General features: G+C 67.0%; 59 protein-coding genes (2 of these 59 only partly in view). 12 read left to right on the top strand and 47 right to left on the bottom strand.

From position 1 onward, the window contains the following. Nucleotides 1-243: the 3' end of a phosphoadenylyl-sulfate reductase gene (locus AAFN46_RS15185; RefSeq protein ID WP_347809526.1), read on the top strand. 492 nt of this gene lie to the left of the window's left edge; only the last 243 of its 735 coding nucleotides appear in the window; its start codon lies beyond the left edge, outside the window; its stop codon occupies nucleotides 241-243. A 55-nt stretch (nucleotides 244-298) separates the two neighbouring features. On the opposite strand, the gene AAFN46_RS15180 is transcribed toward AAFN46_RS15185, so the two are convergent. The 5 genes from AAFN46_RS15180 to moaA form a co-directional block, all read right to left on the bottom strand. Then, nucleotides 299-1,813 carry a nucleobase:cation symporter-2 family protein gene (locus tag AAFN46_RS15180; RefSeq protein ID WP_347809525.1) on the bottom strand — a complete coding sequence of 505 codons (1,515 nt, stop codon included), beginning with the start codon at nucleotides 1,811-1,813 and terminating at the stop codon, nucleotides 299-301. Nucleotides 1,814-1,956: 143 nt separating this feature from the next. Continuing rightward, nucleotides 1,957-2,766, bottom strand: a complete 810-nt coding sequence (locus tag AAFN46_RS15175; RefSeq protein WP_347809524.1) for an outer membrane protein OmpK — start codon at nucleotides 2,764-2,766, stop codon at nucleotides 1,957-1,959. A gap of 431 nt (nucleotides 2,767-3,197) precedes the next feature. Next, entirely contained in the window at nucleotides 3,198-4,016 is an 819-nt protein-coding gene (locus AAFN46_RS15170) for a transporter substrate-binding domain-containing protein (protein ID WP_347809523.1), read from the bottom strand. A 68-nt stretch (nucleotides 4,017-4,084) separates the two neighbouring features. Beyond that, entirely contained in the window at nucleotides 4,085-5,443 is a 1,359-nt protein-coding gene (locus AAFN46_RS15165) for an 8-oxoguanine deaminase (RefSeq protein WP_347809522.1), read from the bottom strand. Nucleotides 5,444-5,566: 123 nt separating this feature from the next. After that, the gene (gene moaA, locus AAFN46_RS15160) at nucleotides 5,567-6,562 is read right to left on the bottom strand and encodes a GTP 3',8-cyclase MoaA (protein ID WP_347809521.1); all 996 of its coding nucleotides are present in this window, start codon (nucleotides 6,560-6,562) and stop codon (nucleotides 5,567-5,569) included. A 200-nt stretch (nucleotides 6,563-6,762) separates the two neighbouring features. On the opposite strand from moaA, the gene AAFN46_RS15155 reads away from it, so the two are divergent. After that, a complete protein-coding gene (locus tag AAFN46_RS15155) occupies nucleotides 6,763-7,380 on the top strand; it encodes a TetR/AcrR family transcriptional regulator (RefSeq protein ID WP_347809520.1) in 618 nt (205 codons plus the stop codon). Between the two features lie 155 nt (nucleotides 7,381-7,535). Here the strand turns inward: AAFN46_RS15155 and AAFN46_RS15150 are convergent, their stop codons facing one another. Beyond that, the gene (locus tag AAFN46_RS15150; protein WP_347809519.1) at nucleotides 7,536-7,970 is read right to left on the bottom strand and encodes a heme-binding protein; all 435 of its coding nucleotides are present in this window, start codon (nucleotides 7,968-7,970) and stop codon (nucleotides 7,536-7,538) included. A gap of 247 nt (nucleotides 7,971-8,217) precedes the next feature. Here AAFN46_RS15150 and gcl point away from each other — a divergent pair, with 247 nt between their 5' ends. From gcl to AAFN46_RS15110, 8 genes are all read left to right on the top strand, one after another. Continuing rightward, the gene (gene gcl, locus AAFN46_RS15145) at nucleotides 8,218-9,993 is read left to right on the top strand and encodes a glyoxylate carboligase (RefSeq protein WP_347809518.1); all 1,776 of its coding nucleotides are present in this window, start codon (nucleotides 8,218-8,220) and stop codon (nucleotides 9,991-9,993) included. Between the two features lie 108 nt (nucleotides 9,994-10,101). After that, nucleotides 10,102-10,884 carry a hydroxypyruvate isomerase gene (gene hyi, locus AAFN46_RS15140; RefSeq protein ID WP_347809517.1) on the top strand — a complete coding sequence of 261 codons (783 nt, stop codon included), beginning with the start codon at nucleotides 10,102-10,104 and terminating at the stop codon, nucleotides 10,882-10,884. Nucleotides 10,885-11,033: 149 nt separating this feature from the next. Continuing rightward, a complete protein-coding gene (locus AAFN46_RS15135; RefSeq protein WP_347809516.1) occupies nucleotides 11,034-11,924 on the top strand; it encodes a 2-hydroxy-3-oxopropionate reductase in 891 nt (296 codons plus the stop codon). 175 nt (nucleotides 11,925-12,099) lie between these two features. Beyond that, entirely contained in the window at nucleotides 12,100-13,371 is a 1,272-nt protein-coding gene (locus tag AAFN46_RS15130) for a glycerate kinase (protein WP_347809515.1), read from the top strand. After that, the gene (gene pyk, locus AAFN46_RS15125) at nucleotides 13,371-14,786 is read left to right on the top strand and encodes a pyruvate kinase (protein WP_347809542.1); all 1,416 of its coding nucleotides are present in this window, start codon (nucleotides 13,371-13,373) and stop codon (nucleotides 14,784-14,786) included. Before AAFN46_RS15130 ends, pyk begins: the two co-directional genes overlap by 1 nt. A gap of 4 nt (nucleotides 14,787-14,790) precedes the next feature. Further along, a complete protein-coding gene (locus AAFN46_RS15120; protein ID WP_347809514.1) occupies nucleotides 14,791-15,702 on the top strand; it encodes an urea transporter in 912 nt (303 codons plus the stop codon). Between the two features lie 52 nt (nucleotides 15,703-15,754). Next, complete coding sequence (locus AAFN46_RS15115; protein WP_347809513.1) at nucleotides 15,755-16,594, top strand: ion transporter; 840 nt, start codon at nucleotides 15,755-15,757, stop codon at nucleotides 16,592-16,594. Then, nucleotides 16,587-17,210, top strand: a complete 624-nt coding sequence (locus tag AAFN46_RS15110; protein ID WP_347809512.1) for a hypothetical protein — start codon at nucleotides 16,587-16,589, stop codon at nucleotides 17,208-17,210. Before AAFN46_RS15115 ends, AAFN46_RS15110 begins: the two co-directional genes overlap by 8 nt. Here AAFN46_RS15110 and AAFN46_RS15105 read toward each other — a convergent pair. The 10 genes from AAFN46_RS15105 to ccmA form a co-directional block, all read right to left on the bottom strand. Then, complete coding sequence (locus AAFN46_RS15105; RefSeq protein WP_347809511.1) at nucleotides 17,198-17,518, bottom strand: hypothetical protein; 321 nt, start codon at nucleotides 17,516-17,518, stop codon at nucleotides 17,198-17,200. The two genes, AAFN46_RS15110 and AAFN46_RS15105, sit on opposite strands and share 13 nt — an antisense overlap. Beyond that, nucleotides 17,515-18,711 carry a c-type cytochrome biogenesis protein CcmI gene (ccmI, locus tag AAFN46_RS15100; RefSeq protein ID WP_347809510.1) on the bottom strand — a complete coding sequence of 399 codons (1,197 nt, stop codon included), beginning with the start codon at nucleotides 18,709-18,711 and terminating at the stop codon, nucleotides 17,515-17,517. Before ccmI ends, AAFN46_RS15105 begins: the two co-directional genes overlap by 4 nt. Continuing rightward, a complete protein-coding gene (locus tag AAFN46_RS15095; RefSeq protein WP_347809509.1) occupies nucleotides 18,708-19,187 on the bottom strand; it encodes a cytochrome c-type biogenesis protein in 480 nt (159 codons plus the stop codon). Before AAFN46_RS15095 ends, ccmI begins: the two co-directional genes overlap by 4 nt. Then, nucleotides 19,184-19,717, bottom strand: coding sequence for a DsbE family thiol:disulfide interchange protein (locus tag AAFN46_RS15090; RefSeq protein ID WP_347809508.1), 534 nt, complete (start codon nucleotides 19,715-19,717; stop codon nucleotides 19,184-19,186). The genes AAFN46_RS15095 and AAFN46_RS15090 overlap by 4 nt, the downstream gene beginning before the upstream one ends. Continuing rightward, nucleotides 19,714-21,687, bottom strand: coding sequence for a heme lyase CcmF/NrfE family subunit (locus AAFN46_RS15085; RefSeq protein ID WP_347809541.1), 1,974 nt, complete (start codon nucleotides 21,685-21,687; stop codon nucleotides 19,714-19,716). Before AAFN46_RS15085 ends, AAFN46_RS15090 begins: the two co-directional genes overlap by 4 nt. 11 nt (nucleotides 21,688-21,698) lie before the next feature. Continuing rightward, the gene (gene ccmE, locus AAFN46_RS15080; RefSeq protein WP_347809507.1) at nucleotides 21,699-22,154 is read right to left on the bottom strand and encodes a cytochrome c maturation protein CcmE; all 456 of its coding nucleotides are present in this window, start codon (nucleotides 22,152-22,154) and stop codon (nucleotides 21,699-21,701) included. Continuing rightward, nucleotides 22,151-22,327 carry a heme exporter protein CcmD gene (gene ccmD, locus AAFN46_RS15075; protein WP_347809506.1) on the bottom strand — a complete coding sequence of 59 codons (177 nt, stop codon included), beginning with the start codon at nucleotides 22,325-22,327 and terminating at the stop codon, nucleotides 22,151-22,153. Before ccmD ends, ccmE begins: the two co-directional genes overlap by 4 nt. Continuing rightward, entirely contained in the window at nucleotides 22,324-23,079 is a 756-nt protein-coding gene (locus tag AAFN46_RS15070; protein WP_347809505.1) for a heme ABC transporter permease, read from the bottom strand. Before AAFN46_RS15070 ends, ccmD begins: the two co-directional genes overlap by 4 nt. 62 nt (nucleotides 23,080-23,141) lie before the next feature. Beyond that, nucleotides 23,142-23,813, bottom strand: coding sequence for a heme exporter protein CcmB (gene ccmB / locus AAFN46_RS15065; RefSeq protein ID WP_347809504.1), 672 nt, complete (start codon nucleotides 23,811-23,813; stop codon nucleotides 23,142-23,144). Then, nucleotides 23,810-24,445: a cytochrome c biogenesis heme-transporting ATPase CcmA gene (gene ccmA, locus AAFN46_RS15060; RefSeq protein WP_347809503.1), complete on the bottom strand. Its 636-nt coding sequence runs from the start codon at nucleotides 24,443-24,445 to the stop codon at nucleotides 23,810-23,812. The genes ccmB and ccmA overlap by 4 nt, the downstream gene beginning before the upstream one ends. A 173-nt stretch (nucleotides 24,446-24,618) precedes the next feature. Here ccmA and AAFN46_RS15055 point away from each other — a divergent pair, with 173 nt between their 5' ends. Both AAFN46_RS15055 and AAFN46_RS15050 read left to right on the top strand, forming a co-directional pair. Beyond that, on the top strand, nucleotides 24,619-26,163 hold the full coding sequence (locus tag AAFN46_RS15055) for a flagellar hook-length control protein FliK (protein ID WP_347809502.1): 1,545 nt from the start codon (nucleotides 24,619-24,621) through the stop codon (nucleotides 26,161-26,163). Continuing rightward, entirely contained in the window at nucleotides 26,160-26,507 is a 348-nt protein-coding gene (locus tag AAFN46_RS15050; protein WP_347809501.1) for an EscU/YscU/HrcU family type III secretion system export apparatus switch protein, read from the top strand. Before AAFN46_RS15055 ends, AAFN46_RS15050 begins: the two co-directional genes overlap by 4 nt. Here the strand turns inward: AAFN46_RS15050 and AAFN46_RS15045 are convergent. The 31 genes from AAFN46_RS15045 to fliG all read right to left on the bottom strand — a co-directional run. Further along, the gene (locus AAFN46_RS15045) at nucleotides 26,452-26,928 is read right to left on the bottom strand and encodes a rhodanese-like domain-containing protein (protein ID WP_347809500.1); all 477 of its coding nucleotides are present in this window, start codon (nucleotides 26,926-26,928) and stop codon (nucleotides 26,452-26,454) included. The genes AAFN46_RS15050 and AAFN46_RS15045 overlap by 56 nt on opposite strands. A gap of 118 nt (nucleotides 26,929-27,046) precedes the next feature. Continuing rightward, nucleotides 27,047-27,451, bottom strand: coding sequence for a DUF2802 domain-containing protein (locus AAFN46_RS15040; protein WP_347809499.1), 405 nt, complete (start codon nucleotides 27,449-27,451; stop codon nucleotides 27,047-27,049). 3 nt (nucleotides 27,452-27,454) lie between these two features. Beyond that, a complete protein-coding gene (locus AAFN46_RS15035) occupies nucleotides 27,455-27,934 on the bottom strand; it encodes a chemotaxis protein CheW (protein ID WP_347809498.1) in 480 nt (159 codons plus the stop codon). An 81-nt stretch (nucleotides 27,935-28,015) separates the two neighbouring features. After that, entirely contained in the window at nucleotides 28,016-28,828 is an 813-nt protein-coding gene (locus tag AAFN46_RS15030; protein WP_347809497.1) for a chemotaxis protein CheW, read from the bottom strand. A gap of 85 nt (nucleotides 28,829-28,913) precedes the next feature. After that, nucleotides 28,914-29,702 carry a ParA family protein gene (locus tag AAFN46_RS15025; RefSeq protein WP_347809496.1) on the bottom strand — a complete coding sequence of 263 codons (789 nt, stop codon included), beginning with the start codon at nucleotides 29,700-29,702 and terminating at the stop codon, nucleotides 28,914-28,916. Between the two features lie 52 nt (nucleotides 29,703-29,754). Further along, nucleotides 29,755-30,636: a flagellar motor protein MotD gene (gene motD / locus AAFN46_RS15020; protein ID WP_347809495.1), complete on the bottom strand. Its 882-nt coding sequence runs from the start codon at nucleotides 30,634-30,636 to the stop codon at nucleotides 29,755-29,757. A gap of 4 nt (nucleotides 30,637-30,640) precedes the next feature. Beyond that, nucleotides 30,641-31,381, bottom strand: coding sequence for a flagellar motor protein (locus tag AAFN46_RS15015; RefSeq protein WP_347809494.1), 741 nt, complete (start codon nucleotides 31,379-31,381; stop codon nucleotides 30,641-30,643). Next, nucleotides 31,381-32,493, bottom strand: coding sequence for a chemotaxis response regulator protein-glutamate methylesterase (locus AAFN46_RS15010; protein ID WP_347809493.1), 1,113 nt, complete (start codon nucleotides 32,491-32,493; stop codon nucleotides 31,381-31,383). The genes AAFN46_RS15015 and AAFN46_RS15010 overlap by 1 nt, the downstream gene beginning before the upstream one ends. A 39-nt stretch (nucleotides 32,494-32,532) precedes the next feature. Then, the gene (locus tag AAFN46_RS15005; protein ID WP_347809492.1) at nucleotides 32,533-34,779 is read right to left on the bottom strand and encodes a chemotaxis protein CheA; all 2,247 of its coding nucleotides are present in this window, start codon (nucleotides 34,777-34,779) and stop codon (nucleotides 32,533-32,535) included. Between the two features lie 29 nt (nucleotides 34,780-34,808). Then, nucleotides 34,809-35,597: a protein phosphatase CheZ gene (locus tag AAFN46_RS15000; RefSeq protein WP_347809491.1), complete on the bottom strand. Its 789-nt coding sequence runs from the start codon at nucleotides 35,595-35,597 to the stop codon at nucleotides 34,809-34,811. Between the two features lie 19 nt (nucleotides 35,598-35,616). Continuing rightward, nucleotides 35,617-35,991 (bottom strand): chemotaxis response regulator CheY, encoded by a 375-nt coding sequence (locus AAFN46_RS14995; protein ID WP_169920072.1) that lies wholly within the window; start codon nucleotides 35,989-35,991, stop codon nucleotides 35,617-35,619. 83 nt (nucleotides 35,992-36,074) lie between these two features. Next, entirely contained in the window at nucleotides 36,075-36,818 is a 744-nt protein-coding gene (gene fliA, locus AAFN46_RS14990; protein WP_347809490.1) for an RNA polymerase sigma factor FliA, read from the bottom strand. Next, complete coding sequence (gene fleN, locus AAFN46_RS14985; protein ID WP_347809489.1) at nucleotides 36,815-37,648, bottom strand: flagellar synthesis regulator FleN; 834 nt, start codon at nucleotides 37,646-37,648, stop codon at nucleotides 36,815-36,817. The genes fliA and fleN overlap by 4 nt, the downstream gene beginning before the upstream one ends. A gap of 97 nt (nucleotides 37,649-37,745) precedes the next feature. Further along, on the bottom strand, nucleotides 37,746-39,065 hold the full coding sequence (gene flhF, locus AAFN46_RS14980) for a flagellar biosynthesis protein FlhF (RefSeq protein ID WP_347809488.1): 1,320 nt from the start codon (nucleotides 39,063-39,065) through the stop codon (nucleotides 37,746-37,748). A gap of 12 nt (nucleotides 39,066-39,077) precedes the next feature. After that, nucleotides 39,078-41,201 carry a flagellar biosynthesis protein FlhA gene (flhA, locus tag AAFN46_RS14975; protein WP_347809540.1) on the bottom strand — a complete coding sequence of 708 codons (2,124 nt, stop codon included), beginning with the start codon at nucleotides 41,199-41,201 and terminating at the stop codon, nucleotides 39,078-39,080. A gap of 168 nt (nucleotides 41,202-41,369) precedes the next feature. Next, on the bottom strand, nucleotides 41,370-42,506 hold the full coding sequence (gene flhB, locus AAFN46_RS14970) for a flagellar biosynthesis protein FlhB (RefSeq protein ID WP_347809487.1): 1,137 nt from the start codon (nucleotides 42,504-42,506) through the stop codon (nucleotides 41,370-41,372). A gap of 152 nt (nucleotides 42,507-42,658) precedes the next feature. Continuing rightward, complete coding sequence (gene fliR, locus AAFN46_RS14965; RefSeq protein ID WP_347809486.1) at nucleotides 42,659-43,435, bottom strand: flagellar biosynthetic protein FliR; 777 nt, start codon at nucleotides 43,433-43,435, stop codon at nucleotides 42,659-42,661. Further along, nucleotides 43,435-43,704 carry a flagellar biosynthesis protein FliQ gene (gene fliQ, locus AAFN46_RS14960; protein ID WP_347809485.1) on the bottom strand — a complete coding sequence of 90 codons (270 nt, stop codon included), beginning with the start codon at nucleotides 43,702-43,704 and terminating at the stop codon, nucleotides 43,435-43,437. Before fliQ ends, fliR begins: the two co-directional genes overlap by 1 nt. Nucleotides 43,705-43,715: 11 nt before the next feature. Continuing rightward, nucleotides 43,716-44,471, bottom strand: a complete 756-nt coding sequence (gene fliP / locus AAFN46_RS14955; RefSeq protein WP_347809484.1) for a flagellar type III secretion system pore protein FliP — start codon at nucleotides 44,469-44,471, stop codon at nucleotides 43,716-43,718. After that, nucleotides 44,468-44,896, bottom strand: coding sequence for a flagellar biosynthetic protein FliO (gene fliO, locus AAFN46_RS14950; RefSeq protein WP_347809483.1), 429 nt, complete (start codon nucleotides 44,894-44,896; stop codon nucleotides 44,468-44,470). The genes fliP and fliO overlap by 4 nt, the downstream gene beginning before the upstream one ends. A gap of 2 nt (nucleotides 44,897-44,898) precedes the next feature. Then, nucleotides 44,899-45,369: a flagellar motor switch protein FliN gene (gene fliN / locus AAFN46_RS14945; protein WP_347809482.1), complete on the bottom strand. Its 471-nt coding sequence runs from the start codon at nucleotides 45,367-45,369 to the stop codon at nucleotides 44,899-44,901. An 82-nt stretch (nucleotides 45,370-45,451) separates the two neighbouring features. After that, nucleotides 45,452-46,423: a flagellar motor switch protein FliM gene (gene fliM / locus AAFN46_RS14940; protein WP_347809481.1), complete on the bottom strand. Its 972-nt coding sequence runs from the start codon at nucleotides 46,421-46,423 to the stop codon at nucleotides 45,452-45,454. Nucleotides 46,424-46,434: 11 nt separating this feature from the next. Further along, a complete protein-coding gene (gene fliL / locus AAFN46_RS14935) occupies nucleotides 46,435-46,968 on the bottom strand; it encodes a flagellar basal body-associated protein FliL (protein WP_347809480.1) in 534 nt (177 codons plus the stop codon). A 198-nt stretch (nucleotides 46,969-47,166) separates the two neighbouring features. Next, the gene (locus AAFN46_RS14930; protein ID WP_347809479.1) at nucleotides 47,167-48,480 is read right to left on the bottom strand and encodes a flagellar hook-length control protein FliK; all 1,314 of its coding nucleotides are present in this window, start codon (nucleotides 48,478-48,480) and stop codon (nucleotides 47,167-47,169) included. Nucleotides 48,481-48,550: 70 nt separating this feature from the next. After that, nucleotides 48,551-48,901 carry an Hpt domain-containing protein gene (locus AAFN46_RS14925; protein ID WP_347809478.1) on the bottom strand — a complete coding sequence of 117 codons (351 nt, stop codon included), beginning with the start codon at nucleotides 48,899-48,901 and terminating at the stop codon, nucleotides 48,551-48,553. An 83-nt stretch (nucleotides 48,902-48,984) separates the two neighbouring features. After that, nucleotides 48,985-50,670 carry a SpoIIE family protein phosphatase gene (locus AAFN46_RS14920; protein WP_347809477.1) on the bottom strand — a complete coding sequence of 562 codons (1,686 nt, stop codon included), beginning with the start codon at nucleotides 50,668-50,670 and terminating at the stop codon, nucleotides 48,985-48,987. A 5-nt stretch (nucleotides 50,671-50,675) separates the two neighbouring features. After that, nucleotides 50,676-50,981: an STAS domain-containing protein gene (locus AAFN46_RS14915; protein WP_187805527.1), complete on the bottom strand. Its 306-nt coding sequence runs from the start codon at nucleotides 50,979-50,981 to the stop codon at nucleotides 50,676-50,678. Nucleotides 50,982-51,049: 68 nt separating this feature from the next. Then, nucleotides 51,050-51,499 (bottom strand): flagellar export protein FliJ, encoded by a 450-nt coding sequence (fliJ, locus tag AAFN46_RS14910; RefSeq protein ID WP_347809476.1) that lies wholly within the window; start codon nucleotides 51,497-51,499, stop codon nucleotides 51,050-51,052. 3 nt (nucleotides 51,500-51,502) lie between these two features. Beyond that, a complete protein-coding gene (gene fliI / locus AAFN46_RS14905) occupies nucleotides 51,503-52,861 on the bottom strand; it encodes a flagellar protein export ATPase FliI (protein WP_347809475.1) in 1,359 nt (452 codons plus the stop codon). Beyond that, nucleotides 52,851-53,639: a flagellar assembly protein FliH gene (gene fliH, locus AAFN46_RS14900; RefSeq protein WP_347809474.1), complete on the bottom strand. Its 789-nt coding sequence runs from the start codon at nucleotides 53,637-53,639 to the stop codon at nucleotides 52,851-52,853. The genes fliI and fliH overlap by 11 nt, the downstream gene beginning before the upstream one ends. Before the next feature lie 13 nt (nucleotides 53,640-53,652). Continuing rightward, nucleotides 53,653-54,158: the 3' end of a flagellar motor switch protein FliG gene (gene fliG / locus AAFN46_RS14895; RefSeq protein ID WP_347809473.1), read on the bottom strand. It continues 511 nt past the right edge of the window; the window shows 506 of its 1,017 coding nt (coding positions 512-1,017); its start codon lies off the right edge, out of view — the gene reads right to left on this strand; the stop codon is at nucleotides 53,653-53,655.

Here is a 54,158-nt window from a genome sequence, read left to right as displayed (position 1 = left end):
AAGCCGCTGTACAAGTTCAACCCGCTGGCGCAGATGAGCAGCGAGGAAGTCTGGGCCTATATCCGCATGCTCGAGCTGCCCTACAACAGCCTGCACGAGCGCGGCTTCATCAGCATCGGCTGCGAGCCCTGCACCCGCCCCGTGCTACCCAACCAGCACGAGCGCGAGGGCCGCTGGTGGTGGGAAGAAGCGACGCAGAAGGAGTGCGGCCTGCACGCCGGCAACCTGATCGCCCGCGCCTGAGGCCATACGAAAAAGCGGCGCCGAAGCGCCGCTTTTGCTTTTCCTGGCCGCCGCGTCAGTGCGCGTGCTCGGCCTGCCGCGTGCGCGGCCGCGAGACGTGCCCGCCCTCCTCGTCCGCCGCCACGATCGGTACCTCCTTGCCCTCGCAATCGAACAGCTTGCCGTCGCGGAAGTAGTCGCCATCGTTGAGCGCGGCGATGTCCTGGTAACGCAGGGTGCGCTCGCTGGCGGCGACGAACACCGACTGCTGGTCGGAGTTGCCGGCGCGCAGATGGTTGAACAGCAGGTTGAGCAGGATCGCCATGATCGCCGCCGAGCTGATGCCGGAGTGGAAGATGGTCTCGAACCAGCTCGGGAAGTGGTGATAGAAGCTCGGCGCGGCAATCGGGATCATGCCGAAGCCGATCGAGGTGGCGACGATGATCAGGTTCATGTTGTTGCGGTAGTCCACCTGGGCCAGGGTGCGGATGCCGCTGGCCGCGACGGTGCCGAACAGCACCAGGCCGGCGCCGCCGAGCACGGCGGTGGGCACCGCGGCGATCAGCCGACCCATCACCGGCAGCAGGCCCAGGGTCACCAGGATCAGGCCGGCGCTGGCCACCACGTAGCGGCTCTTCACCCCGGTCACGGCGACCAGGCCGACGTTCTGCGCGAAGGCGCTCTGGGTGAAGGAGCCGAACAGCGGCGCCAGGCTGCTGGACAGCATGTCCGCGCGCAGGCCGTTGCCCAGGCGCCGCGAATCGACTCTGGTGTCGATGATCTCACCGACGGCGAGAATATCCGCCGAGGTCTCCACCAGGGTGACGATGATCACGATCAGCATCGACAGGATGGCGGCGACCTGGAACTCCGGCGGACCGAAGTGCAACGGTTGCGGCAGCGCCACCAGCGGGCCTTCGAGCACCTGAGAGAAGTCGGCCATGCCGAAAGCCGTGGCGGCCAGGGTGCCGATGATCATGGCCAGCAGGATCGACAGGCGCGAGATGCTGGCGCTGCCCAGCTTGCTCAGCAGCAACACGGTGGCCAGGGTGAAGGCGGCCAGGCCGATGGTGGCCGTGCTGCCGAAGTCCGGCGACTCACTGTTGCCGCCCATGGCCCAGCGCGCGGCGACCGGCATCAGGGTCAGGCCGATGGTGGTGATGACGATCCCGGTCACCAAGGGTGGGAAGAACTTGGTGATGCGCGAGAATATCGGGGTGATCAGCAAGCCGATCAGCGAGGCGGCGATCACCGCGCCGAACACCGCGGGCAGGCCGCCGGCGCCATCGCTGCCGATGATGGCGATCATGGTCGCCACACCGGCGAAGGACACGCCCTGCACCAGCGGCAGCTGACAGCCGAAGAACGGGATGCCGAGGGTCTGCAGCAGGGTGGCGAGGCCGCCGGCAAACAACGAGGCGGCGATCAGCAGGCCAATGTCGGCGGGGGCGAGACCGGCGGCCTGGCCGACGATCAAGGGTACGGCGACGATGCCGCCATACATGGTCAATACATGCTGGAGCCCGTAAGCCAGGTTGGCTCCAACGCCTAGGTTTTCGTCCTCGGGACGAGATGAAGCGGAAGAAGTCATATTCAGTTGCTCGCGTTTGTTGTTCTGGCGCGTCTCGCGACACGTTCTGGCGCACAATCAAATACTTTATGTACACAGTTTCGGCGCAGCCCGGAGGCTCTTCCGGCTACCGGGCCGCGCTCGATACCGCTTTGCGAGCGGCCTTAGAAGACCACTTTGACTATCCAACTGAAGGTGTTCTGGTCGGTGCCGCCGAGGATCTGGTCACCCAGGAAGCTGTCGTCGTCGATGCCGTACTTGTCCTTCCAGTAGTCGTACTCGATACCCACGTACAGCTGCTTCTCGCCCCAGCCCATGGCCTTGCCCAGGTCGTACTTGATCTGCGGGTTGAAGTGCAGGTTGGCGTGGTAGGTGCCGCGGCTGTTCTCGTCGTTGTCCACGACCCAGTCCATGAAGCCGTCGATCACCACATTGGAGTCGCCGACCGGGATGGTGTAGCTCCAGGCCGGGGTGATCTGCCAGACGTTGTCGCCCGGGCGGCTGCCATCGGTGGTGCGGTTGTAGAAGTTGAGCTGGAAGAAGTCGAAGCCGGGGATGGCCAGGTCGAAGCCCGGGCCGATCAGGTAGGACTCGACGTCGCCCTCGCCGAACTCGTAGGTCATGGCCAGCAGCACGTCGGTCACCGGGCCGAACTGGATCTTCTGGTCGAAGATCTTGCCCAGCGACAGGCGCGGCTGGAACTCGCCGTAGTAGGTGTTGTTGCCGACCAGGGCATCCTCTTCGCCGTTGTAGAAGATCTTGTCGAGGAAGAAGAAGTTGTCGCCGTACTTCCAGCCATCGGCGTGCTCGAAGGTCAGGGTCTGCTGGACGTTCGGGTTGATCGTGTAGCTCTGGCCATAGAGGTAGGTCAGGCTGTTGCTCTGCCAGTGCAGCAGATCACCGGCCGTCGCCGGGGCGGCGGCCAGGCTGGTGGCGGCGATAGCCAGGGAGTGAGGCAGATAGCGCAGTTGCATGGGGATTTCCTTGTAGTTTTTTGCGGTTGCAGTTTGCCCGTCCACGATCCGCCCTCCACGGCGAGCGGCTTGCAGACAGGTGAATTGAAATGGGTGAGGCTCAGCCGGCCAGGCGCCGCCCGGGCGACGCGGCGTTTACGCCAGATGCGGGCGAGGCGGCGAACGACAGTGGGGCCGAACCCGGCTTGATACCCAAGCCATGGGGGAGATCGGAGCGCGCTCCGCTGGAGATGGATGAACTCATGGGTAAAGCCTGCCTGTTGTTGTTCTCGGTCGTGGGCTTACTTGGGTGCTCACGGACACCCATGCGTTACGTCATCGGCAAAAGCCTGAGCTTTCGCTCAGGTTTTTCGCGTTATACACCCTGTGGACATATAGAACAATATTTCGATACATAGCTGTATACATTTATTCAAACAGCCGTTCGCTCGTCAGGGCTTGTGCTTCTCCTTCTGCCGCTTGAGGAAGTCGACCTTCCATTGCTCCATGCCGAGGTATTCGGAATTCAGGTTGGCCTCCACGCCATAGCGCTCCTTGAGGGCCGCTATGGCGCCGGCATGGGCACTCAGGAACTGGTCGAAGCGCTGCAGCAACTGCGGCTGGCGCACGCTGGAGAGATGGAAGCTGCCGCGGCTGTGCGGCAACGCGGGATCGAACACCAGCGCACCGGGCCGAGCGCGGATGTTGTCCAGGTAGTAGGTCGCCACCACCACGTTGTAGTAGGCGCCGTCCGCCTCGTCGCGCATGGCCAGGCGCAGCATCTGCCGGAGGTCGCCACTGCGTATCAACTGGGTCTGGCCGGCGGCGATGCGCACCTGATAGCCACCGGGCGTCCAGCCGTCGACCAGGGCCAGCCGCTGCAAGCGCTCCACCCCCTTGCCCAGGCGCGACGGTTCCACCAGCACGCCATCCACATAGTCGACCAGCGCCTGGCTGTAGACGATGCCCTTCCCCTGCTTGACGTCCTGCCCCCAGTGCGGGCTGTCGGGGTACTTGAAATCGACGCCGCCATTGAGCAGATGGCGCGTCAACTGGCTGATCGGCATGGCCTGGTAGCGCAGCTCGATACCGGCCTCGCGGGCGAACAGGTCCAGCACCTCGCGGGCGAAGCCGCGGTACTCGCCCTTCTCGTCCTGCCAGTAGTGCGGTTGAAAGGACTGCTCTTCGACGCCGACCACATAGGTCTGCGCCAGGGCGCAGTTGGTATACAGGAGGCCGGCGCTCAGCCAGCCAATGATCCGCAGTTTCATGACCTTCTCCTGACTCACGTTTCGATTGGACGCACGCGAACCCCGCAGGCAGGGCCTATGCGCAGGCGTTATTCGCCGCCGACCAGTCGGCGGGCCAGACGGTTATGCCGCTCCAGTACGCGCGGCAGATCGACTGTGGTGATGCGCCCGCCACTGACCACCACGCGCCCGTTGATCACGCTGGTGTCGACCTGGGTCGGGGTGCAGAACACCAGGGCCGCCAGCGGATCGTGATGGGCCCCGGCGTAGGCCACGTGGGACAGGTCGAACGCCACGAAATCCGCGGCCATACCGGGCGCCAGGGCGCCGATGTCATCGCGGTTGAGCACCTTGGCCCCGCCCAGGGTGGCGATCTCCAGCGCCTCACGGGCAGTCATGGCATCGGGGCCGAAGCCGACCCGCTGCAGCAGCAGGGCCTGGCGCACCTCGCCGATCATGCTGGCGCCGTCGTTGGAGGCCGAGCCGTCGACGCCCAGACCGACCGGCACGCCGTGGTCGCGCATCTTGCGGATCGGCGCGATGCCCGAAGCCAGGCGCATGTTCGAGCACGGGCAGTGGGCGACGCCGGTGCCGGTGCGGGCGAACAGCTCGATGCCGTGCTGGTCCAGCTGCACGCAGTGGGCATGCCACACGTCGTGGCCGACCCAGCCCAGGTCCTCGGCGTACTCGGCCGGAGTCATGCCGAATTTCTCGCGGCTGTAGGCGATGTCGTTGACGTTCTCCGCCAGGTGGGTGTGCAGCGACACGCCGTATTGGCGCGCCAGCACCGCCGCCTCGCGCATCAGGTCGCGGCTCACCGAGAAGGGCGAACAGGGCGCCACCACCACGCGCAGCATCGAGCCGTGCGAGGCATCGTGGTAGTCCTCGATCAGGCGCTGCGACTCCTTGAGGATGTCGGCCTCCTTCTCCACCACCGAGTCCGGCGGCAGGCCGCCCTGGCTGCGGCCGACGCTCATGCTGCCGCGCGCGGCGTGGAAGCGCATGCCGATTTCCTGGGCGGCGTGGATGCTGTCGTCCAGCTTGCAGCCGTTGGGGTAGATGTACAGGTGATCGCTGGAGGTGGTGCAGCCGGAGAGGATCAGCTCGGCCATCGCGGTCTGGGTGGAGACCTCGATCATCTCCGGAGTCAGGCGCGCCCAGATCGGGTAGAGATTGGTCAGCCAGTTGAACAGCTCGCCGTCCTGCGCCGCCGGGACCACGCGGGTGAGGCTCTGGTACATATGGTGGTGGGTGTTTACCAGGCCGGGAATGACCACCCTGCCGGTCATGTCCAGCACCACATCGGCGGTCTGCGGCAGCTCGTCGGTGGGGCCGACCTGCCTGATCAGGTTGTCCTCGACGAACAGGCCGCCGCGCTTGATCTCGCGACGCTCGCCATCCATGGTCACCAGCAGTTCGGCGTTCTTTACCAGCAATGTCTTGGGCATCTGTGTTCCTCACCCTGCTCGGGTCTTGTTTTTGTTGTCGGGAAACTGGAGGCGAAGTGTCCCAGGCCCTGGCGCAGGCTCCGCAGAGACGGGGCATAGCGCAGGACGAGCCCGGGGGCGCGCTCAGCCTCCGGTCATGCTCATGAAACGGACCACCTGGACCTGCTGGTCCGCCTCGAAATGATGGCGCTCGGGCTTCAGGCGCAGGGCATCGATCAGCGCCGCCCTGAGCCGCTCGCCATCGCCGGGATGGCGGCGCAGCAGTGCCCTTAGATCGAGCGCACCCTCGTGGCCGAGGCACAGCACCAGCTTGCCCTCGGCGGTGACCCGCACGCGGTTGCAGTCGCCGCAGAAGTTGCGGCTGTGCGGCGAGATGAAGCCGACCTGGGTAGCGCTACCCAGCACCTGCCAGTAGCGCGAAGGGCCGCCGCTGCGGTGGCTGCTGGGCAGCAACTCGAAGCGGCGCTCGATGCGTTCGCGCACCTCGTCCGAGGTGCACAGGGTGACCTTGCGCTCGTGGCTGGAGATGCTGCCGAGCGGCATCTCCTCGATGAAGCTGATGTCCAGCCCGCGCTCGACGGCGAAGGCCACCAGGTCCTCGACCTCGTCGTCGTTGCGCCCCTTCTGCACCACGGTGTTGAGCTTGATGCGGCGGAAGCCGGTGGCGCGGGCCGCTTCGACGCCTTGCAGCACCTGGTCCAGGCTGTCGCGGCGGGTGAAGGCGGCGAAGCGCTCGCGGCGCAGGGAGTCCAGGCTGATATTGAGGCGGTCGACGCCGGCGTCGCGCAGGGCCGGTGCCAACTGCGCCAGCTGCGAACCGTTGGTGGTGATCGCCAGGTCCTCCAGCTCGGCACGCGCGCCCAGGCGAGCCAGCAGGGAGAGCAGATTCTTGCGCACCAGGGGCTCGCCCCCGGTGATGCGGATGCGCTTCACCCCCAGGCCGATAAAGGCATCGGCCACGGCGTAGAGTTCTTCCAGGGTGAGGATCTGCGCGCGCGGAGCGAAGACCATGTCTTCGCTCATGCAGTAGGTGCAGCGAAAGTCGCAGCGATCGGTGACCGACAGCCGCAGATAGGTTATGCGACGCCCGAAGGGATCGAGCAACTGGTGATCGAGCATGGCTTGAGCCTGCCGCAACACGCGCCGGCCTGGGCGCCGACGTCATGGACGGACGGAACAATGTAAACAGAAGTAAATAATTTTGTATACATCACTTTCGACCAGCTGCTTGCTTGAGGCTCTCGCGAGGCCGGTGCTACCATGCCAGCCCTCGTCCGCCGGCCCTCCTGGTGCCGGCACGAGCCCAACAAGGAGACGACGTGAGCAGCATTCGCGCGCGCAACAGAGCGCTCATTCTGCAGGCCGCGAGCCAGGAATTCGCCGACAAGGGCTTCGCCGCCACCAAGACCAGCGACATCGCCGACAAGGCCGGCCTGCCCAAGCCCAACGTCTACTACTACTTCAAGTCCAAGGAAAACCTCTATCGCGAGGTGCTCGAGAGCGTGATCGAGCGCCTGCTGCAGGCCTCCGCCCCCTTCGACGAGAACGGCCATCCGGAACAGGTGCTGCGCGACTACATTCGCACCAAGATCGCCATCTCCCGCGACCTGCCCTACGCCTCCAAGGTGTTCGCCAGCGAGATCATGCACGGCGCGCCGCACCTCTCGGCCGAGCGCACCGAGCAGCTCAACGCCCAGGCGCGCTACATCATCGACTGCATCGAGCGCTGGATCGAACGCGGCCTGATGGCGCGCATCGATGCCAGCCACCTGCTGTTCAGCATCTGGGCGGCGACCCAGACCTATGCCGACTTCGACTGGCAGATATCCGTGGTCACCGGCAAGACCAGCCTGAGCGAGGCCGACTACGAGGCGGCGGCGGAGACCATCATCCGCCTGGTGCTCAAGGGCTGCGAAGTGCAGCCCGCGGGCGCCTGAGCTCGCATAAGCCCCTCACCCCAGCCCTCTCCCGGCGGGAGAGGGAGTCGACTCGGTGTGTGGGTGAGCGCTTCAGCTGAGATCAACTCCGCCCCAATCCCCCCTCTCCCTTCGGGAGAGGGCTGGGGTGAGGGTCTAGCAGGCGACTCGGCCTTTCACACCCCCGGATCGGCCTGCAGCTGCATGGCCTCCAGCGCGCTCACTGCGCAGCGCTCGTCGACATCCGAGGCATCGCCACTGATGCCGACCGCGCCAATCACCTCGCCCGCCTGATTGCGGATCAGCACGCCACCCGGCGCCGGCACCAGGTTGCCGCCGGCCAGGTTGTTGGCCGCGCCGATGAAGGCCGGGCGCTGCTGCGCATCCGCCGCGATCAGGCGCGAGCCCTTGCCCAGGGCGATGGCACCCCAGGCCTTGCCGATGGCGATCTGCGGCCGAAGCATGCTGGCGCCGTCCTCGCGCTGCAGGCTGATCAGATGGCCGCCGGCATCCAGCACCGCGACGGTCAGCGGCGCGCAGCGCAGCTCGCGGGCGATGGTGAAGGCATGGCTGGAAATGCCCAGCGCGGTTTGCAGATTGAGTACGGGCATGATGTTAACTCCTCGCAGAGGGCCGCAGCGGTGAATTCCGCGAACAGCCATTACACACAATGAACTCTGCATTCTGTATACAGTTTCTCCTCTTCTTTTTCCATAGCGCCCTCCGAAATCATTTGAAACGCCCGTTTCAAAACAACCCATCCTCTGTGCAGGCAGCGCTTGACCCCCGGCGAAAGCCGTGAATAGAATCCGTCACGAATGTTTTGTATACACTTTCATTGGTGAAGAGGAACAATTAATGGCCAGAATGAGAGCAATCGAAGCCGCCGTACTGGTGATGCGTCGCGAAGGCGTCGACACTGCCTTCGGCATCCCTGGCGCCGCCATCAACCCGTTCTACGCGGCGCTGAAGAAAGTCGGCGGCATCGACCACGTCCTGGCCCGTCACGTTGAAGGCGCCTCGCACATGGCCGAGGGCTACACCCGCACCAACGCCGGCAACATAGGCGTGTGCATCGGCACCTCCGGCCCGGCCGGCACCGACATGGTCACCGGCCTGTACTCGGCCTCTGCCGACTCCATCCCGATCCTCTGCATCACCGGCCAGGCTCCGCGTGCACGCCTGCACAAGGAAGACTTCCAGGCCGTGGACATCACCAGCATCGTCAAGCCGGTGACCAAGTGGGCCACCACCGTACTGGAGCCGGGCCAGGTGCCCTACGCCTTCCAGAAGGCCTTCTATGAAATGCGCAGCGGCCGCCCCGGCCCGGTGCTGATCGATCTGCCGTTCGACGTGCAGATGGCCGAGATCGAATTCGACATCGACGCCTACGAGCCGCTGCCGCTGGTCAAGCCCAGCGCCACCCGTGCCCAGGCCGAGAAGGCGCTGGCCATGCTCAATGCCGCCGAGCGTCCGCTGATCGTCGCTGGTGGCGGCATCATCAACGCCGACGCCTCGGACAAGCTGGTCGAGTTCGCCGAGCTGACCGGCGTGCCGGTGATCCCGACCCTGATGGGCTGGGGCACCATTCCCGACGACCACCGCCTGATGGCCGGCATGTGCGGCCTGCAGACCTCGCACCGCTACGGCAACGCCACCCTGCTCGAGTCCGACCTGGTGTTCGGCATCGGCAACCGCTGGGCCAACCGCCACACCGGCTCGGTCGAGGTCTACACCCAGGGTCGCAAGTTCATTCACGTGGACATCGAGCCGACCCAGATCGGTCGCGTGTTCAACCCGGATCTGGGCATCGTCTCCGACGCCGGCGCCGCGCTGGACGCCTTCATCACCGTTGCCCGCGAGTGGCAAGCCGCCGGCAAGCTGAAGGACCGCAGCGCCTGGGTCGAATCCTGCCGCGAGCGCAAGCGCACCCTGCAGCGCAAGACCCACTTCGACAACGTGCCGGTCAAGCCGCAGCGCGTGTACGAGGAGATGAACGAGGCGTTCGACAAGGACACCTGCTACGTCAGCACCATCGGTCTGTCGCAGATCGCCGGCGCGCAGTTCCTGCACGTCTACAAGCCGCGCCACTGGATCAACTGCGGCCAGGCCGGCCCGCTGGGCTGGACCGTTCCGGCGGCCCTCGGCGTGGTCAAGGCCGATCCGTCGCGCAAAGTGGTGGCGCTGTCCGGTGACTACGACTTCCAGTTCATGATCGAGGAACTGGCCGTCGGCGCGCAGTTCAACCTGCCGTACATCCACGTGCTGGTGAACAACTCCTACCTGGGCCTGATTCGCCAGGCGCAGCGCGGCTTCGACATGGACTACTGCGTGCAGCTGGCCTTCGAGAACATCAACGCGCCGGAGATCAACGGTTACGGTGTCGACCACGTCGCCGTGGTCGAGGGCCTGGGCTGCAAGGCGATCCGCGTGTTCGACCCGAACGAGCTGCAGAACGCCTTCGCCGAAGCCAAGCGCCTGATGGCCGAGCACCGCGTGCCGGTGGTGGTCGAGGTGATCCTCGAGCGCGTCACCAACATCTCGATGGGCACCGAGATCAACGCGGTCAACGAGTTCGAGGAACTGGCCCAGCGCGGCATCGACGCGCCGACCGCCATCTCGCTGCTGGACTGAGACTCCCCTCTCCCGCCGGGAGAGGGGCCGGGGGGTGAGGGACTGCCCGCAGAACACTCACCCCAACCCTCTCCCATTGGGAGAGGGCGCTAACCAAGGAGCCAAGACATGCCCCGTTTTGCCGCCAACCTGTCCATGCTGTTCACCGAAGTGGACTTCCTGGACCGTTTCTCCGCCGCCGCCGAAGCCGGCTTCAGCGGCGTGGAATACCTGTTCCCCTACGATTACCCGGCCGAGCAGATCAAGGCGCTGCTCGACACCAACCGCCTGGAGCAGGTGCTGTTCAACCTTCCTGCGGGCGATTGGTCGAAAGGCGAGCGCGGTATCGCCTGCCACCCGGACCGCGTCGAGGAATTCCGCGCCGGCGTGGACAAGGCCATCGCCTACGCCCAGGTGCTGGGCAACAAGCAGGTCAACTGCCTGGCCGGCATCCGCCCGCAGGGCTATGACTGCGCCACCGTCCGCCAGACCTTCGTCGACAACCTCAAGTATGCCGCCGAGAAGCTGCAGGCCGCCGGTATCCGCCTGGTCATGGAAATGATCAACACCCGCGACATCCCCGGCTTCTACCTGAACACCACCGCTCAGGCCCTGGAGATTCGCGAGGCCGTGGGCAGCACCAATCTGCAACTGCAGTACGACATCTACCACATGCAGATCATGGAAGGTGACCTGGCGCGCAGCCTGGAGAACAACCTGGCCGCCATCGACCACGTGCAGCTGGCCGACAACCCGGGCCGCAACGAGCCGGGTACCGGTGAGATCAACTACCGCTTCCTGTTCGAGCACCTGGAGCGCATCGGCTACCGGGGCTGGATCGGCTGCGAGTACAAGCCCAAGACCACCACTGCCGCCGGCCTCGGCTGGCTGAAGACCCATAACGCGATCTGAACCTCCCCTCTCCCACTTGTGGGAGAGGGGCCGGGGGAGAGGGATACGCGCAACACCCTCTCCCCAACCCTCTCCCGTGAACGGGAGAGGGGGCAGTCGGCGCAGTGCCGCCGGCCAACCCCATAAAAACGTTCCAGGAGACTCCACTCATGGCAAAAATCGGATTCATCGGCACCGGCATCATGGGCAAACCCATGGCGCAGAACCTGCAGAACGCCGGCCACACCCTGTTCTTCTCCGAGCACTTCGAGAAGGCCCCGGCCGACCTGGTCGGCAGCAACGGCATCGCCCTGGCCAACCCGCGTGAAGTGGCCCAGGAAGCCGAGTTCATCATCGTCATGGTGCCGGACACCCCGCAGGTCGAAGACGTGCTGTTCCGTGCCGACGGCGTGGCCGCAGGCGTCGGCGCCGGCAAGGTGGTGATCGACATGAGCTCGATCTCGCCGACCGCCACCAAGCAGTTCGCCGAGAAGATCAAGGCCACCGGCGCCGCCTACCTGGACGCCCCGGTGTCCGGCGGCGAAGTCGGCGCTAAGGCCGCCACCCTGTCGATCATGGTCGGCGGCTGCCCGAATGCCTTCGAGCGCGCTCTGCCGCTGTTCCAGGCCATGGGCAAGAACATCACCCGCGTCGGCGGCAACGGCGACGGCCAGACCGCCAAGGTGGCCAACCAGATCATCGTCGCCCTGAACATCCAGGCGGTGGCCGAGGCCCTGCTGTTCGCCGCCAAGAACGGCGCCGATCCGGCCAAGGTGCGCGAGGCCCTGATGGGTGGCTTCGCCGGCTCGAAGATCCTCGAAGTGCACGGCGAGCGCATGATCAAGGGCACCTTCGATCCGGGCTTCCGCATCAGCCTGCACCAGAAGGACCTCAACCTGGCCCTGTCCGGCGCCCGCGAGCTGGGCCTAAACCTGCCCAACACCGCCAACGCCCAGCAGGTGTTCAGCACCTGTGCGGCCCTCGGCGGCGCAGGCTGGGACCACTCCGCGCTGATCAAAGGCCTGGAACATATGGCTAACTTCAATATTCGCGGTGAGTAAGAACACCCCCTCGCCCCCTGGGCGAGGGACGGGGTGAGGCTTCACCCCAACCCCTATCGACCTTCCTGGCTTGCGGAGTCACGGCCCAAGGGCCAGGTTGGTCGATTCCACTGCACAGCCGCCGTGCGCGACGGCTGTGCAGTGCAATCGACCACAACGACAAGCAGAGCCTGACATGACCCTCGACCCGCAACGCCTGCTGCGCGACCTGTTCGCCACCGCCATCGCCGCCGCCCACCCCGACCAGGTGCTGGCCGACCATCTGCCTACCGACCGCAGCGGCCGGGTCATCGTCATAGGCGCGGGCAAGGCCGCCGCGGCCATGGCCGCGGTGATCGAGCGTGAGTGGCAGGGCGAGGTCAGCGGCCTGGTGGTGACCCGCTACGAGCATGGCGCCGAGTGCAAGAAAATCGAGGTGGTCGAGGCCGCTCATCCGGTACCGGACGATGCCGGCGAGCGTGTCGCCCGCCGCGTGCTGGAGCTGGTCAGCAACCTCAGCGAGAGCGACCGGGTGATCTTCCTGCTGTCCGGCGGCGGCTCCTCCCTGCTGACCCTGCCGGCCGAAGGCATCTCGCTGGCCGACAAGCAGGCGATCAACAAGGCGCTGCTGCGCTCCGGCGCCACCATCGGCGAGATGAACTGCGTGCGCAAACACCTCTCGGCGATCAAGGGCGGCCGCCTGGCCAAGGCCTGCTGGCCGGCCAGCCTGTACACCTATGCGATTTCCGACGTGCCCGGCGACGAGGCCACGGTGATCGCCTCCGGCCCCACCGTCGGCGACCCGACCACCTCGGCCGAGGCCTTGGCGATCCTCGCCCGCTATTCCATCGACATTCCGGCCAATGTGCGCGCCTGGCTGCAGGACCCGCGCTCGGAAACGGTCAAGCCGGGCGACCCCTGCCTGTCGCGCAGCCACTTCCAGCTGATCGCCAGGCCGCAGCAGTCGCTCGACGCCGCCGCCGCGCGGGCCCGCGAGGCCGGCTTCGAGGCGCTGATCCTCGGCGACCTGGAAGGCGAATCGCGCGAAGTGGCCAAGGTGCATGCCGGCATCGCCCGCCAGGTGGTGCTGCACGGCCAGCCGATCAAGCCGCCCTGCGTGATCCTCTCCGGCGGCGAAACCACCGTCACCGTGCGCGGCAACGGCCGCGGCGGACGCAACGCCGAGTTCCTGCTCAGCCTCACCGAGAGCCTCAAGGGCCTGCCCGGCGTCTATGCCCTGGCCGGCGATACCGACGGCATCGACGGCTCGGAAGACAACGCCGGCGCCCTGATGACCCCGGACAGCCATGCCCGCGCAGCCCGCCTGGGCCTGTCGGCCGCCGACGAGCTGGCCAACAACAACGGCTACGGCTACTTCGCCGCCCTCGGGCAGCTGGTGGTCACCGGCCCGACCCGCACCAACGTCAACGATTTCCGCGCCATCCTCATCCTCGGGAGCAGCGAATGATGTACGCCGACAAAAAAGTGAAGATTCTCGCCACCCTCGGTCCGGCCATCGGAGGCGTGGACGACATCCGCGCCCTGGTGGAGGCCGGAGTCAACCTGTTCCGTCTCAACTTCAGCCACGGCGAGCACGCCGACCACGCCATGCGCCATGGCTGGGTGCGCGAGGTCGAGCGCCAGCTGGGCACGCCGCTGGGCGTGCTGATGGACCTGCAGGGGCCCAAGCTGCGGGTCGGCCGCTTCAAAGAGGGCAAGGTCCAGCTGGAACGCGGCCAGCGCCTGCGCCTGGACCTGGACCCCACGCCCGGCGACGGCAAGCGCGTGAACCTGCCGCATCCGGAGATCATCGAGGCGCTGGAGCCGGGCATGAACCTGCTGCTCGACGACGGCCGCCTGCGCCTGCGGGTGGTCGCCTGCGCGCACGACGCTATCGACACCGAGGTGCTGGTCGGCGGCGAGCTGTCCGACCGCAAGGGCGTCAACGTGCCGGAGGCGGTGCTGCAGCTTTCCCCGCTGACCGCCAAGGACCGTCGCGACCTGAGCTTCGGCCTGGAACTGGGAGTGGACTGGGTGGCGCTGTCGTTCGTCCAGCGCCCCGAGGACATAGTCGAGGCCCGCGGCCTGATCGGTAACAAGGCCGCGCTGCTGGCCAAGATCGAGAAACCCTCGGCGGTGCAGCACCTGGAAGAGATCGCCCGCCTGTGCGACGCCATCATGGTGGCGCGCGGCGACCTCGGCGTGGAAGTGCCGGCGGAGAACGTGCCGCGCATCCAGCGCGACATCGTGCGCACCTGCCGCCGTCTCGGTCGCCCGGTGGTGGTGGCCACACAGATGCTGGAATCCATGCGCTTCTCCCCGGCACCGACCCGCGCCGAGGTCACCGACGTGGCCAATGCCGTGGCCGAGGGCGCCGATGCGGTGATGCTGTCGGCCGAGACCGCCTCCGGCGACTATCCGCTGGAGACCGTGCAGATGATGAGCAAGATCATCCGCCAGGTGGAGAACGGCCCGGACTTTCAGAACCAGCTCGACGTGAACCGGCCGCAGGCCGAGGCCACCGCGAGCGACGCCATCAGCTGCGCCATCCGCCGCATCAGCGCCATCCTGCCGGTCGCCGCCCTGGTCAACTACAGCGAGTCCGGCGCCTCCAGCCTGCGCGCCTCGCGCGAGCGGCCCAAGGCGCCGATCCTCAGCCTCACTCCCAGCTTGCAGGTGGCGCGCCGCCTGAGCCTGGCCTGGGGCGTGTACTCGGTGGTCAAGGAGCGCCTGCAGGAGGTCGAGCAGGTCACCGGCACCGCCCTGGAGGCCGCGCGCGAGCAGGGCATGGCCAGCGGCGGCGACACCCTGGTGATCACCGCCGGCGTGCCGCTGGGCCAGCCCGGCAGCACCAACCTGCTGCGCATCGCCCAGCTCGACTGATGCCATGCGCCTGGCCGGCGGCTTCCGCGCCCTGCTCTGCGCCTTCGCGCAGATCTTCCTGCAGCAGCACCCGGGCTTCGGCCTGGCGCTGCTGCTGGCGCTGCTGATCGGCGCACCGGATCTTCTCGGCAACGCCCTGCTCGGCGCCCTCGCCGCCACCCTGGTGGCGCAGCGCCGGGGCTATGCCCAGGCCGACATAGACATCGGCCTGTACGGCTACAACGGTGCCCTGCTGGGGCTGCTGGTCGGCCTCAAGCTGGCCTGGACGCCGCTGCTGCCCTTGCTGGTCGTCACCCTCGCCGGGCTGTCCAGCCTGATGCTGCGTCCGTGGATGCGGGCCATGCGCGAACGCGCCTGGCTGCCGGCCTACACCCTGCCCTTCGTCCTGCTGGGCTGGGCCCTGCCCTGGCTGGCCGAGGGGCTGGCGCTGGCCCCGGCACCTGCCGCGCCGCAGGCGGCGCTGGCCGCGGGCAGCTGGCCGCTGTTCGCCGAGGCGACCCTGCGCGGCCTGGGCCAGGTGGTGTTCCTCGATCATCCGTTGGCCGGGCTGTGCCTGCTGGCCGGGCTCGCCCTGAGCGACCCACGCGCCGCCGTCTGGGCGCTGTGCGCCGCCGCCCTGCCCGCCGGCCTGGCCCTGCTGGCGCAGCAGCCCGCGCCGGCCGCCCTGGCCGGCCTGCATGGCTACAGCCCGGTGCTGGCCGCCATCGCCATGGCGCAGCTGCACCGCCGGCCCTGGGCGCCGCTGGCCGGGATACTGCTGTGCCTGGCGCTGCAGCCGGGCTTCGCCGCCCTCGGCCTGGTGCCGCTGACCATGCCCTTCATCCTCGCCTGCTGGCTGGTACTGGCCAGCGCCCGCCTGCTGCGCCGCGCCAGCGCCGACTGCACCCCCTTGCCAGGGCACGGCCGCACTCCCTAGGCTTGTACCCCCGCGCCTGGCGCGGCCGTTTCAGGTACAAGGACCCGGCAACATGGACAAGCCCGAGAGCTGGCGCGAGCGCCTCTATCTCATCATCTTTCACACCGACACTCCGGCCGGGCAGCGCTTCGACCGCTGGCTGCTGATAGCCATCCTGGCCAGCCTGGCAGTGGTGATGCTCGACAGCATCGACGAGTACCGGCGCGACTACGGCCTGTGGCTGAGCGGCCTGGAATGGGCCTTCACCGCGCTGTTCGCCCTCGAGTACGGGCTGCGCCTGTACTGCTCGCCCAAACGGCTGCGCTATGCCTTCAGTTTCTTCGGCCTGATCGACCTGCTGGCCATACTGCCGGCCTTTATCGGCCTGTTCTACGGCGATGCCCAATACCTGCTGGTGGTCCGCGCGCTGCGCCTGATCCGGGTGTTCCGCGTGCTCAAGCTGAGCCCCTACATGAAGCAGGCCAACTTCCTGCTCACCGCGCTGCGCGGCAGCCAGCAGAAGATCACCGTGTTCTTCGTCTGCATCGCCACCCTGGTCATGGTGTTCGGCGCGCTGATGTATGTGATCGAGGGGCCGCATAACGGCTTCACCAGCATTCCCAAGAGCATCTACTGGGCCATCGTCACCCTGACCACCGTCGGCTTCGGCGACGTGGTGCCCAAGACCCCGCTGGGCCAGACCGTCGCCTCGCTGGTGATGATCACCGGCTATTCGGTGATCGCCGTGCCCACCGGCATCTTCGGCGCCGAGCTGGCCAACGCCATGCGCGGCGGCGAACGCCAGCGGCATGCCTGCCCGAGCTGCGCCAAGCCCGAGCACGACCCGGCGGCGGCCTTCTGCGACCGCTGCGGCAACCCGCTGTACCCGCGCCAGGTCGCCGGCGATGCTTGAACCGTCACGCTGGCAGACGCTGTGGCGGCAGCTCGGCGGCGAGGCGCCGCCAGGCAGCTTCGACGAACTGCGCAGCGCCTACTCCGGCCCCGAGCGGCACTACCACGGCGTGCGGCATATCGAGGCCTGCCTGGCGCATTTCGACCGCTGGCGGCACCTGGCCGAGCATGCGCCCCTGGTGGAACTGGCGCTATGGACCCACGACCTGGTCTACGACACCCACCGCCAGGACAACGAAGCGGCGAGTGCGCGACGCGCCTGCCAGTGGCTCGGCGAAGCGGGCCTGGACGAGCACCGGACCGCGCTGCAGGAGCTGATCCTCGCCACCTGCCATCAGCAGGAGCCGCAAGGGGCCGACGCGGCGCTGGTGGTGGATATCGACCTGTCGATCCTGGCCAGCGACGCGGTGGTTTACTCGGCCTACGAGGCGGCGATACGCGCCGAATACGCCTGGGTACCGGAGCCGCTGTTCCGCGCCGGGCGCGCCAAGCTGCTGCGCCAACTGCTGGCCATGCCGGCGCTGTATCACCAGGCGCCGCTGGCCGAGCGTTGGGAAGAGCCCGCGCGGCGTAACCTGCAGGCGGCGCTGACGACGCTGGAGAGTCAGTCGGCGTAGGTGCGTCCGAGTCCGGCCGGCACGCCGCTGCGTTCGGTGGGCTGCCAAGGGCCCTGCGGCGAACTGGCCCAGTTCCAGCCACGGTCCCAGCGGTAGTAGACGCGCTCGCGGTAGTACAGCTTGCCGGCGCCCTGGATCACATACACGCCCAGCGCGGGGTCCCAGTAGGCGTTGCCGCCGGGTGGTGGCGCGTAGCGCGGATGGCTCTGCTGGCGCGCGGGCTCGCCGCCCTTGGGCGTGACGCCCGGCTGCAGGGCGCAGCCGCTCAGGGCGAGCAGCAGGGCCAGGGAAAGACATGCCTTGTTCATTGTGCGTGCTCCGGGCTGTCGATCAGCAATTGCTGGGGTTCGCGGGTGCTGCTGGCGATCGGCCGGCCACGGCCGACCCACTCGCCCTGAGTGGCCACGCCGCTGCGCGAGACGCGCGCCACCAGCTGGATCTCGGCGAAGCTGGACAGCTTGAGCTGCTCCATCATCGCGTCCCTGTCGCTCAACTCGACCTGCGCCGGCAGGTCGGCCACGCTCAGGCGCTTGACCGCCAGCGGCATGGGCGGACCCTCGGCGGCGCGGGCGAAGACGAACACCGCATCGCCCGGCTGCACCTTGGCCTTGATCTCGGGCGCCAGATCGACGCTGACGCGGATCACCGCCATGGCCTTGTTCACCAGTTCCTCGGGGACCGCCTCGCCGGCGGCCCGCAGTTGCTCGCGGGCACGCTCGATGCCGAGCTGGATCGCGGCGCGCGACGGATCGTCCGCCGGCATCTGCGCCAGCAGGCGCTGCCAGTAGTCGACCGCGGCGGCGAAGCGCTGGTCCTCGAAGGCGGCGATGCCGAGCAGGCCGAGGCTGGTCACCTCGCCCGGGTCGCCCGCCAGGGCCTCGTCGGTCAGCGCCTGCAGCTGCTCGCTCCAACGCTTGCCGGCGGCGAAGTACAGGGCCTGGGCCAGCTGGCCGAGCAGCTCGGGCTGACGCCCGGCGATGCGCACCACCTGCTCGAAGGCCTTGGCCGCCTCGTCCGGACGGCCCTCGCCCATATGGATGCGGCCGAGGAAGTACCAGGCCTCGGCGGAGTCCGGGTTGTCCTGCACCGCTTGCTGCAGGCGCGCGGTCATCTGGCCGATGCTCGGCCGCTCCTGCATGGCGCTCAGGGTCTGGCTGGCGCCCCAGTGCCAGTACAGGCCGAAGGCCAGGCCCGGCACGGCCAGGGCGATCAGCAGCGGCAGCGCCTTGCCCAGGCGCTGGCCACGGCCGTTGCCGGCGCCCTCGGTGTCGGCCAGCAGTTCGCGCCCGGCCTCGGCCTGGCCGGCGTCGAACTGCTCGGCGGTCAAGGTGCCGGCCTCGCGCTGCGCGCTGAGCTCGGCCAGGCGCTCCTGGTACAGGGCGACGTTGAGGGCGGTGCGGTCTTCCTCGGCCTGGGCGCGTCGGCCGCGCAATACGGGAATCAGCAGAAAAGCCGTGCCGGCCAGCAGCAGCAGGCCGAGGGCGAGCCAGAATTCGGTCATTGGTCTTCCCGGTTGTGTTTCAGCAGAGCGTCCAGGCGCTCACGTTCGGCGGCGCTCAGGGCGACCTGTTCGGGGGCCGCCTCGACCTTGCGCCGGCGCAGCACCAGTACGGCGAGCACCAGGGCGCCCAGGCCCAGCAGGGCGAAGGGCCCGTACCAGAGCAGCCAGGTGCGGCTGTCCAGCGGCGGCTTGTACATCACGAAATCGCCGTAGCGCATGACCAGGAAATCGACGATCTCCTTGTCGCTGCGTCCCTCCTCCAGCATGCGGAAGATCTCGCGGCGCAGGTCGGTGGCGATCGGCGCGTTGGAGTCGGCGATATTCTGGTTCTGGCACTTGGGGCAGCGCAGTTCCTCGGTGAGGCTGCGAAAGCGCTCGCGCTCGACCTCGTCCCTGAACTGGTAGGTGTCGATGGCGGCGCGGGCCATGCCGATCAAACTGAGGCCCAGCAGGCAGGCGAGCAGCAGGCGCTTCACGGCTTGTCCTCCAGCAGTGCCTGGTAACGCGGCGCCAGTTCCTCGCGCCATACGCGCTCGTCGATGGCACCGACGTACTTGTGGCGGATGATGCCCTGGGCATCGATCAGGAAGGTCTCGGGCGCGCCGTACACGCCGAGGTTGATGCCCAGCGAGCCCTGCGGATCGGCGACGTTGACCTGGTAGGGGTCGAGGTAGTCCTTCAGCCACTTGCGCGCGGCCTCGCCGTCGTCCTTGTAGTTGACCCCGTGGATCACCACGCCGGCCTCGGCCAGGCGGTTGAGCATCTGGTGCTCGGCCTTGCAGGTCGGGCACCAGGTGGCCCAGACGTTGACCAGCGCCGGGCCCTTGAGGTCCTTCTCGCTGACCAGGCGCTGCTCGTCCTTCAGGTCCGGCAGGCTGAAGGACGGCAGCGGCTTGTCGATCAGCGCCGAGGGCAGTTCCTGCGGGTTGAGGAACAGGCCGCGGTAGAGGAACGCCGCCATGCCGAGGAACAGCGCCAGCGGCACCAGCAGAATCAGTCTTTTCATGCGGCGGCTTCCTTGAGACCGAGAACGTCGCGCACGCGGGTGCGCACCTTGACCCGGTAGCGCGGGTCGAAGGCCGCCAGCAGACCGCCGAGGCCCATCATCAGGCCGCCGAGCCAGATCCAGCGCACGTAGGGCTTGATATGCACGCGCACGGCCCAGGCGCCGTTCTCCAGCGGCTCGCCGAGGGCGACATAGAGGTCGCGGGTGAAGCCGGCGTCGATGCCGGCCTCGGTCATCGGCATCTGCTGCACGGTGTACAGGCGCTTCTCCGGGTGCAGCACGGCGACTTCCTCGCCGTCCTGCAGCACGCGCACGGTGCCCTTATCCGAAGTGAAGTTGGGCCCCTCGAAGTGCGTGGCGCCCTCGAAGACGAACAGATAACCACCCAGCTCCAGCGACTCGCCCGGCGCCAGGCGCAGGTCGCGCTCGGCGCTGCCCTGACTGACCAGCACCACGCCGATGGCGCAGGTGGCGATGCCCAGGTGCGCCAGCTGCATGCCCCAGTAGCTGGAAGACAGGCCGCGTATGCCCTGCAGCAGGCCCCTGTGGCGGCACTTGTCGAGCAGGTCGCGCACGCCCGCCAGCAGCACCCAGAAGGCCAGCAGGAATACCGCCAGCACGCTCCAGTGGAAGTCGCCGAATACCCAGCTGGCGAGGAAGCCCAGTACCACCGCGCCGATCAGCACCGGGGTGAGCATGCCGCGCAGCCACTTGACCGGGGTGTCCTTCCAGCGCACCAGCACGCCGACCGCCAGCACCAGCATCAGCAGCGCCATCAGCGGCACGAACAGGGCATTGAAGTAAGGCGGGCCGACCGACAGCTTGGCGCCGGAGAGGGCGTCCAGCACCAGCGGGTAGAGGGTGCCGAGCAGGATCATCGAGGCCGCCACCACCAGCACCAGGTTGTTGACCAGCAGCAGGGTCTCGCGCGACCACAGGGCGAAGCCGACCTGGCTCTTGACCACCGGCGCGCGCAGGGCGAACAGCGCCAGCGAGCCGCCGACCACGATCAGCAGGAACACCAGGATGAACACGCCGCGTTCCGGGTCGTTGGCGAAGGCATGCACCGAGGTGAGTACGCCGGAGCGCACGAGGAAGGTGCCGAGCAGGCTGAGGGAAAAGGCGGCGATGGCCAGCAGCACGGTCCAGCTTTTGAACACGCCGCGTTTCTCGGTCACCGCCAGCGAGTGGATCAGCGCGGTGCCGACCAGCCAGGGCATGAAGGAGGCATTCTCCACCGGGTCCCAGAACCACCAGCCGCCCCAGCCCAGTTCGTAGTAGGCCCACCAGGAGCCGAGGGCGATGCCGGTGCCGAGAAAAGACCAGGCGACTATGGTCCAGGGCCGCGACCAGCGCGCCCAGGCGGCGTCCAGCTTGCCGCCGAGCAGCGCGGCGATGGCGAAGGCGAAAGCCACGGAGAAGCCGACGTAGCCCATGTACAGCATCGGCGGATGGACGATCAGGCCGAAGTCCTGCAACAGCGGGTTGAGGTCGCGACCGTCCACCGGGCTGTTCGGCAGCAGGCGCTCGAAGGGGTTGCTGGTGACGATCAGAAACAGCAGGAAGCCGACGCTGATCATGCCCATCACCGCCAGCACGCGGGCCAGCATCACCTCCGGCAGCTGGCGCGAGAAGATCGCTACGGCGAAGGTCCAGCCACCGAGGATCAAGGCCCACAGCAGCAGCGAGCCCTCGTGGGCGCCCCACACGGCGCTGAACTTGTAGTACCAGGGCAGCGCGCTGTTGGAGTTGCTGGCCACGTAGGCCACGGAGAAGTCGTCGACCATGAAGGCCCAGGTCAGACAGGCGAAGGCGAACGCCAGCATGGCGAACTGGCCCCAGGCCGCGGGCACGGCCAGGCCCATCCACAGGCGGTCGCCGCGCCAGGCGCCGATCAGCGGCAGGGTCGCCTGGACCACCGCCAGGCACAGGGCGAGGATCAGGGCCAGATGGCCCAGTTCGGGGATCATCAGCGCGGCGCTCATGGCTTGGCCTCGTCGCCGCTGGGCAGCTTGCCGCTCTCCTTGAGCGCCTTGGTCACTTCCGGCGGCATGTAGTTCTCGTCGTGCTTGGCCAGCACCTCGTCGGCGATCAGCACGCCGTCGGCGCCCAGCTTGCCGAGGGCGACTATGCCCTGCTCCTCGCGGAACAGGTCCGGCAGGATGCCGCGGTAGCGGATGGTCACGCTCTCGGCGAAGTCGGTGACCATGAACTCGACGTCCAGCGAGTCGGCGGAGCGCTTCACCGAGCCCTTGGCCACCATGCCGCCGGCGCGGATGCGGGTGTCCTGGGGCGCTTCGCCTTTGGCGATCTGGGTCGGGGTGTAGAACAGGTTGATGTTCTCCTGCAGCGCCGACAGGGCCAGGGCCACGGCGGCGGAGACACCGACCAGGATGGCCAGAACGATATACAGGCGTTTCTTGCGGACCGCATTCACTGTTGCTTCTCCCGGCGCAGACGGCGCGCCTCGTCTTGCAGGTAACGCCGGCGCGCCAGGATCGGCAGCACGACGTTGAGGGCCAACACCGTCAGGCCGATGCCATAGGCCGACCACACGTAGACGCCATGGCTGCCCATGGCGAGGAAATCGCCGAAGGACGCAAAGCTCATGCCCTGCCCTCCACCAGTCGCGTCACTTCGGCGCGTACCCAACTGCTGCGCGCCTCGCGCCTGAGCACCTCGGTACGCATGCGGTAGAGCAGCACGGCGCCGAGGAAGCAGTAGAAGCCCAGTACGCAGAGCAGCAGCGGCAGCCACATTTCCATGCTCATGCTGGCCTTGCCGGTGACCTTGAAGGTGGCCGGCTGGTGCAGGGTGTTCCACCACTCCACCGACTTCTGGATGATCGGAATGTTCACCGCGCCGACCAGCGCCAGCACGGCGCAGGCCTTGGCCGCGCTGTCGCGGTTGCCGATGGCGTTGCCTAGGGCGATGACGCCGAAGTAGAGGAACAGCAGGATCAGCATCGAGGTCAGGCGCGCGTCCCACACCCAGTAGGTGCCCCAGGTCGGCTTGCCCCAGATGGCGCCGGTGGCCAGCGCCAGGAAGCACAGCCAGGCGCCGATGGGTGCGGCCTGCTGCAGGGCGACGTCGGCCAGCTTCATCTTCCACACCAGCCCGACCAGGCCGGCCACCGCCATCAGCAGGTAGCAGGACTGAGCGAGGAAGGCCGCCGGCACATGGATGTAGATGATCCGGTAGCTATTGCCCTGATACTTCTCCGGCGGCGCGAAGGCCAGCCCCCAGACGATGCCGACGGCGAGCAGCACGGCGGCCGCGGCGACCAGCCAGGGCAGCCAGCGGCCGCTGCGCTCGTAGAACCACTTGGGCGAACCCCATTGGTGAAACCAGGTCCAGTTCATCGCTCAACTCATCACTCACGTAGCCCGGAGACACTCCGGGGTGCGGCGGTCACCGCTCGTTCTTATTCGCCGACGCTGATCTTCAGTCCGGCGCCAATGGCAAAGGGTGTCAGGGTGACCGCCAGGGCGGTCAGGCTGGCCAGCCACAGCAGGTGGCCGGTCGCCGGCAGTCCTTGCAGGGCCGCCTGTAGCGCCCCGCTGCCGAGAATCAGCACCGGGATATACAGCGGCAGAATCAGCAGCGCCAGCAACAGGCCGCCGCGTTTGAGGCCGACGGTCAGCGCCGCGCCGACCGCGCCGAGCAGGCTCAGGATCGGCGTGCCCAGCAGCAGCGAGCCGAGCAGTACCGGCAGGCAGCGGCCCGGCAGGCCGAGCATCAGCGCCAGCAGCGGCGCCAGCAGCACCAGGGCCAGGCCGGAGAACAGCCAGTGTGCCAGCACCTTGGCCAGCACCAGAAGGGGCAGCGGGTGCGACGAAAGGACCCACTGTTCCAGCGAGCCGTCCTCGAAATCGCTGCGGAACAGCCCGTCCAGCGAGAGCAGCACGGCGAGCAGCGCCGCCACCCAGATCAGGCCGGGCGACAGGGTCTGCAGCAGCTTGGTCTCGGGGCCGACCGCCAGCGGAAACAGGGCGATGACGATGGCGAAGAACACCAGCGGGTTGGCCAGCTCCGCCGGGCGGCGGAACAGCAGGCGCGACTCGCGGGCCAACAGCAGGAGGAAGACGCTGTTCATGCGGCGCGCTGCCCCAGGTCGAGCACGCGGTATCCCGAGGGCGTCTGCTGCAGGCTGTGGTGAGTGGTCAGCACCACCAGGCCGCCGCGCTCGCAGTGCGCCGCCAGGTGCGCCTCCAGCTGGGCCACGCCCTGCTTGTCGAGGGCGGTGAAGGGCTCGTCGAGAATCCACAGCGGCGGCGCGTCGAGATACAGCCGGGCCAGCGCCACGCGGCGCTGCTGGCCGGCGGACAGGGTGTGGCAGGGCACATCCTCGAAGCCGCGCAGTCCCACCGCCTCCAGCGCCCCCCAGATCGCCTCGCGCTCGGCCGGTTGATGCAGGGCGCAGAGCCAGGCCAGGTTCTCCTCGGCGGTGAGCAGGCCCTTGATGCCGGCGGCATGGCCGATCCACAGCAGGCTGCGGCCCAGTTCGCCATGCTGCCTGGCCAACGGCTTGCCGCCCAGCAGCACTTCGCCGGCGGTCGGCTGCATCAGCCCGGCGAGCAGGCGCAGCAGGCTGGTCTTGCCACTGCCGTTGGGCCCGGCCACCTGCAGCAGGGTGCCGCCGCCGAGGTCCAGGTCGAGTCCCTCGAACAACAGACGCCAGTCCCGCTCACAGGCGAGGGCAACGGCTTGGAGTCGTGGGCTGGTCACTGCATGGCATCCCGGAGGGGTTCAAGTCGGAGGGGGGCCGGCCGCTATACTGAGAATCCGTTTAGGATCCTGTGCAGAGCAAGTTGACCATAGAGCCAGCCCGAACGGGGCGGCATTATACATGCCGGGCTTCGGCCTCCGAAGCCGGCTTTTTGACAGGGTGTAACCCGGCCATGGCAGAAATAGGCAGTTCTCGCCCGCTTCCCGCAGCATCGACGATCATACGCCCGGCCCAGCTCGGCGCCGCCGAACTGGCGGTGAAGCTGCTGCAACCGCTGGAGGGCCTGCTGGCGGCCGGCGAAACCGCCAAGGCGGAGGTGCTGGCGGCCAAGGAGACCGCGCAGAGCTTCCAGCTGCTGCTCAAGCTGACCCTGAACAGCGGCAAGCAGACCACGCTCGAGGCCAGCAGCCCGCGCCCGTTGGCCCAGGGCACCACGCTGGCCGTCACCGCCCTCTCCGAGACCCGTCTGGCCCTGGCCCTGCAGGGCGGCGATACGCGCCTGCTGACCAGCCTGGACCTGGACCAGCTGCCGGTCGGCACCCTGCTGCAGGGCAAGGTCGAGGCGCGCGAACAGATCGCCCAGCTCAAGGCCCAGCAGACCCTGTTCCGGGCGGTGGTCAATCTGCTCAACACGCCGCTGGCCGGCAGCAAGCTCAGCATCGAGACCCCCCTGCCCCTGCCCATCGGCAGCCTGCTCACCGCCCAGGTTCAGGGCAGCCAGAGCCTCACTTTCCTGCCGCTGAGCGGGCGCCTTGACCAGCTGGTGCTGGGCCAGCAACTGGCCACCCAGCAGGCGCGCCAGGGCTCCCTGGAGGGGCTGTTCAAGGGCTTGCAGAGCATCGCCGGCCAGGCCGATCTGCCCGACGGGCTGCGCAGCAGCATCGACAAGCTGCTCGGCCTGCTGCCGGACGCCAAGCAGCTGAGCAGCCCCGAGGGTCTGGCCAAGGCCCTGCAGCAGAGCGGTGTCTTTCTCGAGGCCAAGCTGCTCGGCGGTCAGCCCCAGCAGTTGCCGCAGGATCTCAAGGCCAACCTGTTGCGCCTGGTCGCCCAACTGCTGCCCAACCTGCCGGGAGCCGCGCCGCTGCCCGCCGCCAGCGCCGGCAGTGCCCTGGCCCAGGCCCTGCCCGCCTTCGTCCGCAACGCCCTGGGCGCGCTCGGCCAGAGCGGCCTGCGTCAACAGGCCATGAGCTTCCCCTTGCCCGCGCGCCTGCTGCAGTCCATGGACCAGGAGGCCGACCTGGAAATCCTGCTCAAGCTGGCCGCGGCCGCGGTGTCGCGCCTGCAGACCCATCAGCTGTCCAGCCTGGCGCAGACCCAAGTGACGGCGGAAGGCAACCTGCTGACCACCTGGCAGCTGGAGCTGCCGATGCGCAACCAGCAGGAGGTGCTGCCGTTGCAGGTCAAGCTGCAGCACGAGGAGCAGAACGCCGGCAAGTCCGAGCAGAAGGAGAGCCTGTGGCGCATCGAGCTGGCCTTCGACCTCGACCCGCTGGGCCCGCTGCAGGTGCAGGCACAGCTGCTGCGCGGCAGCCTGTCCAGCCAGCTGTGGGCCGAACGCGCCGACACCGTGCAACTGATCGACCAGGAACTGGACAACCTGCGTCAGCGCCTGCTCGGCGCCGGCCTCGAAGTGGGCGAACTGAGCTGTCGCCAGGGGCTGCCGCCACGCGGCCCGCGCACGCAGCTGGAACAGCGCTGGGTGGACGAAACCGCATGAAGAAGCCCCCACGCCAGGCCATCGCCCTCGCCTACGACGGCAACAACGCCCCCAACCTGACCGCCAAGGGCGATGACGAACTGGCCGAGGCCATACTGGCCATCGCCCGCGAGTACGAGGTGCCGATCTACGAGAACGCCGAACTGGTGCGCCTGCTGGCACGCCTGGAACTGGGCGATGCCATCCCCGAGCCGCTGTATCGCACCATCGCCGAGATCATCGCCTTCGCCTGGTACCTCAAGGACAAGCGCCCGAAGGGCTTCGTCGAGGAGCCGGCGGAGCGCGACATCACTCCACAGCGGGACTCGCCTGCCCGGCCGCCGTTGGCTGCGCCCCGAGAATGATGGCGAACAGCTCGCCCTCCGCCCCCTTGCCCTGCGGGAAGTCCAGGAGCTGCCAGGCGAAGTAGCCGGAACGGAAGTAGTAGACCTGCTGGAAGCCCCAGCTGACGGCGCGCCGCGCGGCCTCTGCGCCATGCGGACAGACCTCGCTGTCGCAGTACAGCACCATCGGCATGCCGCGCGGCCAGTTCGACCCCGCCAGATCGCCGAAGCGGCTGTCCAACTCCAGATGCAGGGCACCGTGCACATGGCCCCAGCTCCATTCGCGATCCGGACGCACATCGATGAACAGCACACCGAACTCGTAGAGCTGGCGCGCCTGCACGGCATTGACCGTGGTCGCGCCCTCGACCCGCAACGGCGCCTCGGCGGCTTCCAGTTGAGGCAAGACCAAGCACAACAGCAACAACAGTGCAAAACGCATGGTGGACCTCCTCGGGAAGTCAGCCCATGGGTTCAGCATAAGGCAGGCGGTGGGGCGCGCTTGGAACCATTGGTAGCGCGCAGGCGGGGGGTCAGAACCTAAGGAATTAAGCAGCCGCTCAGGAACGCTGCTGTTTCGCCTGGTGCAGGCGGCTGACCAGCTCGGCCTCGGCCTGGGTCAGACCGCAGGAGTGAGTCAGGTCGTCGACGCTGGCGCCCATGCCCACCAGGCGCGCGGCCTGGGTGAAGGACAGGCTGGAGGGGTCGCGCTGCTCCATCTGGCTGACCTTGTCGGGCAGTGGCGCGACCACCCGGCGCAGCTCGTGCAACTCCTCGCCCATGCGAATGCTGCCGGTGAGGTAGGCATCCAGACGCTTGGCCAGGTCCTTCAGACGCTGATCGCGGAAGGCGTCGCGCTCCTTCTGCAACTCGGCCTGCTGGCGCAGCTTCAGCGCCAGCTGATAGCAGACGCCGGCGAGCAGCAGACAGAACAGGGCGAGCACGGCCACCGCGATCTCCAGCATGGATCAGATGCTCTCCAGATCGGACCACTCTTCCTCGGTCATCATCTTGTCCAGCTCGACCAGGATAAGCAGCTCGCCGTTCTTGTTGCACACGCCCTGGATGAACTTGGCCGACTCCTCGTTGCCCACGTTCGGCGCGGTCTCCACCTCGGACTGGCGCAGATAGACCACTTCGGCGACGCTGTCGACCAGGATGCCGACCACCTGCTTGTCCGCCTCGATGATGACGATGCGGGTGTTGTCGGTGACCGGCGCCGGCGACAGGCCGAAGCGCTGGCGGGTATCGATCACGGTGACCACGTTGCCACGCAGGTTGATGATGCCCAGCACATAACCCGGCGCGCCCGGAACCGGGGCGATCTCGGTGTAGCGCAGGACTTCCTGCACCTGCATCACGTTGATGCCGTAGGTCTCGTTATCCAGACGAAAGGTCACCCACTGCAGAATAGGATCCTCGGAACCTTGCGCTGACGATTTCTTCATGTCCCTAGCCTCGGTCTAGTGCCGCCTGGGCGGCGTTCGCGGGTGAGCCCGCTTGTCGTTAACTATAGAGCCCTCGCCGCCTCAGTGCGGGCGAACTGCTCCGTTGCGCGTGGCGCCGCTGGCGATCAGCTCGGCCAGGGCCGAGACATCGAGCAGCGCGCACATGTGTTCGATCACCGTGCCGGCCAGCCAGGGCCGCTGCGAGCGCTGGCTGCGCCACTTGATCTCGCTGGGCTGCAGGCGGATCGAGCGGCTGACCTGATGCACGGCCAGCCCCCACTCGTAACCCTGCACGGAGATCACGTACTGCAGGCCTTCGCGGAAGTCGTCGCGGTAGCGCTCGGGCATCACCCAGCGCGCGGTGTCCAGCACCTTCAGGTTGCCGGCCTGGCAGGGCAGCAAGCCGAGAAACCAGTCCGGCTGGCCGAACAGCGGCGTCAGCTCGGCGTCGGCCAGCGGGTAGATCGAGCCCAGGCACACCAGCGGCACCGCCAGGGTCAGCCCGGCCACGTCGAACAGCAGGCACTCGAAGGACTCCTCGGCCCACTCCGGACGCGCTTCCGGGCTCGGCGCGGCGTCTGGCGCCCGCGGCGGCTCGGCCTGTACGACGAGCTCGGGCTCGGCCGGCACCTCGACCTCCGGCAGCACTTCCGGCAGGCGCAATTCGATGGTCGGCAGCACCTGCGGCTTGGCTTCGGCCAGGGCCAGCGGCCTGGCCAGCACCGGCTTGGGCTCCTCCCGGCGGGCGTCGCGCACCTGTTCCTCGAGCACCGCGGCCTCGAACTCGTCGAGTCCGACAGTCTCTTCCAGTTCGGCAGCCGCCTCCTGCAACAGGGCATCCAGGTAGGACTGCAGGGCCTGTTGCGAGCGGGTGACGGGGGCGGTTCGACTCATAGGGTGTTCCATAGGAAGTGCCTGTACAGCCTATCGGCAGGCCTTGGCGATGACTTGAACCTGTTCATGCAGCATAGCCTCCCCCTCAGGCTACCTGAGCGGCCGGCTGCACGGCCAGCAGATGCTTGAGCAAGGCGCGATAGGCGATTACCCCACGGCTGTTGCCATCGAATTGCGAAGGGGTCTGCCCCGCGCGGCTGGCATCGCGCAGACGGGTATCCACCGGGATGTAGGCCTGCCACAGGTGCTCCGGATAGGAGTTGCGCAGCACCCGCAGGGTATTGAGCGAGGCCTGAGTACGCCGGTCGAACAGGGTCGGCACTATGGTGTAGGGCAAGGCCTGCTTGCGGGAGCGGTTGACCATGTTCAGGGTGCTGACCATGCGCTCCAGGCCCTTCACCGCGAGGAACTCGGTCTGTACCGGGATCACCAGTTGCTGGCTGGCGGCCAGGGCATTGACCATCAGCACGCCGAGCAGCGGCGGGCTGTCGATGATGGCGTGGTCGAATTCGTCCCACAGCTGCGCCAGACTTTTGGCGATGACCAGGCCGAGACCGCTCTGCCCCGGCGACTGCCGCTCCAGGGTGGCCAGCGCGGTGCTGGACGGCAGCAGGGAGATACGCTCGTGGCTGGTCGGCAGCAGCAGGCTGGTCGGCAGCCCGCGCGGCACGTTGCCCTGGTGCAGGAACAGGTCGTAGTTGCTGTGTTCCAGGCTGTCCGGATCGTGGCCGAAATAACTGCTCATCGATCCATGCGGGTCGAGGTCGACCACCACCACGCGCTTGCCGGCATCGGCCAGCAAGCCGGCCAAGGCGATGGAACTGGTGGTCTTGCCGACCCCGCCCTTTTGATTGGCTACTGCCCAGACTTTCATCGTCATCGTCCTCCCGGTGCGGTCACGGCCTTACCGAGAACTGAGTGGCGCCTCATGGCGCAGGCGTCGAATTATTGGCGCCGTCTGTGGCCGGCGCCGCTGTCGATGCGGCTGGTGCAGGTTGCGTGCCAGCCCGCCGCAGGGTCTCATCGGCCTGCGCATTGGCGCTGCCCACACCGCTGATACTGCGCCGAACATCCAGATTGCGCGAGATCACCAGCACCACGCGGCGATTGCGCGAGCGTCCCTCGGCCGTGGCATTGTCCGCCACCGGCTGGAACTCGCCATAGCCCACCGCCGCCATGCGCCCGGGGCTGACCCCATCCATGGCCAGCATCCGCACTATGCTGGCGGCCCGCGCCGCGGACAGCTCCCAGTTGCTGGGGAACTGGGCGGTGTTGATCGGCAGGTTGTCGGTGAAGCCTTCGACGTGAATCGGATTCTCGTAGGGGGCGAGAATCTTCGCCACCTTCTCGACCAGGGTGAAGGCCATCTCGTTGGGCACCGCGTCGCCGCTGGGAAACAGCAGGCTGGAGTTCAGCTCGATCTCCACCCACAGCTCGTTGCCGCGCACGGTCAGCTGCTCGGCGGCGATCAGGTCGCCGAAGGCGTCACGCATGCTGCTGGCGATCTGCTGCAGCGGATCGCTGGGCTCGGCGCTGGAGTTGTTATCGGGGTTGTCCTCGATCATCGAGCGGTCGGGCTCGGTGGTACGCGGCTTCTCCTCGCCGATGGGAATCGGCTTGATCGCCCGCTCCGGCTCGCTAAACACGCCGACCAGGCTCTGCGAGAGCACCTTGTACTTGCCCTCGTTGACCGAGGAGATGGAGTACATCACCACGAAGAAGGCGAACAGCAGGGTGATGAAGTCCGCGTAGGACACCAGCCAGCGTTCATGATTCTCATGCTCTTCGTGATTGCGCCGACGAGCCATGGCATCAATCCATGAAGCCCTGCAGCTTCAGCTCGATGGAACGCGGATTCTCGCCCTCGGCGATGGACAGGATGCCTTCCAGGAGCATCTCGCGATAGCGCGACTGGCGCGCGGCGATGGCCTTGAGCTTGTTGCCGATGGGCAACAGCAACAGGTTGGCGAAAGCCACGCCGTAGATGGTGGCGACGAAGGCCACGGCGATGCCGCTGCCCAACTTGCTGGGGTCGGCCAGATTGCCCATCACGTGGATCAGCCCCATCACCGCGCCGATGATGCCGATGGTCGGCGCGTAGCCGCCCATGCTCTCGTAGACCTTGGCCGCCTGGATATCGCGCGCCTCCTGGGTGTAGAGGTCGACCTCGAGGATGCTGCGAATGGCCTCCGGCTCGGCGCCGTCCACCAGCAGTTGCAAGCCCTTGCGCGCATAGGGGTCGGACTCGGTGTCGGCCACCGGTTCCAGGCCCAGCAGGCCTTCCTTGCGCGCGGTCATGCTCCAGCCGACCACGTGGGTGATGCCACTGGCCAGGTCGATGCGTGGGGGGAAGAGGATCCAGCGCAGTATCGCCAGGGCCCGCTTGAACACGGTCACCGGCGCCTGGATGAAGGCCGCCCCCAGGGTGCCGCCGATCACGATCAGCGCCGCCGGACCATTGATCAGCGCGCCGGCGTGCCCTCCCTCCAGGTAGTTGCCGCCGATGATGGCGACGAAGGCCAGGATCACGCCAGCGAGGCTGAGTACATCCATCAGACGCAGGCCTCGGCCAGGTGCCGACCGATCTCGTCGAGCCCATATACGGCATCGGCCAGATTGGCCTTCACCACGGCCATCGGCATGCCATAGATCACGCAACTGGCCTCGTCCTGGGCCCACACCTGGCTGCCGCCCTGCTTGAGCAGGCGCGCGCCCTCGCGGCCGTCGGCGCCCATGCCGGTGAGCACCACAGCCAGCACCTTGTCGCCGTACGACTTGGCCGCCGAGCCGAAGGTGATGTCGACGCAGGGCTTGTAGTTCAGGCGCTCGTCGCCGGGCAGTATCTTCACCGCGCCGCGCCCGTCGACCATCATCTGCTTGCCGCCGGGCGCCAGCAGGGCCAGGCCGGGGCGCAGCAGATCACCGTCCTCGGCCTCCTTGACGGTAATCCGGCACAGCTTGTCCAGGCGCTCGGCGAAGGCCTTGGTGAAGGCCGCCGGCATATGCTGGATCAGCACTATGGGTGCAGGAAAATTGGCCGGCAGCTGGGTCAACACCCGCTGCAACGCCACCGGCCCACCGGTGGAGGTGCCGATGGCCACCAACCGGTAGGCCTTACGCTTTGGGGCGCCACCACTGGCGGCGGGCGCCGGGCTCGGACGAGCGACCGGCGCCGGAGCGGCGCTGCGCGCTGGCGTCGAGCTGGCGGCCGGTGCGCTGGACGCCGCCGGGCTGGGCGCCGCCGGACTGAAGGTGCTGTAGCGCCTGTTGCTGCGGGCGATGGTGTGGACCTTCTCGCACAGCAGCGCCTTGACCTTCTCGGGGTTGCGCGAGATGTCCTCGAAGTTCTTCGGCAGGTAATCCACCGCGCCGGCGTCCAGCGCGTCCAGGGTGACGCGGGCGCCCTCGTGGGTCAGCGAGGAGAACATCAGCACCGGGGTCGGACAGCGCTGCATGATGTTCCGCACCGCCGTGATGCCGTCCATCATCGGCATCTCGTAGTCCATGGTGATCACGTCCGGCTTCAGCGCCAGGGCCTGATCGATGGCCTCACGGCCGTTGGTGGCGGTTCCCACCACTTTGATCTCGGGATCGGAAGAGAGGATTTCCGAGACCCGGCGGCGGAAGAAGCCGGAATCATCCACCACCAGGACCTTGACTGCCATAAACACTCCAGAGCGACCGGACATGCCGGCCGCGATCAATCAGCCACGACGCGCATAACGCTTGAGCATGCTCGGCACATCGAGAATAAGAGCGATGCGCCCATCGCCGGTAATGGTAGCGCCGGACATGCCGGGCGTACCCTGCAACATCTTGCCGAGTGGCTTGATCACCACCTCCTCCTGCCCTACCAGCTGGTCGACCACGAAGCCGATGCGCTGGCTGCCGACCGTGAGGATCACCACATGGCCCTCGCGCTGGTCCTCCTGGAAGGCCTGCGGCACCAGCCAGCGCTTGAGGTAGAACAGCGGCAGGGCCTTGTCGCGCACTATCACCACCTCCTGGCCGTCGACCACATTGGTGCGCGACAGGTCGAGGTGGAAGATTTCGTTGACGTTGACCAGCGGGAAGGCGAAGGCCTGGTTGCCCAGCATCACCATCAGGGTCGGCATGATCGCCAGGGTCAGCGGCACCTTGATGACGATGCGCGAACCCTGGCCCTTCTGCGAGAACACGTTGACCGTGCCGTTGAGCTGGGAAATCTTGGTCTTCACCACATCCATGCCGACGCCGCGGCCGGACACATCGGAAATCTCGGTCTTGGTCGAGAAGCCCGGGGCGAAGATCAGGTTGTAGCACTCCAGTTCGCTCAGACGCTCGGCCGCATCCTTGTCCAGCAGGCCTTTCTCCACCGCCTTGGCGCGCAGCACGTCGGCATCCATGCCCTTGCCGTCGTCGGTGATCATCAGCAGGATGTGATCGCCCTCCTGCTCGGCGGACAGCACCACTCGACCGGTGCGCGGCTTGCCGGAGGCCTCGCGATCCTCCGGGGTCTCCACACCATGGTCGACGGCGTTGCGCACCAGATGCACCAGCGGATCGGCCAGGGCCTCGACCAGGTTCTTGTCGAGATCGGTCTCTTCGCCGACCAGCTCCAGGTTGATTTCCTTCTTCAGGTTGCGCGCCAGGTCGCGCACCAGACGCGGGAAGCGGCCGAAGACCTTCTTGATCGGCTGCATGCGGGTCTTCATCACCGCGGTCTGCAGGTCGGCGGTGACCACGTCGAGGTTGGACACGGCCTTGGCCATGGCCTCGTCTTCGCTGTTCAGCCCCAGGCGCACCAGGCGGTTACGCACCAGTACCAGCTCGCCGACCATGTTCATGATCTCGTCCAGGCGCGCGGTGTCGACCCGCACCGTGGTTTCCACTTCGCTGGCGCCACCGCCTGCGGCAGCCGGCGCGGCGGCCGCTGCAGGCGCCTTCGCCGGCTCCGGCTTGGCGACCGGCTTGGCCGGCTCGGCCTTCTTCGCCTCGGGCTTCTTGGCCGGCGCGGCGGCCGCAGGCTTGGGTGCGGCCGCAGGTTTGGCGACAGGGGCCGGCTCTTCGGCCGGGCCAGTGAACTTGCCCTTGCCGTGCAACTGGTCCAGCAGCGCCTCGAACTCGTCGTCGGTGATCTCGTCACCACCGCCCGCCGCAGCGGCGGGTGCGGCCACAGGTTTGGCGACAGGGGCCGGCTCTTCGGCCGGGCCAGTGAACTTGCCCTTGCCGTGCAACTGGTCCAGCAGCGCCTCGAACTCGTCGTCGGTGATCTCGTCGCCACCGCCCGCCGCAGCGGCGGGTGCGGCCGCAGGCTTGGCCGCCGGCGCCGGCTCCTCGGCCGGGCCGCTGAACTTGCCCTTGCCGTGCAGCTGATCCAGCAGCGCCTCGAACTCGTCGTCGGTGATATCGTCGCCGCCACCCGCGGGGGCTGGCGCCTCGGCCGCGGGCTGCTCGCCTATGGCATTCAGCAACTGCTCGAACTCGCTGTCGGTGATATCGCCGGAGGCCGGGTCTTCGGGTTCCGGCTCAGGCTCGGGCTCTGGCTCGGCCGCGACAACGGCAGCCGCTTCATCGGCACTCTCCGGCTCGGCCAGACGCGACAGCGCGGCCAGCAGCGCGGGCGAGGCCGGCGTCGGCTCGGTACGCTCGCGCACCTGGCCGAACATCTCGTTGACCGCGTCCAGGGCCTGCAACACCACGTCCATCAGCTCGGGAGTGACGTGCCGCTCGCCCTTGCGCAGGATGTCGAAGACGTTTTCCGCGATATGGCAGCACTCCACCAGCTCGTTGAGCTGGAGGAAACCCGCGCCGCCCTTGACGGTATGGAAGCCGCGGAAGATGGCGTTGAGCAGGTCCATGTCTTCCGGCCGGCTTTCCAGCTCGACCAGTTGCTCGGACAGCTGTTCGAGAATTTCGCCGGCCTCTACCAGGAAGTCCTGGAGGATTTCTTCATCGGCGTCGAAGCTCATCGGTGCGCTCCAGAGGCTCTGTTAGAGCCCTAAAATCCAAGGCTGGACAGCAGATCGTCGACATCGTCCTGACTGGCAGCGACGTCTTCACGCTTATCGGCATGTATCTGCGGACCTTCACCTTTGGAAGGCTCTTTTTGTTGTAGCTGCTCGGCGCGAAGCGCCTCCATGTCGTGCTCGATACCGGCGAAGCGGTCGACATGACTGGCCATCAGCATCAGCTTGAGCAGATCGCGCTCGACCTCGGTGACCAACTGGGTCACGCGCTTGATCACCTGTCCGGTCAGATCCTGGAAGTCCTGCGCCAGCAGGATGTCGTTCAAGTGGCCGGAGAGCTTCTGACTGTCGCGCTCGCTGCGGGCGAGGAACAGTTCGATGCGCTTGGCCAGATCGCGAAAGGCGTCGGCGTCCATCTCGCGACGCATGAACCTGCCCCAATCGCTGGCCAGGCTCTTGGCCTCGTCGCCCAGGTCGTTGACCAGCGGCGCGCTCTGCTCGACCAGGTCCATAGTGCGATTGGCCGCCTTCTCGGTCATCTGCACCACGTAGGACAGCCGCTCGGTGGCGTCGGTGATCTGCGAGATCTCCTGCGCATGCGGATTGCGCGGGTCGATCTGGAAATTGACTATCGCGTTGTGCAGCTCGCGGGTGAGCTTGCCGATCTCCTGATACAAACCATTATCACGAGCCTTGTTCAGCTCATGTATCAGGCCCACGGCTTCGCCGAAACGCCCCTTCTCCAGACTCTCGACCAACTGGGTGGCGTGCTGTTTCAGGGTCGACTCGAGTTCGCCCAGGTGTGAATCGTCGTGTGCCATAGCGCCCTCGCGGCGTACATCAGCCGTTAACCCGTTCGAAGATCTTCTCGATCTTCTCCTTCAGCACCTGGGCCGTGAACGGCTTGACCACATAGCCGTTCACCCCGGCCTGGGCCGCTTCGATGATCTGCTCGCGCTTGGCCTCGGCGGTGACCATCAGCACCGGCAGAGTCTTCAGGCGCTCGTCCGCGCGTACCGCGCGCAGCAGATCGATGCCGGTCATGCCGGGCATGTTCCAGTCGGTCACCAGAAAGTCGAAGCTGCCGCTCTGCAACATGGGCAGCGCGGTGTTGCCGTCGTCGGCCTCTGCGGTGTTGGTGAACCCCAGATCGCGCAGGAGGTTCTTGATGATCCGTCGCATCGTCGAGAAATCGTCAACGATGAGGATTTTCATGTTCTTGTCCAAGTCGACCTCCGTACAGTCCTAAACGCCGCCGGTGGCCCGGCGGCGCCGCAAATCATGAAACCGGCTCCGCGTCAGCTGGCCCGCCACTCGCTCAACCGTGCCCGCAAACGTGCGGCGCACTGACTGTGCAACTGGCTGACCCGGGACTCGCTGACCCCCAGAACCTCGCCGATTTCCTTCAGATTCAGTTCTTCATCGTAGTAAAGCGACAGCACCAGCCGTTCACGCTCCGGCAGATTGGCGATGGCCTCGGCCAGCGCCGACTGGAAGCGTTCGTCCACCAGCCCGTGCAGAGGGCCGGAATGGCTGCTGCTGTCCTCCTGCAGACCGCCATGCTCGCCGTCCTGCATCAGGTCGTCGAAGCTGAACAGGCGGCTGCCCAAAGTGTCGCCAAGAATGCCGTAGTAATCCTCGAGACTCAATTGGAGTTCGGCCGCAACCTCTTGATCTTTAGCATCTCTTCCGGTGCGCGCCTCGATAACGCGGATGGCGTCGCTGACCATCCGGGTGTTGCGATGCACCGAACGCGGCGCCCAATCGCCCTTGCGCACTTCGTCGAGCATGGCGCCACGGATGCGGATACCGGCATAGGTCTCGAAACTGGCGCCCTTGCTGCCATCGTATTTCTTGGCCGCCTCCAGCAGGCCGATCATGCCGGCCTGCATCAGATCGTCGACTTGCACGCTGGCGGGCAGACGGGCCAGCAGGTGATAGGCGATGCGCTTGACCAGCGGCGCATAACGCTCGATCAGCTGATGCTGGGAATCCTGCGCCTGCGCCTTGTTGTACATGCGAAGTCCACTGGCTGCTGTCATACGGCCGACCCCGCGACCGGCTGCTGCACCAGGCGCTCGACGAAGAACTCCAGATGGCCGCGCGGGTTGGCCGGAAGCGGCCAGCTGTCGACTTTCTGGGCGATCGCCTTGAACGCCAGTGCGCATTTCGAGCGCGGGAAGGCTTCGTACACCGCGCGTTGTTTCTGCACGGCCTTGCGGACGGACTCGTCGTAGGGAACTGCGCCTACATACTGCAAAGCCACATCGAGGAAACGGTCGGTTACTTTGGTCAGTTTAGCAAAGAGGTTGCGCCCTTCCTGCGGGCTGTGGGCCATGTTGGCCAGCACGCGGAAGCGGCTCAGGCCGAAGTCGCGGTTGAGCAGTTTGATCAGCGCGTAGGCGTCGGTGATCGAGGTCGGCTCGTCGCAGACCACCACCAGCACCTCCTGGGCGGCGCGCACGAAGCTGACCACGCCGTCGCCGATGCCGGCGGCGGTGTCGATCACCAGCACGTCGAGGTTGTCGCTGATGTCGCTGAAGGCCTGGATCAGGCCGGCATGTTGCACCGGCGACAACTGCACCATGCTCTGGGTGCCGGATGCAGCAGGCACGATGCGGATGCCGCCGGGCCCCTGGATCAGCACATCCTTGAGGTCGCACTCGCCGTTGATCACGTCGGCCAGGGTGCGTTTGGGGCTGAGGCCGAGCAGCACGTCGACGTTGGCCAGACCCAGGTCGGCGTCCATCAGCATGACCCGCCGACCGAGGTCGGCCAGGGCCAGCGACAGATTCACCGACACGTTGGTCTTGCCGACGCCGCCCTTGCCGCCAGTCACCGCGATCACCTGTACGGGATGCATACTACCCATGTTCTTCTCTTACCTTGTCTTGCCTGGTCTGGGCTGGTCGGGCAACTACACCGACCCTTTCCTACACACTAGAACGCCTTGTCCGCCGGCGCCTGCCCTAGCCCGCGCGACGCGGGTGATAGAGATCGGCAAAGAGGTCGGCCATGGCCTCCTCGCAGGGGTCCTCGGCGACCTGCAGACTCACCGCGCGGCTCACCAGCTGATGGCTGCGCGGCACCTGCAGATCGTCCGGAATCTTCGGCCCATCCGCCAGATAGGCTACCGGGAGATGCTGGCTGATAGCCAGCCCCAGCACCTCGCCCAGATTGGCCGCCTCGTCCACCTTGCTCAGGATGCACCCGGCCAGGCCGCAGCGCTTGTAACTGTGATAGGCGGCCTTGAGTACCTGGGCCTGGCTGGTGGCGGCCAGCACCAGATAGCTCTTGGCCTTGATGCCGCGGGCGGCCAGGCTGTCCAGCTGCAGGCGCAGGGCCGGGTCGTTGCCCGGCAGGCCGGCGGTGTCGACCAGCACCACGCGCTTGCGCGCCAGCGGTGCCAGGGCCTGGGCCAGCGACTGGCCCGGCTCGACCTGGGTCACCGGCACGTTGAGGATGCGGCCGAGAGTCTTGATCTGCTCCTGGGCGCCGATGCGGAAGCTGTCCATGCTGACCAGGGCGATGCTCTGCGCGCCGTACTTCAGCACATAGCGCGCGGCCAGCTTGGCCAGGGTGGTGGTCTTGCCCATGCCGGCCGGGCCGACCAGGGCGATCACCCCGCCCTCCTCCAGCGGCTCGACGGCCGGGGTCTTGATCGCATGTGCCAGGTGCGCCAGCAGCAGGCGCCAGGCCTGCTTGGCATCGGCGACCTTGGCTACCCGCTCCAACAGCGCCTTGGACAGTTCGGCGGGCAGGCCCATGCGCTGCAGGCGGCGCCACAGGCTGGCCTGCTGCGGCTTGCGATTCTGCAGCTGGCCCCAGGCGATCGAGCCCAGCTGCACTTCGATCAACTCGCGCAGGCCGTGCAGTTCGAAACGCATGGCGTCCAGGGCACGCTGGTCCACCGCCGCGGCGGCCGGCTTGGCCTGCGGCTGCGGGGCAGCGACCGGACGCTGCAGCTTGACCGCGGTGGCCGGCAGCTCCGGTGCGATCAGCGATTCGTTGGCGAACAGCTGGCGATTCTTGCCCTGGTCGGCCACGGCGCGAATGGCCAGTTCGGCCTGGGCACCGGCGATCTTCGCCTGGGTCTTGCGCAGCTCGGCCTCCAGCGCGGGATTGGCCTGGCGCGCCGGCGTCACCGGCTGGTAGTCCAGCGCCGCGGTCAGCTCCACCCCGCCGGCCACCCGGCGATTGCCGATGATGGCGGCGTCGGCGCCCAGTTCATCACGCACCAGTTTCATGGCGGTACGCATATCGGCGGCGAAGAAGCGTTTGACTTGCATGGCTTAGAGCCCTCAGTTCTGGCCGACCGTGGCGACGATCGTGACCTGCTTGTTGTCCGGTATTTCCTGGTAGGCCAGTACGTGCATGCTGGGTACGGCGAGCCGCGCGAAGCGCGACAGCATCGCCCGGACCGGGCCGGCCACCAGCAGGATCACCGGCTTGCCGAGCATTTCCTGGCGCTGCGCCGCATCCACCAGGGAGCGTTGCAGCTTCTCGGCCATGCCGGGTTCGAGGAGGATGCCGTCCTCGGAGCCCTGACCGGCCTTCTGCAGGCTATTCAGCAATAACTGTTCCAACCTAGGCTCCAGGGTGATCACAGGCAGCTCCGGCTCTAGTCCCACAATGCCTTGCACGATTGCGCGGGACAGCGCGACGCGCACCGCGGCGACCATCGCGGCGGGATCTTGACTCTTGCCGGCGACGTTGGAGATGGCCTCGGCGATGCTGCGAATATCGCGCACCGGCACCTGCTCCTGCAGCAGCGCCTGCAGCACCTTGAGCAGGGTCGACAGCGAGACCATGCCCGGCACCAGTTCTTCGGCCAGCTTGGGCGAGGTCTTGGCCAGCAGCTGCAGCAACTGCTGGACCTCCTCGTGGCCGAGCAGCTCGTGGGCGTGCTTGTGCAGCACCTGGTTGAGGTGGGTGGCGACCACGGTGCTGGCGTCCACCACCGTGTAGCCGAGGGACTGGGCCTGATCGCGCTGGCTGGGGTCGATCCATACCGCCTCCAGGCCGAACGCCGGATCCTTGGCGGCGATACCGTTGAGGGTGCCGAACACCTGGCCCGGGTTGATCGCCAGCTCGCGCTCGGGATACACCTCGGCCTCGGCCACGCTGACGCCCATCAGGGTCAGGCGGTAGGCATTGGGCAACAGGTCGAGGTTGTCGCGGATATGTACCGAAGGCATGAGGAAGCCCATCTCCTGCGACAGCTTCTTGCGCACGCCCTTGATCCGCGCCAGCAGCTGGCCGCCCTGGTTGCGATCGACCAGCGGAATCAGGCGGTAGCCGACTTCCAGGCCGACCATGTCCACCGGAGTGACGTCATCCCAGCCCAGTTCCTTGACCTCCTGGGCCTTCTGCGCCGGCAGCAGCTCCTGCTGGCGCTTGACCTCCTGCTCGGCCGCCACCTGGGTCTGACGCAGCTTGTGGGCGATCCAGTAGGCCGCGCCGGCGGCCACCAGGCCCAGACCGATGAAGGGCACATGCGGCATGCCCGGCACCAGGCCGATGGTGATCATGATCGCGGCCGCCACGGCCAGCGCCTTGGGCGAGGCGAACATCTGCCGGCTGACCTGCTGGCCCATGTCCTCGGCGGTGGAGACGCGGGTGACCATCACGGCCGCGGCGGTGGACAGCAGCAGCGAGGGAATCTGCGCCACCAGACCGTCGCCGATGGTCAGCAGGGTGTAGATGCGCCCGGCCTCGGCGAACGCCAGGTCGTGCTGCGCCACGCCGATGGCGATACCGCCGATCAGGTTGATGAAGAGGATCAGCAGGCCGGCGATGGCATCGCCGCGCACGAACTTCGAGGCACCGTCCATCGAACCGTAGAAGTCGGCCTCCTGGGCCACCTCGGCACGGCGTTTCTTGGCCTCGGCCTGGTCGATCAGGCCTGCGTTGAGGTCGGCGTCGATGGCCATCTGCTTGCCGGGCATGGCATCCAGGGTGAAGCGCGCCGATACCTCGGAAATCCGCCCGGCGCCCTTGGTGACCACCACGAAGTTGATGATCATCAGGATGGCGAAGACCACGCCGCCGACCACGTAGTTGCCGCCGATCACCACCTCGCCGAAGGCCTGGATCACCTTGCCCGCCGCGTCGTGGCCATCCTGGCCGTGCAGCAGCACCACGCGAGTGGAGGCCACGTTCAACGCCAGGCGCAGCAGGGTCGCGGCCAGCAGCACGGTGGGGAACACGGCGAAGTCCAGCGGCCGCAGGGCATAGATGGCGACCAGTAGAACGACGATGGACAGGGCGATGCTGAAGGTGAACAGCACATCGAGCAGGAACGGCGGGATCGGCAGCATGACCATGGCGAGCATGACCAGCAGCATCAGCGGAATGCCCAGATTGCCGTGGCGCAACCCCGCCAGGTTGCTGCGTACGTCACCGATGATTTGCGCGCGATCCACTGCCACTTGTTTTCCCCAGCCGATTCAATCTTTTGACGCTAAAGACGCCATGCAGGGGGTAAGGGCAAGAAGCGTTCCACAAAGGCGGCTACAAGCTGCAAGCCTCAAGCGGCAAGTAACAGCAGGACTCACTTGCAGCTTGAAGCTTGCGGCTTGCCGCTCCCGCGCTTATTCGTCGCGGCGCAGGTCCGGCGGAATCGGTAGGTCCGGCAGCGGCCCCGGGCGCTTGCCCTTGCCGGCACGGAACTGCTTGAGCTGGTAGACGTAGGCCAGCACCTGGGCCACGGCCAGGTAGAGGCCGGCGGGAATCTCCTGATCCACTTCGGTGGAGTAGTACACCGCCCGCGCCAGGGACGGCGACTCCAGCAGGGTGACCTTGTGCTCCTGGGCGATCTCGCGGATCTTCAGCGCCAGGAAGTCGCCACCCTTGGCCAGCAGCAACGGCGCATTGCCCTTAGCCGGGTCGTACTTCAGGGCCACGGCGAAGTGGGTCGGGTTGGTGATCACCACGTCGGCCTCGGGCACCTGCTGCATCATGCGCCGCTCGGCCATCTGCCGCTGCAACTGGCGGATCTTCGACTTGACCTCGGGCTTGCCCTCGCTGTCCTTGTACTCGTCCTTGACCTCCTGCTTGGTCATCATCAGCTTCTGCTTGGTGTCCCAGAGCTGGAAGGGCACGTCCACTGCGGCGATCAGGATCAGCCCGCAGGCCATCCACAGCAGGCTCCAGCCGGCCACCTGCATGGCGTGCAGGATGGCCGACTCGACCGGCTCGTTGGCGATGGCCAGCAGGTCGTCCTGGTCGGCCCTGAGCACCAGCAGCGCCACCAGCAGGATGATCACGAACTTGGCCAGGGCCTTGAGCAGCTCCACCAGGGCCTTGGCGGAGAACATGCGCTTGAGCCCCTCCCAGGGGTTCATCCGGCTGAACTTGGGCTGCAGCGCCTCGCTGGAGAACAGCCAGCCGCCCAGGGCGATGGGGCCTATGACGGAGGCGATCAGCATGACGATGAAAAAGGGCTGCAGCGCCAGCAACGCCTCCATGCCGGTGGCCAGCAGGTGGCGGACCATGGCGCCCTCGTCCTGCAGCACCTCGCGTGGCAGGGAGAAGTTGCCCTGCATCATGTCCAGCATGGCGCGGCCCATCTGAGCGCCGAAGATCAGCAGCGCCGCGGCGCCGCCGAAGGTCACCGCCAGGGTGCTGAGCTCCTTGGAGCGGGCGATCTGGCCTTTCTTGCGCGCCTCTTCCAGGCGCTTGCTGGTAGGTTCCTCGCTCTTGTCCGCGCCGCTTTCGCTCTCAGCCATGGAGCCTCCTCAGAACCTTTTTACGATCTCGCGAGCTAGAGCCGGGCTAGGCAAAAACAGGCGAGGAAGCGGAGTTTACTAATGGTAAATGAGCATTCCGAGCCTGTTTTTAACGACGCCAGGCCGACGCGCAGCAGATCGTAAACAGGTTCTCAGCGGATGCGCGCCAGTTCGCGCAGTTGTTGCAGGGCTTCGCTGGTCAGCGTCTGGAAATGCGCCAGGAAGTCGGATAGCCCGAGCCAGAAGATGACCAGGCCGAGCGCCAGGGTCAGCGGGAAGCCGATGGAGAAGATGTTCAGCTGCGGCGCGGCGCGGGTCATCACGCCGAAGGCCAGGTTGATGATCAGCAGCGCGGTGATCACCGGCAGCGCCAGCAGCAGGCCGGCGGCCAGCACCCAGGTCAGCTTGCCGGCCAGCGTCCAGTAGTGATCGAGCAACAGGCCCCGGCCCACCGGCAGGGTCACGAAGCTCTCGGCCAGCACCTCGAACACCACCAGGTGGCCGTTCATGGCGAGAAACAGCAGGGTCACCAGCATCAGCAGGAACTGGGCGAGCACCGGCACCGATACGCCGTTGGCCGGGTCGACCATGGAGGCGAAGCCCAGGCCCATCTGCATGGCGATGATCTGCCCGGCCACGGTGAACAGGTGGAAATACAGCTGCAGGACGAGGCCGAACATCGCCCCGATCAGCACCTGCTCGGCGATCAGCAGCATGGACTGCAGGCTGACGGAATCCACCTGCGGCATCGGTGGCAGGGTCGGCGCCAGCACCAGGCAGATGGCCAGGGCCAGATACAGGCGCACCCGCGCCGGCACCAGCTGGGTGCCGAAGACCGGCATCACCATCAGCATGGCGGCGATGCGGAACAGCGGCAGGAGGAACTGGCCCACCCAGCCGCCGATCTGCGCATTGGTCAGCTCGAGCATCAGCCGATCAACAGCGGGATGTTGTGCACCAGCGTCTGGGTGTACTCCATCAGCTCGCGCACCAGCCAGGGTCCCGCCCACATCAGGGTGAGCAGCATCACCAGCAGGCGCGGGACGAAGCTCAGGGTCTGTTCGTTGATCTGCGTGGCGGCCTGGAACATGGCCACCAACAGGCCCACCAGCAGGCTCGGCAGCACCAGCAGGCCGACGATCAGGGCGGTCAGCCAGAGCGCTTCGCGGAACAGGTCGACGGCGATTTCCGGAGTCATCTACGCGCCCTCTATATGGTGCCGAAACTGCCGGCCAGGGTGCCCATGATCAGTGCCCAGCCATCGACCAGGACGAACAGCATGATCTTGAACGGCAGGGAAATGATCAGCGGCGACAGCATCATCATGCCCATGGCCATGAGGATACTGGCCACCACCATGTCGATGATCAGGAAGGGGATGAAGATCATGAAGCCGATCTGGAACGCGGTCTTCAGCTCGGAGGTGACGAAGGCCGGGATCAGGATGGTCAGCGGCGCGGCCTCGGGGCTGGCGATGTCGCTGCGCTTGGACAGGCGCACGAACAGCTCCAGGTCCGAGGCGCGGGTCTGCGCCAGCATGAACTCCTTGATCGGCCCCTCGGCACGGGCTATCGCCTCTTGCGCCGGCAGCTGCTCGTTGAGGTAGGGCTGCAGGGCATCCTGGTTAATCTTGTCGAACACCGGGGCCATGATGAACAGGGTCAGGAACAGGGCCAGGCCGATCAGTATCTGGTTCGACGGTGTCTGCTGCAGGCCCAGGGCCTGACGCAGGATGGAAAACACTATGATGATCCGGGTGAAGCTGGTCATCAGCATGACGAACGCCGGGATGAAGCTCAGCGCCGTCATGATCAGCAGGATCTGCAGGCTGACCGAATACTCCTGCTGCCCCTCGGCATTGGTGCTGAGGGTGATGGCAGGAATCGACAACGGATCGCCGGCGGCGAACACCAGGGGCGCGGCGAGGGTCAGCAGCAGCGTCAGCAGAATGCGCCAGGCGCTCATTCCTTGTGGTCCTTCTGATCCTTGCCGAGCAGTTCCATCAGGCGCTGAGCGAACTCCGGAGTGGCCGGCTCGCCATCGGCCAGATGCACCGGCTCCTTGAGCACGTGCAGGGGGGTGATGCGACCGGCGCTGAGGCCGAGCAATATCTGCTCGCTGCCGACCTGAACCAACAGCAGGCGCTCGCGCGGGCCCAGGGGCTGGCTGGCCAGCAGCTTGATCGCCTGATTGCCGCGCGGGCCGATCTGCTGCACGCGGCGCAGCAGCCAGGCCAGGGCGAAGATCAGCGCGACCACCAGCAGCAGGCCGAGCATCAGTTGCACCAACTGACCGCCGATCTCGCTGCCGGCCAGCGGCGTGCGCGCCGGCTCGGCCGCCAGCAGGGTCGCGGGCGCCAGCAGGAGAAGACCGCAGAATCCACGCGACATGGCTAGCGCAGCTTCTTGATGCGTTCGCTGGGGCTGATCACGTCGGTCAGGCGGATGCCGAACTTCTCGTTGACCACCACCACCTCGCCGTGGGCGATCAGGGTGCCGTTGACCAGCACGTCCAGCGGCTCGCCGGCCAGGCGATCGAGCTCCACCACCGAGCCCTGGTTGAGCTGCAGCAGGTTGCGGATGCTGATCTCGGTGCTGCCCACTTCCATGGAGATGGACACCGGGATATCGAGGATCACGTCCAGGTTCGGCCCCTCCAGGGCCACCGGACCGTTGCCCGGCTTGGGCGCCGCGCCGAACTCCTCCATCGGCATGCGCGGCGCGGCCGGGGCCGCGGGCGCTTCCTGGTTCATCAACGCATCGATATCGTCCTGCCCGGCGTCGCCGGCCTCGGCCAGGGCCGCGGCCCACTCGTCGGCCAGGGCCTGCTCTTCTGGGCTGGTGCCTTCGTTTTCGTCTGCCATCGCTCTACCTCGGCTGGCTATCAATCTTGGCTGGCCGGGGGTTCCCCGGCTGGCCGGGTTGGCTACCCGGGTCGCCGCGCCCTCAGCGCAGGCGCTCCACGGGCTCGAGAATCTGCAGGGCCAGGTTGCCCTTGTGCGCGCCCAGCTTGACCTTGAAGGCGGCCACGCCGTTGGCGCGCATGATGATCTGCTCCGGCAGCTCCACCGGGATCACGTCTCCCGGCTGCATATGCAGGATGTCGCGCAGCCTCAGCTCGCGCCGTGCCAAGGTGGCGCCGAGCGGCACGTTGACGTCGAGGATGTCCTCGCGCAGGGCCTTGACCCAGCGTTCGTCCTGGTCGTCGACGTCGGACTGGAAGCCAGCGTCGAGCATCTCGCGGATCGGCTCGATCATCGAATAGGGCATGGTGATGTGCAGGTCGCCGCCACCGCCGTCCAGCTCGATGTGGAAGGTGGACACCACCACCACCTCGCTGGGGCTGACGATATTGGCCAGTGCCGGGTTCACTTCCGAGTTGATGTACTCGAAGTTGACATCCATCACCGCATGCCAGGCCTCCTTGAGGTCGATGAAGGCCTGGTCGATGACCATGCGCACCACCCGCAGCTCGGTGGGGGTGAATTCGCGCCCCTCGATCTTGGCGTGGCGACCGTCGCCGCCGAAGAAGTTGTCCACCAGCTTGAATACCAGCTTGGCGTCGAGGATGAACAGCGCGGTGCCGCGCAGCGGCTTCATCTTCACCAGGTTGAGGCTGGTCGGCACATACAGCGAATGCACGTACTCGCCGAATTTCATCACCTGCACGCCGCCCACCGCCACATCGGCGGAGCGGCGCAACAGGTTGAACATGCTGATGCGGGTATAGCGGGCGAAACGCTCGTTGATCATCTCCAGGGTCGGCATGCGTCCGCGGACGATACGGTCCTGGCTGGTCAGGTCGTAGCTCTTGACGCTACCGGGCTCGCCGGAGTCCTCGGTCTCGACCAGGCCATCGTCGACGCCGTGCAACAGCGCGTCGATCTCGTCCTGTGACAGCAGGTCTTGTACGGCCATGACAGCTCCCGCTACTGCAGCACTATGTTGGTGAACAATACTTGTTCGACCACGGTTTTTCCGGTTTCTTTCTGCGCCAGTTCCTGCACCACGGTGGTGGCCTGGCTGCGCAGCAACTCCTTGCCGACCGGCGTCATCAGGGCGGCGAAGTCCTGCCCGGAAAACAGCATCACCAGACGATTGCGCACCAGCGGCATGTGCACCTTGAGGGCATCCAGCTCGGCCTGGTCACGCGCCATCAGCGCCACGCTGACCTGCATGTAGCGCTGCCGGCCCTGGTAGTTGTAATTGGCGATGAAGGCCGGCGCTATGGTCTCGTAGATCGCCGGTTGTTTGACGGCAGGCACGCTCTCGCTGCTCTCCTCGGCCGTCTTCTCCGGTTCCGCGCTCTTGCCCTTGAGGAAGAACAGGGTCGCGCCCACGGAGCCGCCTACCGCCAGCAGCAGGATCACCACGATCAGGATGATGAGCTTGAGCTTGCCCTTGCCGCCGGTCTTTTCACCGCCTTCGGCCGCCGGGGGGGTGGGAGCCTGTTTCTTTGCCATGCCAGAAATCCGTCGCCAATCAGAGTTTTGTCCTTGGTCAAGGGCTTAGGAGCAAGTGTTATGCCACCTTATAAACAAGATAGTCCCTCGACGCCGGCTGCCGATATACCAAGGCGATGACCGTCTGTCACCCGAAAACGACTGCGCCCGGTGCTTTATCGGCACCGGGCGCAGCTTCTTGCAGGACTGGGCGAAGCGTCAGGCGTAGTAGTCCACCAGACCGCGCGGCGTGCTTCCGGCAGCCTGGGTGCGAATCTCGCTGACGCCGACCAGCACTTCCTCGTCGCCGGAGCCCCCCATGCCACGACCGCCGGAACGACCGCCGCCCTCCCCGCCGTCACCCTGGGAGCCGCGCGCCAGGGACTGGTCGGAGACGTTGACGTCGAGCTGGTTCATGCCCTGCTGGGCGAACAGCTCGCGCAAGCGGTGGGCCTGGCCTTCCAGCTGGTCACGCACGTTGGCGTTGGCGCTGACGAAGGTGACCTGGGCCGCCTGATCCTTGTTCAGCTCGATGCGCACCTCCAGGCGTCCCAACTCGGCCGGGTCCAGCTGGATCTCGGCGGACTTGAGGTTCTGACTGGACAGCCACATCACCTTGTCGACCACCGCCTCGCTCATGCCGGCCTGCCCTACCTGCACCGGCTGCCCCGGCACCAGAGGCAGGCGCTGGGTGGCCTGAGCCTGCTGGCCGATGGCCTGGCTCAGGGCGCTGAGCTTGCTGGCGAAGGCCTCCGCACGCGCCTCGCCCTGCCCCTCGCGGACACTGGGCAGGCCGCCGTCCAGAGACTCGCCGAACAGCTCGCCCTCCAGCCCTTCGGCCGGCACCTCCTCGCTGGGCATGGCGTCACCTGAGAAGGCGGCCAGGGCATTGGCGAAGCCCTGCCCGGCATTGGCCGATTTCTCCGCGGCCAGCGCGCCCGGGCTCAGCTGCTGCTGGGTCGCGGCCTGGCCCTGCGCGCCCACTTCCAGGGCCAGTTTCACCCCGGGCAGGCTGTTGAGCATGTCCAACTCGGGGTCGTGGCTGGCCTCGGTGAGCGTCGCTGGCGCGGCGCTGGCGACAGCCGGAGTGTTCGCCTGCAGCAGCGGATCGACCCGCTTGGCCGCCTCCTCGCCCTCGGCCTCCGGCAGCGCCTCGCCAACATCGACTGCCTCGGGCGCCGGTAGCTGCTGCCCGCCCATGGCCATCAGCAGCGCATCGAGCCCCTCCTCCTCGCCCTCGGGCAGGGCCTCCGGCAAAGCATTGCCGCTTTCGGCAACGACCGGCTGCTCGGCGGCAGGCTCGCTCGCCGGCTCGTCGGTCGTCCTGGCCTCCGCGGAGCCCTGCTCGCCAGCCTTGGAAGCGCCCTCCTTACGCTCGGCCGCCTTGGCCTGGCGCTCCTTGGCATACACCTCGGCGAAGCTGGAAGCCTCGCGCCTGGCGGGCTCCGGCGCACTGGACTGGGCCTTGGCAGGGGGGGCCTTCGGCCGCACCTCGGGTGCGGACTGCAGGAGGAAATCGGGTGCAACGGACATGGGTACTCTCCGTTAGGGATGGATCGTACCGAGGAGAGAGCAAGGGCCGGGCCAACTTTGCCCCCAGCTCTCAGCGATAACGCTGACGCTCCGACTTCAGCAGGATGCGGACGATGGCGAACTCGCGCCCGATCTGCTCGATCAGGTCCGGCGCCTCATCCAGTCGCTCGCGCCGGGCGGCCTCCTCCAGTTGCCTGCACAGCACCGCCAGCATGGGCGCCCCCATGTTGCTGCAGCTGCCCTTGAAGCTGTGCGCGGCCAGACGCAGAGCCTGGGCATCGCCCGCCTCGCAGGCTTCCAGGATGTGACGCTGACGCTCATCCGAATCGACCAGAAAGGTATCCAGCAGCACGGGATATTCGGCCCCCATGACATCCTGCAGGGAAGCCAGTACGGCCTGATCGAGATGGGAATCGGACACCGGCTCACTCCACGGTCGAGGAAAACTGGGCGATTATGCCCGAGATGGAGCTGGCATTCTGCCGCTTAGTTGGCCAAATGCCATCAGGCCGACCAACGAAACTCGACGGTGACGCCCCGGCCATCCGTCGACCACTGACACTGGTCGGCCAACTGGCGGACCAGACGCAGGCCGCGGCCGCTCAGGCAGCCGCGCTCGGGTTCCCGCCCCAGGGCCCGCGCCACATCGAAACCGCCGCCGCTGTCCTGTACCGAGATGCGCAGGCAGCCTCCGTCGCCCTGGGGCTCGAGACGCAGCTCGAAGCGCACGAAGCCCTCCTGCAGGGCCTGCAGGCGTTGAACCCGCTGCCGGTAGTAGCGGGCGAAACCCTGGGCATCGGCCTTGAGCGACGAATCCAGGGCCAGCACGCCGTGCTCCAGGGCATTGGAATAGAGCTCGGCCAGCACGGTATAGAGCGCCCCGCCTTGGGCTCGCAGCCCCTGCACCTCCATCAGCAGCTGCAGGATGAAGGGCAGCGGATTGAAGCGCTTGAGCGTCTCGGCACGGAACTCGAAGCTGGCCGACCAGTCCAGCGGGCTGCTCTGCCCGCTGTCGGTGAAGGCCAGCGGCGGCCTGTTGAGCAGCGCCTCCTCGACCATGCACAGCTCGACCATGCTGACATCGTCCTGCGCCTCGCCACGGAACGCGGTGAGCGCCCGCTGAATCTCGTCGAACAGTCGGGCAGGCGGATGGCCGGCGGCGAACACCCGCAGCAGGCGCTCCTCGCCGAACAGCTGCCCCGAGGCATCGCGGGTCTCCAGCACGCCATCGGAGAGCAGGAAGATCCGGTCCCCCTGCTCGATGGGGTATACCTCGCGGGCCTCGTTGAAAGCGCCGGCGTCCAACACGCCCAGGGGCAGATGGCGCGACACCAGCGCCACGCGCTCGCCATTGGCGCGCAGCAGGTGGCCATCCGGCAGTCCGCCGTTCCACACCTCCACCACCCGCCGCTGGAAGCTCAGATTGAGCAGGGTGGCGCAGCAGAACACCCCCACCGGCAGGATGCGCTTGAGCTTGGTGTTCATCTCCCGCAGGATCTCCGCCATGGAGAAACCCTTGGCAGTCATGCCGTAGAACACCTCGGCCAGCGGCATGGCGCCGATGGCCGCCGGCAGGCCGTGGCCGGTGAAGTCGCCGAGCAGCACATGCATGCCGCCGGAGGGCTTGAACGCGGCCAGCAGCAGATCGCCGTTGAACAGGGCGAAGGGCGACTGCAGGTAGCGGATATTGGGCGCGCCCAGGCAGCCGGAATGGGCCACCTTGTCGAATACCGCCTTGGCCACCCGCTGCTCGGTCAGCAGGTGCTCGTTGTGCTTGGCGATCAGGTCGCGCTGCTCCAGCACCACCTGCTGCAGGCGGCGCAGACGGTCCATGGCCCTGATCTTGGCCTGCAGGACGATCTGGTTGTAGGGCTTGCCGAGCACGTCGTCGCCGACCTCCAGGCAACGCACCAGGGCCTCGCTCTCGGTCAGCGAGGTGAGGAAGATGATCGGTACCAGCTCCTCGCCGGCCAGCTCCTTGATCCGCCGCGAGGCCTCGAAACCGTCCATCACCGGCATCAGCGCATCCATCAACACCAGCTGCGGGCGCTCCTGCTCGAACAGCGCCAGGGCCTGCTGGCCGTCGGCGGCGGTGAGCACCCGGTGGCCCTGGCGGCCGACGATGGTGGATAGCAACAGTCTGTCCGCCGCGCTGTCCTCGGCGATCAGGATGGACAGGCGGTCGGACATGGCGATCAGCCGATCTGGAAGAGTTGTTCGAAATTGGAGATGGAGAGGATCTTGCGCACGTCCGGGTTGCAATTGACCAGGCTGATCCGCGCATGGTCGCCGCCGGCATGGTCGCGTAGCAGCAGGAGCATGCCCAGGGCCGAGCTATCCAGATAGGTGGCGCCCTTGAGATCGACCACATAACGCTTCGGCGTGGCGCTCACCCGCTCGTAGGCATCGCGAAACTCCTGGTGTGCGGAGAAATCGAAGCGGCCCTGGATGTGAATGGTCAACTCCTGTCCGTCGCTCGAAGATAGCGCGGTGATGGCCATGTAGAACTCCTTGTTGGTTCTTGTGCATTCAAGATGTAGCACCCGCAGGTGCCGGCGGCAACCGCGATTCAGTCTCGATCTCTCGGCGGCAGGCGTTGCGACAGTTCGTCGAGCAGCTTCTGCTCGCGCCTGTCCTCGGCGGCGCGGGCCTCGTCCAGGTAGCGTTGCACCAGCTTGCGCAGGCCCTCGAGGCGCGCGTGCTTCTGCTGCCAGAGGCCACGCGCCTTGTCCAGATTCTGCCGGTGCCAGGCGATGCTCTGCAGCTGCTGACCGATGGCGGTCTCCAGCTGACTGAGAAAGCGCTGATAGTTCATCAGCCACTGGCCGGAGACGCCCTTGCTGCCCTCGCTGATCCACTGCTGCTGATAGTCGGCGCGATAGCGCTCCAGATCGCCCAGCTGCGCCTCGGCCTTGGCCAGCAACCCCTGCATGTGGGCCATCTGCCGGGCCGCCTCGCGCTCGGCGCGTTCGGCCATCTCCACCACCGGAGCCAGGCGGGTTGCGCGACTGTCGGCCATCTATCAGGCCTGTGCCTGCGGATTGAACACCTGGGCCAGCTGGCCGATGCTCTCGTTCAGCGCCTCGCTGTCACCCAGCCCCTGCCTCAGGTAGCGGGCCATGGCCGGCTGGCGGGCGATGGCCAGGTCGGTATCGGCGTCGCCGCCCGGCACATAGGCGCCGACGCTGATCAGGTCGCGGCTCTGCTGGTAGCGCGACCACAGTTGCTTGAAGCGCTGTGCCTGGCTCAGGTGCTCGGCGTCGACCACCTGCGGCATGACCCGGCTGATCGAGGCCTCGATGTCGATGGCCGGATAGTGCCCCTCCTCGGCCAGCCGACGCGACAGCACGAAGTGGCCGTCGAGCACCCCGCGGGCGGCGTCGGCGATCGGGTCCTGCTGGTCGTCGCCCTCGCTCAATACGGTGTAGAAGGCGGTGATCGAGCCACCGCCGGCCTCCGCGTTGCCGGCGCGCTCCACCAGCTTGGGCAGCTTGGCGAACACCGAAGGCGGATAGCCCTTGGTCGCCGGCGGCTCGCCGATGGCCAGGGCGATCTCGCGCTGGGCCTGGGCGTAGCGGGTCAGCGAATCCATCAGCAGCAGGACGTTCTTGCCCTTGTCGCGGAAATACTCGGCGATGCGCGTGCAGTACTGCGCGGCGCGCAGGCGCATCAGCGGCGCCTCGTCGGCCGGCGAGGCGACCACCACGGAACGCTTGAGGCCCTCCTCGCCGAGAATCTCGTCGATGAACTCCTTGACCTCGCGCCCGCGCTCGCCGATCAGGCCGACCACTATGATCTCGGCCGCGGTGAAGCGGGTCATCATGCCCAGCAGCACCGACTTGCCCACGCCGGTACCGGCGAACAGGCCCAGGCGCTGGCCGCGACCGACGGTGAGCAGGCCGTTGATCGAGCGGATGCCGACGTCCAGCGGCTCGCTGATCGGATGGCGGTTGAGCGGGTTGATGGTCGGCCCGTCCATCGGCACCCAGTCCTCGGCCTTCATCCCGCCCTTGCCGTCCAGGGCACGCCCGGCGCCATCCAGCACCCGGCCGAGCATGGACATGCCCATGGGCAGGCGACCGGTGTCCGGCAGCGGCACCACGCGGGCGCCGGGCGCGATGCCGGCCAGGCTGCCGACCGGCATCAGGTAGATCTTGCCAGCGGAAAAGCCCATCACCTCCGCCTCCACCTGCACCGGGTGATAGCTGTCGTCGTTGATCACCAGGCAGCGACTGCCCAGCGCCGCGCGCAGCCCCTCGGCCTCCAGGGTCAGGCCGACCATGCGCAGCAGGCGGCCCTCCACCACCGGCTGGGCGGGCAACTGCACCGCGTCGGCATAGCCGGCCAGGCGCTTGGCGAAGCTGGTGCGCTCAAGGCGCATCGGGGCTCTCCGGGGCGGCGCCATCCAGATCGATAGCGATATCGGCCTCCGGCGGATGGGTGGCCTGCGCCCGCTGCTGCTCGAACAGCTGCTTGAGCGCCGTGGCCAGGCGCGTCTCGACGCTGGCGTCGATGCGGCTGTGCTCGCTCTCCACCCGGCAGCCGCCGGGCAGCAGGGCCTCGTCCTCGAGGATGCGCCAGCTCTCCTCATGGCGCTCGCGCAGGGCCTTGATCAGCTCGAAGTCCTGCGGATGGACATGGATGCGGATGTTCTCGGCGCCCATCGGCAGCAGTTTCAGCGCCTCGCGCAGCACATGGCGAATCTGGCTGGAGTCGGTGGCCAGCTCGCGCTGGATCACCTGGCGGGTCATCTGGCTGACCAGGTTGACCAGCCCCTGCTCCAGCTCGCGATCCTGCTCGGCGATGGGCTCCAGCAGATGGCCCATCAGTCGCTCCAGCCGCTCCAGCTTGCCGGCCAGGGCCGCATCGGCCTCCTGCTTGGCCTTCAGCTGGCCGGCATGGAAGCCGTCCTTTTCGCCGGTGGCGAAGCCTTCGTTGTAGGCGTCCTGGCGAATCGCCTCGATTTCCTCCAGGGTCGGTGGCCTGACCTCCTCGGCCGCCACCTCCTCGCTCTGTGCTTCCGGCTCCGGCTCGACCTGCGGCTGCGGCTCGACGGCGACCTGCTCGCCCTCGGGATCGAAGCTGGGAATCGACCAGCGGTCGAACGCCGTCACATCCTTGGCGCGGATCAGCTCGCTGGGGGCTTCCTTGGCAACCATCTCGGCCCGCTCCTCAGATCATCGCCTCGCCGCCGGCACCGCCGAGGACGATCTCGCCGGACTCGGCCATGCGCCGGGCGATGGTGAGAATCTCCTTCTGCGCCGCCTCCACTTCGCTGACGCGTACCGGGCCCTTGGCCTCCAGGTCGTCGCGCAGCAGCTCGGCGGCACGCTTGGACATGTTCTTGAACACCTTTTCCTTGATCGCCTCGTCGGCGCCCTTGAGTGCCAGCACCAGCACATCGGAGGACACCTCGCGCATCAGCGCCTGGATGCCGCGGTCGTCGACGTCGGCCAGGTTGTCGAAGACGAACATCAGGTCCTCGATCTGGCTGGACAGGTCCTCGTCGACCTCGCGGATGGAGTCCATCAGCTGGCCTTCCACCGCGCTGTCGAGGAAGTTCATGATGTCCGCCGCGCGCTTGACCCCGCCCAGGTTGGCGCGGGTGGTGTTGGCGCTGCCGGAGAACTGCTTCTCGAGGATCTGGTTGAGCTCCTTGAGCGCGGCCGGCTGCACGG

It is taken from the genome of Pseudomonas sp. CAU 1711, from assembly GCF_039888625.1.
GTDB lineage: Bacteria > Pseudomonadota > Gammaproteobacteria > Pseudomonadales > Pseudomonadaceae > Aquipseudomonas.
This window is presented reverse-complemented; position numbering and strand designations above follow the sequence as displayed.

What these genes read in the sequence shown, in the direction of transcription:
- AAFN46_RS15180 (WP_347809525.1), bottom strand. Translation starts at nt 1,813, where the DNA reads ATGACTTCTTCCGCTTCATCTCGTCCCGAGGACGAAAACCTAGGCGTT.
- AAFN46_RS15175 (WP_347809524.1), bottom strand. Translation starts at nt 2,766, where the DNA reads ATGCAACTGCGCTATCTGCCTCACTCCCTGGCTATCGCCGCCACCAGC.
- AAFN46_RS15170 (WP_347809523.1), bottom strand. Translation starts at nt 4,016, where the DNA reads ATGAAACTGCGGATCATTGGCTGGCTGAGCGCCGGCCTCCTGTATACC.
- AAFN46_RS15165 (WP_347809522.1), bottom strand. Translation starts at nt 5,443, where the DNA reads ATGCCCAAGACATTGCTGGTAAAGAACGCCGAACTGCTGGTGACCATG.
- moaA (WP_347809521.1), bottom strand. Translation starts at nt 6,562, where the DNA reads ATGCTCGATCACCAGTTGCTCGATCCCTTCGGGCGTCGCATAACCTAT.
- AAFN46_RS15150 (WP_347809519.1), bottom strand. Translation starts at nt 7,970, where the DNA reads ATGCCCGTACTCAATCTGCAAACCGCGCTGGGCATTTCCAGCCATGCC.
- gcl (WP_347809518.1), top strand. Translation starts at nt 8,218, where the DNA reads ATGGCCAGAATGAGAGCAATCGAAGCCGCCGTACTGGTGATGCGTCGC.
- hyi (WP_347809517.1), top strand. Translation starts at nt 10,102, where the DNA reads ATGCCCCGTTTTGCCGCCAACCTGTCCATGCTGTTCACCGAAGTGGAC.
- AAFN46_RS15135 (WP_347809516.1), top strand. Translation starts at nt 11,034, where the DNA reads ATGGCAAAAATCGGATTCATCGGCACCGGCATCATGGGCAAACCCATG.
- AAFN46_RS15130 (WP_347809515.1), top strand. Translation starts at nt 12,100, where the DNA reads ATGACCCTCGACCCGCAACGCCTGCTGCGCGACCTGTTCGCCACCGCC.
- pyk (WP_347809542.1), top strand. Translation starts at nt 13,371, where the DNA reads ATGTACGCCGACAAAAAAGTGAAGATTCTCGCCACCCTCGGTCCGGCC.
- AAFN46_RS15120 (WP_347809514.1), top strand. Translation starts at nt 14,791, where the DNA reads ATGCGCCTGGCCGGCGGCTTCCGCGCCCTGCTCTGCGCCTTCGCGCAG.
- AAFN46_RS15115 (WP_347809513.1), top strand. Translation starts at nt 15,755, where the DNA reads ATGGACAAGCCCGAGAGCTGGCGCGAGCGCCTCTATCTCATCATCTTT.
- AAFN46_RS15110 (WP_347809512.1), top strand. Translation starts at nt 16,587, where the DNA reads ATGCTTGAACCGTCACGCTGGCAGACGCTGTGGCGGCAGCTCGGCGGC.
- AAFN46_RS15105 (WP_347809511.1), bottom strand. Translation starts at nt 17,518, where the DNA reads ATGAACAAGGCATGTCTTTCCCTGGCCCTGCTGCTCGCCCTGAGCGGC.
- ccmI (WP_347809510.1), bottom strand. Translation starts at nt 18,711, where the DNA reads ATGACCGAATTCTGGCTCGCCCTCGGCCTGCTGCTGCTGGCCGGCACG.
- AAFN46_RS15090 (WP_347809508.1), bottom strand. Translation starts at nt 19,717, where the DNA reads ATGAAAAGACTGATTCTGCTGGTGCCGCTGGCGCTGTTCCTCGGCATG.
- AAFN46_RS15085 (WP_347809541.1), bottom strand. Translation starts at nt 21,687, where the DNA reads ATGATCCCCGAACTGGGCCATCTGGCCCTGATCCTCGCCCTGTGCCTG.
- ccmD (WP_347809506.1), bottom strand. Translation starts at nt 22,327, where the DNA reads ATGAGCTTTGCGTCCTTCGGCGATTTCCTCGCCATGGGCAGCCATGGC.
- AAFN46_RS15070 (WP_347809505.1), bottom strand. Translation starts at nt 23,079, where the DNA reads ATGAACTGGACCTGGTTTCACCAATGGGGTTCGCCCAAGTGGTTCTAC.
- ccmB (WP_347809504.1), bottom strand. Translation starts at nt 23,813, where the DNA reads ATGAACAGCGTCTTCCTCCTGCTGTTGGCCCGCGAGTCGCGCCTGCTG.
- AAFN46_RS15055 (WP_347809502.1), top strand. Translation starts at nt 24,619, where the DNA reads ATGGCAGAAATAGGCAGTTCTCGCCCGCTTCCCGCAGCATCGACGATC.
- AAFN46_RS15050 (WP_347809501.1), top strand. Translation starts at nt 26,160, where the DNA reads ATGAAGAAGCCCCCACGCCAGGCCATCGCCCTCGCCTACGACGGCAAC.
- AAFN46_RS15045 (WP_347809500.1), bottom strand. Translation starts at nt 26,928, where the DNA reads ATGCGTTTTGCACTGTTGTTGCTGTTGTGCTTGGTCTTGCCTCAACTG.
- AAFN46_RS15040 (WP_347809499.1), bottom strand. Translation starts at nt 27,451, where the DNA reads ATGCTGGAGATCGCGGTGGCCGTGCTCGCCCTGTTCTGTCTGCTGCTC.
- AAFN46_RS15035 (WP_347809498.1), bottom strand. Translation starts at nt 27,934, where the DNA reads ATGAAGAAATCGTCAGCGCAAGGTTCCGAGGATCCTATTCTGCAGTGG.
- AAFN46_RS15030 (WP_347809497.1), bottom strand. Translation starts at nt 28,828, where the DNA reads ATGAGTCGAACCGCCCCCGTCACCCGCTCGCAACAGGCCCTGCAGTCC.
- AAFN46_RS15025 (WP_347809496.1), bottom strand. Translation starts at nt 29,702, where the DNA reads ATGAAAGTCTGGGCAGTAGCCAATCAAAAGGGCGGGGTCGGCAAGACC.
- motD (WP_347809495.1), bottom strand. Translation starts at nt 30,636, where the DNA reads ATGGCTCGTCGGCGCAATCACGAAGAGCATGAGAATCATGAACGCTGG.
- AAFN46_RS15015 (WP_347809494.1), bottom strand. Translation starts at nt 31,381, where the DNA reads ATGGATGTACTCAGCCTCGCTGGCGTGATCCTGGCCTTCGTCGCCATC.
- AAFN46_RS15010 (WP_347809493.1), bottom strand. Translation starts at nt 32,493, where the DNA reads ATGGCAGTCAAGGTCCTGGTGGTGGATGATTCCGGCTTCTTCCGCCGC.
- AAFN46_RS15005 (WP_347809492.1), bottom strand. Translation starts at nt 34,779, where the DNA reads ATGAGCTTCGACGCCGATGAAGAAATCCTCCAGGACTTCCTGGTAGAG.
- AAFN46_RS15000 (WP_347809491.1), bottom strand. Translation starts at nt 35,597, where the DNA reads ATGGCACACGACGATTCACACCTGGGCGAACTCGAGTCGACCCTGAAA.
- AAFN46_RS14995 (WP_169920072.1), bottom strand. Translation starts at nt 35,991, where the DNA reads ATGAAAATCCTCATCGTTGACGATTTCTCGACGATGCGACGGATCATC.
- fliA (WP_347809490.1), bottom strand. Translation starts at nt 36,818, where the DNA reads ATGACAGCAGCCAGTGGACTTCGCATGTACAACAAGGCGCAGGCGCAG.
- fleN (WP_347809489.1), bottom strand. Translation starts at nt 37,648, where the DNA reads ATGGGTAGTATGCATCCCGTACAGGTGATCGCGGTGACTGGCGGCAAG.
- flhF (WP_347809488.1), bottom strand. Translation starts at nt 39,065, where the DNA reads ATGCAAGTCAAACGCTTCTTCGCCGCCGATATGCGTACCGCCATGAAA.
- flhB (WP_347809487.1), bottom strand. Translation starts at nt 42,506, where the DNA reads ATGGCTGAGAGCGAAAGCGGCGCGGACAAGAGCGAGGAACCTACCAGC.
- fliR (WP_347809486.1), bottom strand. Translation starts at nt 43,435, where the DNA reads ATGCTCGAGCTGACCAATGCGCAGATCGGCGGCTGGGTGGGCCAGTTC.
- fliQ (WP_347809485.1), bottom strand. Translation starts at nt 43,704, where the DNA reads ATGACTCCGGAAATCGCCGTCGACCTGTTCCGCGAAGCGCTCTGGCTG.
- fliP (WP_347809484.1), bottom strand. Translation starts at nt 44,471, where the DNA reads ATGAGCGCCTGGCGCATTCTGCTGACGCTGCTGCTGACCCTCGCCGCG.
- fliO (WP_347809483.1), bottom strand. Translation starts at nt 44,896, where the DNA reads ATGTCGCGTGGATTCTGCGGTCTTCTCCTGCTGGCGCCCGCGACCCTG.
- fliN (WP_347809482.1), bottom strand. Translation starts at nt 45,369, where the DNA reads ATGGCAGACGAAAACGAAGGCACCAGCCCAGAAGAGCAGGCCCTGGCC.
- fliM (WP_347809481.1), bottom strand. Translation starts at nt 46,423, where the DNA reads ATGGCCGTACAAGACCTGCTGTCACAGGACGAGATCGACGCGCTGTTG.
- fliL (WP_347809480.1), bottom strand. Translation starts at nt 46,968, where the DNA reads ATGGCAAAGAAACAGGCTCCCACCCCCCCGGCGGCCGAAGGCGGTGAA.
- AAFN46_RS14930 (WP_347809479.1), bottom strand. Translation starts at nt 48,480, where the DNA reads ATGTCCGTTGCACCCGATTTCCTCCTGCAGTCCGCACCCGAGGTGCGG.
- AAFN46_RS14920 (WP_347809477.1), bottom strand. Translation starts at nt 50,670, where the DNA reads ATGTCCGACCGCCTGTCCATCCTGATCGCCGAGGACAGCGCGGCGGAC.
- AAFN46_RS14915 (WP_187805527.1), bottom strand. Translation starts at nt 50,981, where the DNA reads ATGGCCATCACCGCGCTATCTTCGAGCGACGGACAGGAGTTGACCATT.
- fliJ (WP_347809476.1), bottom strand. Translation starts at nt 51,499, where the DNA reads ATGGCCGACAGTCGCGCAACCCGCCTGGCTCCGGTGGTGGAGATGGCC.
- fliI (WP_347809475.1), bottom strand. Translation starts at nt 52,861, where the DNA reads ATGCGCCTTGAGCGCACCAGCTTCGCCAAGCGCCTGGCCGGCTATGCC.
- fliH (WP_347809474.1), bottom strand. Translation starts at nt 53,639, where the DNA reads ATGGTTGCCAAGGAAGCCCCCAGCGAGCTGATCCGCGCCAAGGATGTG.